The 57671-nt window shown below is 72.1% G+C and carries 48 protein-coding genes (2 of these 48 cut by a window edge); 28 read left to right on the plus strand and 20 right to left on the minus strand.

Translation table 11 applies throughout. The annotated features are described in order from the left end of the window. A protein-coding gene (locus Pma05_RS00195) for an alpha/beta hydrolase (protein ID WP_239311429.1) crosses the window boundary here: on the minus strand, window positions 1-919 show its 5' portion. It extends 50 nt beyond the left edge of the window; 919 of the gene's 969 nt are visible here — the first part of the coding sequence; it begins with the start codon at window positions 917-919; its stop codon lies off the left edge, out of view. A gap of 336 nt (window positions 920-1255) precedes the next feature. Here Pma05_RS00195 and Pma05_RS00200 point away from each other — a divergent pair, with 336 nt between their 5' ends. From Pma05_RS00200 to Pma05_RS00265, 14 genes are all read left to right on the plus strand, one after another. After that, window positions 1256-2803: a phage tail sheath family protein gene (locus tag Pma05_RS00200; RefSeq protein WP_203855153.1), complete on the plus strand. Its 1548-nt coding sequence runs from the start codon at window positions 1256-1258 to the stop codon at window positions 2801-2803. Window positions 2804-2865: 62 nt separating this feature from the next. Further along, the gene (locus Pma05_RS00205) at window positions 2866-3309 is read left to right on the plus strand and encodes a phage tail protein (RefSeq protein ID WP_203855154.1); all 444 of its coding nucleotides are present in this window, start codon (window positions 2866-2868) and stop codon (window positions 3307-3309) included. Between the two features lie 108 nt (window positions 3310-3417). Further along, a complete protein-coding gene (locus tag Pma05_RS00210; protein ID WP_203855155.1) occupies window positions 3418-3897 on the plus strand; it encodes a zinc-ribbon domain-containing protein in 480 nt (159 codons plus the stop codon). Beyond that, complete coding sequence (locus Pma05_RS00215) at window positions 3894-4052, plus strand: DUF6760 family protein (protein ID WP_203855156.1); 159 nt, start codon at window positions 3894-3896, stop codon at window positions 4050-4052. The genes Pma05_RS00210 and Pma05_RS00215 overlap by 4 nt, the downstream gene beginning before the upstream one ends. Before the next feature lie 2805 nt (window positions 4053-6857). Next, on the plus strand, window positions 6858-7238 hold the full coding sequence (locus tag Pma05_RS00220) for a hypothetical protein (protein ID WP_203855157.1): 381 nt from the start codon (window positions 6858-6860) through the stop codon (window positions 7236-7238). Beyond that, complete coding sequence (locus tag Pma05_RS00225) at window positions 7235-7663, plus strand: phage tail protein (RefSeq protein ID WP_203855158.1); 429 nt, start codon at window positions 7235-7237, stop codon at window positions 7661-7663. Before Pma05_RS00220 ends, Pma05_RS00225 begins: the two co-directional genes overlap by 4 nt. Continuing rightward, window positions 7663-7806 (plus strand): hypothetical protein, encoded by a 144-nt coding sequence (locus Pma05_RS00230; RefSeq protein WP_203855159.1) that lies wholly within the window; start codon window positions 7663-7665, stop codon window positions 7804-7806. Before Pma05_RS00225 ends, Pma05_RS00230 begins: the two co-directional genes overlap by 1 nt. Beyond that, entirely contained in the window at window positions 7803-8567 is a 765-nt protein-coding gene (locus Pma05_RS00235; RefSeq protein WP_203855160.1) for a CIS tube protein, read from the plus strand. The genes Pma05_RS00230 and Pma05_RS00235 overlap by 4 nt, the downstream gene beginning before the upstream one ends. A 4-nt stretch (window positions 8568-8571) precedes the next feature. After that, a complete protein-coding gene (locus Pma05_RS00240) occupies window positions 8572-10389 on the plus strand; it encodes a VgrG-related protein (protein ID WP_203855161.1) in 1818 nt (605 codons plus the stop codon). 170 nt (window positions 10390-10559) lie between these two features. Continuing rightward, window positions 10560-10904 carry a PAAR domain-containing protein gene (locus Pma05_RS00245; RefSeq protein ID WP_203855162.1) on the plus strand — a complete coding sequence of 115 codons (345 nt, stop codon included), beginning with the start codon at window positions 10560-10562 and terminating at the stop codon, window positions 10902-10904. A gap of 5 nt (window positions 10905-10909) precedes the next feature. Continuing rightward, on the plus strand, window positions 10910-11329 hold the full coding sequence (locus Pma05_RS00250; RefSeq protein WP_203855163.1) for a GPW/gp25 family protein: 420 nt from the start codon (window positions 10910-10912) through the stop codon (window positions 11327-11329). 3 nt (window positions 11330-11332) lie between these two features. Next, window positions 11333-13282: a putative baseplate assembly protein gene (locus Pma05_RS00255; protein WP_203855164.1), complete on the plus strand. Its 1950-nt coding sequence runs from the start codon at window positions 11333-11335 to the stop codon at window positions 13280-13282. A 28-nt stretch (window positions 13283-13310) separates the two neighbouring features. Continuing rightward, entirely contained in the window at window positions 13311-13889 is a 579-nt protein-coding gene (locus Pma05_RS00260; protein ID WP_203855165.1) for a phage tail protein, read from the plus strand. Beyond that, the gene (locus tag Pma05_RS00265; protein WP_203855166.1) at window positions 13876-15111 is read left to right on the plus strand and encodes a zinc ribbon domain-containing protein; all 1236 of its coding nucleotides are present in this window, start codon (window positions 13876-13878) and stop codon (window positions 15109-15111) included. Before Pma05_RS00260 ends, Pma05_RS00265 begins: the two co-directional genes overlap by 14 nt. Window positions 15112-15117: 6 nt before the next feature. Here Pma05_RS00265 and Pma05_RS00270 read toward each other — a convergent pair whose 3' ends face one another. The 7 genes from Pma05_RS00270 to kdgD form a co-directional block, all read right to left on the minus strand. Next, window positions 15118-15936: an AfsR/SARP family transcriptional regulator gene (locus Pma05_RS00270; protein WP_203855167.1), complete on the minus strand. Its 819-nt coding sequence runs from the start codon at window positions 15934-15936 to the stop codon at window positions 15118-15120. Window positions 15937-16087: 151 nt separating this feature from the next. Further along, window positions 16088-18961 (minus strand): helix-turn-helix transcriptional regulator, encoded by a 2874-nt coding sequence (locus tag Pma05_RS00275; protein WP_203855168.1) that lies wholly within the window; start codon window positions 18959-18961, stop codon window positions 16088-16090. 193 nt (window positions 18962-19154) lie between these two features. Then, window positions 19155-20489, minus strand: coding sequence for a glycoside hydrolase family 43 protein (locus Pma05_RS00280; RefSeq protein WP_239311431.1), 1335 nt, complete (start codon window positions 20487-20489; stop codon window positions 19155-19157). Window positions 20490-21113: 624 nt separating this feature from the next. Continuing rightward, window positions 21114-22082 (minus strand): 2-hydroxyacid dehydrogenase, encoded by a 969-nt coding sequence (locus Pma05_RS00285; protein WP_203855170.1) that lies wholly within the window; start codon window positions 22080-22082, stop codon window positions 21114-21116. 13 nt (window positions 22083-22095) lie between these two features. Beyond that, on the minus strand, window positions 22096-23424 hold the full coding sequence (locus Pma05_RS00290; RefSeq protein WP_203855171.1) for an enolase C-terminal domain-like protein: 1329 nt from the start codon (window positions 23422-23424) through the stop codon (window positions 22096-22098). Continuing rightward, window positions 23414-25003, minus strand: a complete 1590-nt coding sequence (locus Pma05_RS00295; RefSeq protein WP_203855172.1) for an aldehyde dehydrogenase (NADP(+)) — start codon at window positions 25001-25003, stop codon at window positions 23414-23416. Before Pma05_RS00295 ends, Pma05_RS00290 begins: the two co-directional genes overlap by 11 nt. Window positions 25004-25005: 2 nt before the next feature. Beyond that, complete coding sequence (gene kdgD, locus Pma05_RS00300) at window positions 25006-25938, minus strand: 5-dehydro-4-deoxyglucarate dehydratase (RefSeq protein WP_203855173.1); 933 nt, start codon at window positions 25936-25938, stop codon at window positions 25006-25008. A gap of 114 nt (window positions 25939-26052) precedes the next feature. On the opposite strand from kdgD, the gene Pma05_RS00305 reads away from it, so the two are divergent. From Pma05_RS00305 to Pma05_RS00335, 7 genes are all read left to right on the plus strand, one after another. Further along, window positions 26053-26970, plus strand: a complete 918-nt coding sequence (locus tag Pma05_RS00305; protein WP_203855174.1) for a LysR family transcriptional regulator — start codon at window positions 26053-26055, stop codon at window positions 26968-26970. An 87-nt stretch (window positions 26971-27057) separates the two neighbouring features. Beyond that, window positions 27058-28635 (plus strand): ABC transporter substrate-binding protein, encoded by a 1578-nt coding sequence (locus Pma05_RS00310; RefSeq protein ID WP_203855175.1) that lies wholly within the window; start codon window positions 27058-27060, stop codon window positions 28633-28635. A 19-nt stretch (window positions 28636-28654) separates the two neighbouring features. Continuing rightward, a complete protein-coding gene (locus tag Pma05_RS00315; protein WP_203855176.1) occupies window positions 28655-29590 on the plus strand; it encodes an ABC transporter permease in 936 nt (311 codons plus the stop codon). Continuing rightward, complete coding sequence (locus tag Pma05_RS00320) at window positions 29587-30552, plus strand: ABC transporter permease (RefSeq protein ID WP_203855177.1); 966 nt, start codon at window positions 29587-29589, stop codon at window positions 30550-30552. Before Pma05_RS00315 ends, Pma05_RS00320 begins: the two co-directional genes overlap by 4 nt. 99 nt (window positions 30553-30651) lie before the next feature. Further along, complete coding sequence (locus Pma05_RS00325; protein WP_203855178.1) at window positions 30652-31626, plus strand: ABC transporter ATP-binding protein; 975 nt, start codon at window positions 30652-30654, stop codon at window positions 31624-31626. After that, a complete protein-coding gene (locus Pma05_RS00330; RefSeq protein WP_203855179.1) occupies window positions 31623-32630 on the plus strand; it encodes an ABC transporter ATP-binding protein in 1008 nt (335 codons plus the stop codon). The genes Pma05_RS00325 and Pma05_RS00330 overlap by 4 nt, the downstream gene beginning before the upstream one ends. Next, on the plus strand, window positions 32627-33343 hold the full coding sequence (locus Pma05_RS00335; protein ID WP_239311433.1) for a sulfite exporter TauE/SafE family protein: 717 nt from the start codon (window positions 32627-32629) through the stop codon (window positions 33341-33343). Before Pma05_RS00330 ends, Pma05_RS00335 begins: the two co-directional genes overlap by 4 nt. Window positions 33344-33491: 148 nt before the next feature. On the opposite strand, the gene Pma05_RS00340 is transcribed toward Pma05_RS00335, so the two are convergent. Together Pma05_RS00340 and Pma05_RS00345 are read right to left on the minus strand one after the other, a co-directional pair. Further along, a complete protein-coding gene (locus tag Pma05_RS00340) occupies window positions 33492-34469 on the minus strand; it encodes a 2-hydroxyacid dehydrogenase (protein ID WP_203855181.1) in 978 nt (325 codons plus the stop codon). Next, window positions 34463-35734 carry a glucarate dehydratase family protein gene (locus Pma05_RS00345; RefSeq protein WP_203855182.1) on the minus strand — a complete coding sequence of 424 codons (1272 nt, stop codon included), beginning with the start codon at window positions 35732-35734 and terminating at the stop codon, window positions 34463-34465. Before Pma05_RS00345 ends, Pma05_RS00340 begins: the two co-directional genes overlap by 7 nt. A gap of 96 nt (window positions 35735-35830) precedes the next feature. On the opposite strand from Pma05_RS00345, the gene Pma05_RS00350 reads away from it, so the two are divergent. After that, entirely contained in the window at window positions 35831-36628 is a 798-nt protein-coding gene (locus Pma05_RS00350; RefSeq protein ID WP_203855183.1) for an IclR family transcriptional regulator, read from the plus strand. Window positions 36629-36738: 110 nt separating this feature from the next. On the opposite strand, the gene Pma05_RS00355 is transcribed toward Pma05_RS00350, so the two are convergent. From Pma05_RS00355 to Pma05_RS00400, 10 genes are all read right to left on the minus strand, one after another. Continuing rightward, window positions 36739-39564: a glycoside hydrolase family 3 C-terminal domain-containing protein gene (locus Pma05_RS00355; RefSeq protein ID WP_203855184.1), complete on the minus strand. Its 2826-nt coding sequence runs from the start codon at window positions 39562-39564 to the stop codon at window positions 36739-36741. Between the two features lie 8 nt (window positions 39565-39572). Beyond that, on the minus strand, window positions 39573-40307 hold the full coding sequence (locus Pma05_RS00360; RefSeq protein ID WP_239311445.1) for an FkbM family methyltransferase: 735 nt from the start codon (window positions 40305-40307) through the stop codon (window positions 39573-39575). Between the two features lie 5 nt (window positions 40308-40312). Further along, on the minus strand, window positions 40313-41236 hold the full coding sequence (locus Pma05_RS00365; protein WP_203855186.1) for a hypothetical protein: 924 nt from the start codon (window positions 41234-41236) through the stop codon (window positions 40313-40315). 62 nt (window positions 41237-41298) lie between these two features. Continuing rightward, a complete protein-coding gene (locus Pma05_RS00370; RefSeq protein WP_203855187.1) occupies window positions 41299-42153 on the minus strand; it encodes a glycosyltransferase family 2 protein in 855 nt (284 codons plus the stop codon). Then, on the minus strand, window positions 42150-43217 hold the full coding sequence (locus Pma05_RS00375; protein WP_203855188.1) for a leucine-rich repeat domain-containing protein: 1068 nt from the start codon (window positions 43215-43217) through the stop codon (window positions 42150-42152). Before Pma05_RS00375 ends, Pma05_RS00370 begins: the two co-directional genes overlap by 4 nt. Beyond that, complete coding sequence (locus Pma05_RS00380) at window positions 43214-44140, minus strand: phosphotransferase enzyme family protein (RefSeq protein ID WP_203855189.1); 927 nt, start codon at window positions 44138-44140, stop codon at window positions 43214-43216. Before Pma05_RS00380 ends, Pma05_RS00375 begins: the two co-directional genes overlap by 4 nt. A gap of 39 nt (window positions 44141-44179) precedes the next feature. After that, window positions 44180-47020, minus strand: a complete 2841-nt coding sequence (locus Pma05_RS00385; RefSeq protein ID WP_203855190.1) for a glycoside hydrolase family 3 protein — start codon at window positions 47018-47020, stop codon at window positions 44180-44182. A 22-nt stretch (window positions 47021-47042) separates the two neighbouring features. Beyond that, window positions 47043-48830 carry an ATP-binding cassette domain-containing protein gene (locus Pma05_RS00390; RefSeq protein WP_203855191.1) on the minus strand — a complete coding sequence of 596 codons (1788 nt, stop codon included), beginning with the start codon at window positions 48828-48830 and terminating at the stop codon, window positions 47043-47045. Continuing rightward, window positions 48827-50695 carry an ABC transporter ATP-binding protein gene (locus Pma05_RS00395; protein WP_203855192.1) on the minus strand — a complete coding sequence of 623 codons (1869 nt, stop codon included), beginning with the start codon at window positions 50693-50695 and terminating at the stop codon, window positions 48827-48829. The genes Pma05_RS00390 and Pma05_RS00395 overlap by 4 nt, the downstream gene beginning before the upstream one ends. Before the next feature lie 58 nt (window positions 50696-50753). Next, the gene (locus tag Pma05_RS00400; protein WP_203855193.1) at window positions 50754-51281 is read right to left on the minus strand and encodes a nucleoside 2-deoxyribosyltransferase; all 528 of its coding nucleotides are present in this window, start codon (window positions 51279-51281) and stop codon (window positions 50754-50756) included. A gap of 291 nt (window positions 51282-51572) precedes the next feature. Here Pma05_RS00400 and Pma05_RS00405 point away from each other — a divergent pair, with 291 nt between their 5' ends. From Pma05_RS00405 to Pma05_RS00430, 6 genes are all read left to right on the plus strand, one after another. Then, complete coding sequence (locus Pma05_RS00405) at window positions 51573-52853, plus strand: glycosyltransferase family 2 protein (RefSeq protein WP_203855194.1); 1281 nt, start codon at window positions 51573-51575, stop codon at window positions 52851-52853. Then, a complete protein-coding gene (locus Pma05_RS00410) occupies window positions 52843-53907 on the plus strand; it encodes a Gfo/Idh/MocA family protein (protein ID WP_203855195.1) in 1065 nt (354 codons plus the stop codon). Before Pma05_RS00405 ends, Pma05_RS00410 begins: the two co-directional genes overlap by 11 nt. Further along, complete coding sequence (gene blsE / locus Pma05_RS00415; RefSeq protein WP_203855196.1) at window positions 53907-54887, plus strand: cytosylglucuronate decarboxylase; 981 nt, start codon at window positions 53907-53909, stop codon at window positions 54885-54887. Before Pma05_RS00410 ends, blsE begins: the two co-directional genes overlap by 1 nt. A gap of 130 nt (window positions 54888-55017) precedes the next feature. Then, a complete protein-coding gene (locus tag Pma05_RS00420) occupies window positions 55018-56154 on the plus strand; it encodes a DegT/DnrJ/EryC1/StrS family aminotransferase (RefSeq protein WP_239311447.1) in 1137 nt (378 codons plus the stop codon). Then, window positions 56151-57269 carry a glycosyltransferase family protein gene (locus tag Pma05_RS00425; protein ID WP_203855198.1) on the plus strand — a complete coding sequence of 373 codons (1119 nt, stop codon included), beginning with the start codon at window positions 56151-56153 and terminating at the stop codon, window positions 57267-57269. Before Pma05_RS00420 ends, Pma05_RS00425 begins: the two co-directional genes overlap by 4 nt. Then, window positions 57266-57671, plus strand: partial view of an HAD-IB family phosphatase gene (locus Pma05_RS00430; RefSeq protein ID WP_203855199.1) — the 5' portion only. It continues 266 nt past the right edge of the window; 406 of the gene's 672 nt are visible here — the first part of the coding sequence; its start codon is at window positions 57266-57268; its stop codon lies off the right edge, out of view. The genes Pma05_RS00425 and Pma05_RS00430 overlap by 4 nt, the downstream gene beginning before the upstream one ends.

The raw sequence follows: 57671 nt of genomic DNA on the forward strand, positions 1-57671 counted from the left end.
CCGCCTCGGCCGCCTCGGTGCCGCGCAGCGCGTCGAGCATCACGAAGTCGTGGATGATCCCCTGGTATCGGGTCGCCGAGACCTGGACACCGGCCGACCGCAGCCGGTGGGCGTACGCCTCGCCCTCGTCCCGCAGCACGTCGGCCTCGGCCGTGATGACCAGCGCGGGCGGCAGCCCGGCGAGTTGTTCGGGTGCCGCCCGCAGCGGCGAGGCGGCCGCCTCGGCCCGTACCGCCTCGTCCGGCGCGTACTGGTCCCAGAACCAACGCATCGCGTCCCCGCGCAGATGGAAGCCCTCGGCGAACATCCGGTACGACGTGGTGTCGAACCGGGCGTCGGTGACCGGGTAGAAGAGCACCTGCCCGACCGCTCTCGGCGCACCGCGCCGCTTCGCCAGCAGCGCCACCGCCGTCGCCAGGTTGCCGCCCACCGAGTCGCCGGCCACGGCGATCCGCTCCCCGTCCAGGTCGGCCGCGCCGTCTCCGGCGAGCCAGCACAGCACCGTGTAGCACTCCTCGACCGCCACCGGATAGCACGCCTCGGGCGAGAGACTGTAGTACGGAAAGACCACCGCGGCCCCGGTGCCGACGGCCAACTCCCGGATCAGCCGGTCGTGGGTGCGGCAGTTCCCGAAGACCCAACCGGTGCCGTGCAGATAGAGGATCACCGGCAACCGGCCGATGGCACCCGCCGGCCGGACCACCCGGACCGCGATCTCACCGCCCGGCCCACCCGGCACCACCCGCTCGTCGAGGTCGGCGTCGGGCCTGGCGACGTTGCCGGACTGGAGTTGGTCGAGGACCCGCCGACCCCGCTCCGGCCCGAGCTGGTGGAGGAACGGCGGTTTCGCGGTCGCCTCCGCGAACTGTCGGGCGGCGGGTTCCAGCACGATCCCGGCGACGCCACTCCGCGCGCTCACCGCTGCGGCCCGCGGACCGGCGGCACCGTCGCCGCCGCCGCGAAAGAGCGGGTACGCCGACGGGATGCGGGACTCTGCCGCCTGGGGATGGGCATCCGACCACTCCGGGAATCCGGGCCGCGAGCGCGGCGGAGACGGTCCGAGGTGTCCCTCGGGTACGCGGAGCCTCCCCGGCACCCGCCCGGAAGACATCCGCCATTTGACGGCACTCGCGGGGAACTGCCTCTTCGGGTAGTGGCCGCTTCCCCGGTGCCCGCCCGTCGAGTCATGGTTCCCGGTCCCGGACCGGCCCAGACTTCTTTGCACGGATCACCGTCGTGCCCGAGGGAGTCTGTCATGCCGTCGTACCTGTCACCCGGGGTGTACGTGGAGGAGGTGCCGAGCGGCTCACGCCCGATCGAGGGGGTGGGTACCGCCGTCGCCGCCTTCGTGGGTTTCGCCGCCAGGGGGCCGTTCAACACCGCGACGCTGGTGACCAACTGGAGCCAGTTCGTCCAGACGTTCGGGGAGATGGTCGAGGACGCCTACCTGGCCCAGGCGGTGTACGGCTACTTCGCCAACGGTGGCGGTATCTGCTACGTGGTCCGGGTGGGCGACCCGGCGACGACGACCGGTGGGGGCGCGGCGGGCCGGACGGTCACCGGGCCGCCGGTGCCGCTCGGCACCTTCACCGTCACCGCCCTGCCCGGCTCCGGCGACGCCGGTGAGATCACCGTGGAGGTGGCCGACGTCGAGGGCGAGTCCGTGCCGGAGGACCGGTTCCGGCTGGTGGTTCGGCAGGACGGCGCGGAGCGGGAGACGTTCGACGTCTCCGCGAAGCGGAACACCAAGGCGTACGTGGTCAACCAGGTACGGGAGCGGTCGAAGCTGATCGCGGTCGAGGAGGCGGCGCCGGCGAACGCGCTGGCCCGGCCCGCGAAGCAGTCGGTGAGCGTACCGCCGGTGCCGGCCGAGGACGCCGGCCTGCCCGCCCGGGTCTCCGCCGACGACTACGTCGGTGACGCGGACGCCCGGACCGGCTTCGGCGGGCTGGAGGCGATCGACGAGGTCACCATGGTCGCGGTGCCCGATCTGATGAGCGCGTACCAGCGGGGGCGGCTCGGCCTCGACGACGTCAAGGCGGTCCAACTGGCGGTCATCTCGCACTGCGAGCAGATGGGGGACCGGATGGCGATCCTCGACCCACCGCCGGAACTGACCGCCCGGCAGGTGTTGACCTGGCGGCAGGGCGAGGCGGGGTACGACTCCCGGTTCGCCGCCCTCTACTACCCCTGGATCAAGGTGTTCGACCCGGCGAGCGGGCAGCACCGGTTCATGCCGCCGAGCGGGCACGTCGCCGGGCTGTGGTCGCGTACCGACGCGGAGCGCGGGGTGCACAAGGCCCCCGCGAACGACGTGCTCCGCGGCGTGATCGAGGTGCAGAACACGGTGACCAAGGGCGAACAGGACCTGCTCAACCCGATCGGGGTGAACTGCATCCGCACCTTCCCCGGCCGGGGGATCCGGGTGTGGGGCGCCCGGACCCTCTCCGCCGACCCCGCCTGGCGCTACATCAACGTACGTCGGCTCTTCAACTACATCGAGGAGTCGATCCTGCTCGGCACCCAGTGGGCGGTCTTCGAGCCGAACGACGAACGGCTCTGGGGCACGATCCGGCGCAACATCGCCGCGTTCCTCACCGAGGAGTGGCGCGGCGGGGCACTGTTCGGCAGCACCGCCGCCGAGGCCTTCTATGTCAAGTGCGACCGGGAGACCAACCCGCCGGAGTCGGTCGATCTCGGCCGGGTGGTCTGCGAGGTCGGGGTCTCCCCGGTACGGCCGGCCGAGTTCGTCGTCTTCCGGATGTCCCAGTACTCCGACAGCACCAGCCTCGTCTCCGAATGACCCGGCACGCACCCAGCACAGTGGACGTCGACGTGACGACAAGGAAAGGACGGTAACCAGCGATGGCGGAGACGGGCGACACCTTCGTGACCCACCGGTTCCAGGTGGAACTGGGCAAGGCCCGGGTCGAGTCGGTCCAGGAGGTCAGCGGGCTCACCGTGGAACTCGACGCGATCGAGGTCACCCAGGTCACCCCGACCGGGGAGTACATCATCCGCAAGATACCCGGGGCGAGGAAGGGCGGCGAGGTGACCATCACCCGCGGTCTGGACAAGAGCAGCGCGTTCACCGAGTGGATCAAGGACACCTACGAGAAGGGCGCGATCAACGCGGCCCGGCAGAACATCAGCGTCATCGTCGTGGACGCGGAAAACGCGGAGCAGCGCCGGTGGGATCTGACCAACGCCTGGGTGAGCCGGTGGGAAGGCCCCAACCTGAGGGCCGGTGACACGTCCCCGGCCACCGAGAAGATCACGATCGTCTTCGAGGAAATCACCAGTTCCTGATATCCACTCCGGTCCTCCGCCCCGGCGCGATTCCACAGACTCCGTGAAGGGAGGTAGCGGCGCCTTCTCCCGGTCCCGAAACGGCCGGGGTGCCACGCCGCGAGGTCGATGAGGCGACGTACCGTTTCGCACACCGCCCAGGACGAGCCGCCGGACGGCCCGGACTCCGACCCGGGGGCCGCCCCGGTCGGCCGGGCCACGCAGCCCGGGCCGCCGAGGCTCCAGACCGAGTTCTCCTTCGAACTCCCCCGGGGATACGTCGACGAGGCGGGCACCCTCCACCGGCACGGCAGCATGCGGCTGGCCACCGCCCGGGACGAACTCGCCCCGCTGGTCGACCTGAGGGTCAAGGACAATCCCGCCTACCTGTCGGTCGTGCTGCTAAGCATGGTCGTCACCCGGCTGGGCACGATCACCGAGGTACGGGCCGAGCACGTGGAGCGGCTGTTCGCCTCGGACCTGACCTTCCTCCAGGACTTCTACCGGCGGATCAACGCGGAGGGGCACACCCGCGCCGCGGTCACCTGCCCGCACTGCGCCGGAGGCTTCGAGGTGGATCTCGCCGGTGGTCGCCCGGGGGAATCGTGACGTACGCGGCCGACCGGCTCTACGAGGAGGTCGCGTACGTCGCCTACCACTTCCACTGGTCCCGCGACGAGATCCTCGACCTGCGTCACGACGAACGGCGGCGGTACGTCGCGGAGATCGCCGCCATCAACACCCGCGTCAACGAGGGCCGTTGACGTCCTCCCCGCCCCTAAAGCTGTACGCCGTACGCAGGTACGAATTCCATCCGAGGAGGCATCGTGACTGAACCGACCCGCCGCAGGACGACGGGCTTCGTTCCCGGACCGTCCCGGCTCCCCCGGACTGCTCCTGACGGAGTCCAGATTCCTCCCCGCCCTACAGTACGGGGCATCCTCCGGAGGGTTCGCTGATCGGCGATGGGCGTACGCGACCTGCTCCGGCGGTGGCGCGGACCAGCCGGATCCGCTCCACGACCGGACGACCCTACTCCGGACCCGGGCGCCCCCGTCCCGGGCCCGGGCACCACAGATCAGGGCTGGCGGAGCGTGCCGCCGATGGCGGGTCTGCTCCCCGGTGTCGAGATGCCGATCAGCGACCCGCTCGGGTTCCGGCGCCAGCTGGCCACCTGGCAGGATCCCGCCCTCCGGCGCCCGCTGAACCACTTGGTCAGCCCGGAGGCGCCCAGCGGGCTGGCGCACGACCTGCTCCGTCCGGTGCCCCCGGCATCGGCGACACCGGCTGGGCCTCCAGGGTCCGCCCTGCCGGTGCAACGCCGGGCCGCCGCCGAATCCCCGGCCGATATCGGCGTAGCCGCCTCGGCGATCCCTCCGGCCCTCGGTGAACTGCCCGGCTCTGACACTGGCCCGATGGCCGAGCGCGGAGGTCGGGCGGCCAGCGCCGGAGGTCCATCTCCGACCGGCCCGGCCACGACGCCGACCGTCGCCGTGCCGCCTCGACCGGTCCCGCCCTCCCCCGCCCGCCGGGCTGGTACGCCACTGACGCTCGCCCGGGTCACCGCGCCGCCGCGTCGACTTCCCGCCCGGCTGCCCGACCGCGCCGACCTCTCCCGGACACCGGCCGACCGCGCCGGCCTCTCCCGGACACCGGCCGACCGCGCCGACCTCTCCCGGACACCGGCCGACCGCGCCGACCTCTCCTGGACACCGGTCTCCGCTGTCCAGGCCGCCCCGGCACCAGCCACCCCGATCCCGGCCCCCGCCACCTCGGCTGTCCCTGTCGGCCGCGACCCGGCGCCGACCGGAGCGACCCGACCGGCGCCGGTGGCGCGGGCCCCCAGGGTTGGATCGACGCCCCCGCGGCTCGGTCTCGGCGAGCCCATCGTGTTGCCGGCCCCCGCTCCGGACGCTCCGGCGGCGGTACCGTCCAGGCCCCGGCCGTCCACGGACCAGCCGCTGCCCCGGTCCGGGGCGCCCGGCTCCGGTCCCGGGGCGCTCGCTGGCGGCGGCCCGCTGGCACCGGTGCAGCGGTCCGGCGCGGCCCGGCGTCGCGGGTCGTCGGCCGGCAGTGTTCCGGCGGCACCCGAACGCGGCGGCACCCGGCAGGGTTCCCCGCCCAGCGGCCCACCCGGGCACGCGAGCGGCGGTCCGCACCTCCCGGACGCCACGGTCGACCACACCGCCGCCGGCCGACCGGCCGCCTCCGGCCGTCCCGAAGCCGGTCCGGTGGCGCGGGCACCTCGTGCTGTGCCATCGTCAGGGGCGGGGCCGGGGTCGACTGTGGCCGGAGCAGGCCCCGCCAGCCCAGACAGCGCACCGTCCTGGGACGCCCCGCCGGGCCCGAGCAGACCGCCGGCTCACCAGCAGGTCCGGCCGCCGGTCGGCCTCGGGACCCCGCTCCCCCCGGATGCCCAGCCACGGATCGTGGCCCGGCCCCGACCGGTCGCCGCCCCCAGCCCGGCCACGAGCCTCCGACCCCGCTCGCCCGCCGATCCGTCGCCGCACTCCGGCGTCACCCCCGACCGGTCCACTCCGTCGACGGTCTCCGCCCCGGCCGCAGCATCCCCGCAGCCGGATGGCCCCGCCCCGACCCGGACGGACGGTGTACCCCCGGCGGCCCGGCCCCGGGCGGGCGGCGCGGCCACGGCGGTCCCGGCCCAGGCAGCCGGCCCACGCCAGGGATCCCGCCCGGTGCCACGTCCCGCCGCGCCGCCCGCCCCGATGCCGGCCGGGCAACCGCACCCTGCGGCGACGGTCGCCAGGTCGGAAACGCGGATGCCGGTCGTCCGACCGCACTCCCCTGCGTCGCCGTCGCTGGTCGCCGCCCCGACAGCGGGTGGTGGCGGCGGACGACGGCAGGGCCAGGCCCCGCTTCTCGGCGATCGGCCTCTGACGCCGGTGCTACAGCGGTCTGCCGGGGTCGCCGCGACGGCACGGCACCGCGCGGACTCCGGGTCGAGGGTGCCAACTGGTACCGGCAATCCGGCCAGGATGACGGTGCCGATCCGCTGGGTCCGGCCGCCCGGACACGGCTCGGAGACGTCAGCCAGCACCGCAACCTCGACCAGCACCACGACGTCGACCAGCACCACGACGACGCCCCGCACCGCAACGTCAGCCAGCACCACGACGTCAGCCAGCACCGCAACCTCGGCCAGCACCACGACGTCGGCTGGCCGGACTCCGGCACCTAACAAGGAGGCGCCCACGATGGCGGGATCACACGGAACTCTTCCCGGCTCTGGAATCCGGACCGCCCCGGCTGCGGACCCTCGCCCGCCCCGCCAGGTCCGGCCACTTCCCCGGCACGTCGCCGGACCGACCCGGCCGGCTTCCGCCGTCACCGTGCCGATGCCCCCGCCGCCGGCCCCAGGAACGGCGGTGCTGCCCCCACCCGTCCCGGCTCTCGGCCCTGCGGTCGGGACCGGCGCTCCCGGTGCCGCTCCCGCCAGGCCAGCCGGTGCCAGACCACAGATTCAGCGGACGCCGCGCGGCCCGGCCGCCGGCACCAGGGCGACCACGCCACCCGGAAGCGCCGGACCGGTCGTCCAGCGACAGCCGTCGGTGCCAGCCAGCGCCCCGACCGACACCCGCGCCCCGGCTGACACCCGAAACAGCAACAAGGCTGGCACCCGCACGACGACCGACACCCACATCACGACCGTCAGCCGCAGCGCGACCGTCAGCCGCAGGGCAACCGACGGCGGCACCAACCGGACCGCCGCCAGCGCCGGCTCGACCAATGGTCCACGGGATGCTGCCCCGGACCCGGAGCGCGGGTCCGGACGCGAGGACCGGGACAGCGCCGAGCGCTTCCACCACCTCGACCGCCGGGCACTGGACGAACTCGCACACCGCCTCGTCGAGCCGATCTCCCGGCTACTGCGGGCCGAACTCCGGCTGGGGCGCGAGCGCTCCGGTCGGTGGCTGGACGGTGGACGTTGAGCGGCATCGATCCCGGCACCAGCGTCCACTTCCGGCTCCGGATCGACGGGATCGACCTCGGGGACTGGAACTCGTGCGACGGGCTCGGCTGCGAGGTCGAGGTGGAGCAGCACGAGGAGGGCGGCAACAACGGCTTCGTCTGGCAACTGCCGTCCCGGGTGCGCTACACCAACGTCACCCTCACCCGGCCGCTGATCCCGGACACGGCCAAGGTGGCCCGGCTGCTCTCTGCCCTCCCGCAGGGCATCACCCGAGGCACCGCCCAGATCGCGGCGCTGCGGCCCGACCGGGCCATGCTGGTCCAGTGGGGTCTGGCCGACGTCGTACTCGTCCGCTGGACCGGCCCATCCTTCGACCCCAACCGCTCCGAGGCGGCGACGGAAAGCATCGAACTCGCCTACCACGGCTTCCTGGAGGTGGGCTAGTGCGGTACTGCGGATTCTCGGGCCATCGTGACCTGGTCGCGGCGGCCATCATCGCCACCCGCACCCCGGGCGGCGGACCCACCACCCCACCCACCCCCGCCGCCGCTGTGCCGGGCCGGACCGGTGGGGCGGCGGCGTCATGACGAGACCGACCGGCAAGGTCTCCGCGTTCATCCAGCGCTACAACCCGCCGCTCGGCGGCGGCAACCGTCCCGGCGGTCCGCTCGGCGGCCCGATCACCTTCATGTTCAATCCGAACCAGCTGACCCTGACCAAGTCGGCCTCCTGGATCCCGCACGTGGTGCGCGGCGCCGAGCAGGCCGGGATCGCGGAGTTCAGCGGCTCGGAGCCGCGCAGCCTTGCCCTGACGGTCTTCCTCGACGTGACCGACACGCACAGCCGCACCGTGCAGCAGCGGGTCGAAAGCCTGCTGACCTGCTGCGCGCCGACCATGGCCAGCATCGCGGCCAAGGCGCCCTCACCGCCGTGGGTGAAGTTCACCTGGGGTCAGTTCCAGACCGTCTCGTTCTACTCGTACGTCAGCCAGGTCACCGCGACGTACACCCTGTTCGACAGCTCCGGGACCCCGTTGCGGGCGACCTGCGCGGTGAACCTGACCGAGATCAGCGGCAGCAAGCCGGCCCAGAACCCCACCTCCGGCAGCCGCTCCGCGCGCCGGGTGCACCGGGTGGTGGACGGCGACTCGTTGCCGCTGCTGGCCCACCGGGAGTACGGCGACCCGACCGTGTGGCGGGTGATCGCCGAGGCGAACGACCTCGACGACCCGACCCGGCTGCCCCCGGGCACCGAACTGCTGTTGCCCGCCCCTGACGAGATCCCGGCCGTACTGTCCCGCGCCCCCGGCCCGCCAGCCGGGTCGGTCACCGCCGGTGAAGGTAGGTAGCTATATGCCCACGGGAACCCTCACCAACCTCCTCAAGGTCGGCCTGCCGGCGGACGAGCTTCCCGATCCCTGGCCGGACGAGTTGGTGTACGGCTGTGTCGAGGACGGCGTCAACATGCCGGCGGTAGCCACCCTGCGTTACCGCGACACCGGATCGGTGCTGCTGGAGAAGACCCAGATCACGATCGGCCGGAAGCTGACCGTGGCGGTACGGGCCGGAAACCGCACCGGCGAGACAGCCCTGTTCACCGGGGAGGTGGTCACCGTCGAGACGGAGTTCGACGGCACCGGCACCCACACCACCATCCGGGCCATGGACCTGTCACACCGGCTCCGGCGCGGCCGACGGGTCGCCAGCTACCGCAACCAGAAGGCCTCCGACATCGCCGGGGAACTCGCCCGGTTCGCCGGACTGCCGCTCGGCCAGATAGATCCCAGCACCGTGGTCTACGAGGTGGTGGCGCAGCCCAACGTCAGCGACTGGGAGTTCCTCAGGATGCTGGCGGCCGACAACGACGCCGAGGTGGCGATGGTCGACGGCCGGTTCGAGTTCCGCCGCCCCGTCCGCGCCGCCTCCGCCCCGCCTCCGCAGACGACCGCCGAGCGCAGTGACTTCGTGGCGGAGGTGGACGGGAACATACTCGCCCTGCACGCCACCGTCACCTCGGTTGGCCAGTTCACCGACGTGGAGGTACGCGGCTGGGACCGCCGCACCCGCCAGCCGGTGATCGGCCGGGCCCCGGTCAGCGACAGCGAAGAGGTGCGGCTCCCGGTGACCGCCGGGCAGTTGGCGGCCCGGTTCGGCACCGCCGAGATGCTGGTCACCGACGTGCCGTACGAGACACCGGCCGAGGTCGACACGGTGTCCCAGGCCCTGGCCGCCCAGGTGGCGACCGGCTTCGCCGAAGTCGAGGTGACCGTGCGCGGCAACCCGCTGCTGCGGACCGGTGTGCCGTTCAGCCTCGGCGGCGTCGGAAAACCGTTCGCCGGCAAGTACACCGTGACCGCCAGCCGGCACGTCTTCGGGCCGGCGCGGTTCTACGAGACCTGGCTGACGGTCAGCGGCGGTCAGGACCGCTCGCTCGGTGGACTGGCCGCAGGCAGCCCGGCGGCGCTCCGGTCGCGGATGCCAGGGCTGGCCATCGGGGTGGTCACCGACGCCAACGCCACGCTGGACCGCAACCATCCGGAACGTCGGGACCGAGGCTGGGTCAAGCTCCGGTTCCCGTGGCTGGACAACACGTACGAGACCGACTGGGTCCGGACGGTGCAACTGGGCGGGGTCGGTGGCGGCGGGGTCTGCTGCCCCGAGGTCGGTGACGAGGTGCTGGTCGGGTTCGAGCAGGGGCTGCTCGACCGGCCGTACGTGATCGGCGGGTTGTACAACGGCGTCGACGAGCCGTCACCGCACGACGGACCGCTGGTCGACCCGACGAGCGGGGCGGTGAACCGGCTCTCGTTCGCGTCCCGCCGGGGCCGGGCGGCCGGCGGTCGGAGCACCGGCAACTGGGTGGAACTGCTGGACGGGCCCACCGTCGCTGCCGCGACGCAGGGGGTCCGGCTGCGTACCCAGAACGGCGCCGACAGTTTGCTGCTGCACCTGGACCGGGCCGGCACCTCGGTGCTGGTCCGCAGCGACGGCAGCGTCGTGATCGAGGCCAAGACCGAACTCACCGTCCAGGGGACCGGGGGTGTCTCGGTCGAGTCGCGCGGGCCGGTCTCGGTCACCGGCCGGGGCGTGTCGGTGGACGCCGGGGCCGGTGAGCTGAAACTCACCGGGGCCAGCGTGTCGGTCTCCGGCCGGGTCGTCCGGATCAACTGAACAGTGAACCGTTTTCCACCTGAACCGCGCGGCGCGCACGCACCGGGTCCGACCTGGCGGTCCGACGGATCGCAAGGGGAGGTCGGAAAAGGTTCAGTCATGCCGATCAGCCGAGCGGTCGGACAGATCAGCCGAGCGGTCGGACAGGTCAACCGAGCAGGAGAGACGCGATGCCACCAGCAGCCCGGATCGGGGACAGGGTCGGCCACGGCGCGCCCACCGGCACCGTCGGCCCGCCCGGCATGACCGCGCCGGTACCGACCGCCGGGCCCACGCTCGGCGTGGCCAGTGTGCTGATCGGTGGCCGGCCGGCCGCGGTGGTCGGCACGATCTGCAACTGTCCGGTCCCGCCGCCGCACCAGGCGCTCGGTCCGGGCAACGTCGTGCTGCCGGGGCCGCCACCGGCGCGGGGACAGGTGCTGATCGGCGGCTTCCCCGCCGCCCGCAGGGGCGACCGGACCACCTGCTCGGCGACGATCCTGACCGGCGCCGGCAACGTCCTGATCGGGGGCTGAGCGAGGTGGCGGAGCAGTTCGTCGGCGCCGGGTGGGCGTTTCCGCTCCGGGTCGACGCCAGCGGCGGCATCGCCCTGGTCAACCGGGAGCGGGAGATCGTCGAGGCGATCCGGCTGATCCTCGGCACCGCACCCGGGGAGCGACCGATGCGCCCCGAATTCGGCTGCGGGATCCACGACTACGTCTTCGCACCGGCGGACGAGAACACCGCCGGGCAGGTCGCCTTCGAGGTGCGGGCGGCACTCGACCGCTGGGAGCCCCGAATCGAGGTCACCGACGTGGTCGTGGGCTTCGACGAGGTGACCGCCGGCACCCTCTACATCGACATCCGATACCAGGTCCGGGGGACGAACGATCCACGCAACCTGGTCTTCCCGTTCTATGTGATCCCGTCGCACGACGGGCCCGAGGTGGAGGCGACGTAACCGATGGTCCTGCCCGCGCCCAACCTCGACGACCGACGCTTCCAGCACCTCGTCGACGACGCCAAACGCTTCATCCAGCAGCGCTGCCCGGAGTGGACCGACCACAACGTCTCCGATCCGGGGGTCACGCTCGTCGAGGCGTTCGCGCAGATGACCGACGAGCTGCTGTACCGGTTGAACCGGGTGCCGGAAAAGAACTACCTGGCCTTTCTCGACCTGATCGGCGTACAGCTCTTCCCACCGACCGCGGCCCGCGCCGCCCTCACGTTCTGGCTCGCCGCCCCGCAGGCCGAGGTGGTACCGCTGAGGGCCGGGACCGAGGCCGGCACGGTCCGTACCGAGACGGAGGAGGCCATCGTCTTCGCCACCGCCACCGACCTGGCGATCGTGCCGTGTGAGCTGGCCCAGCTGTGGGTCCAGCCGGCCGACGGTCCGGCGGTCGACCGTACCGACCAGGTGCGGGACGGCCGGGACGTGCCATGTTTCGCCGCACCGCCCGCGGTCGGCGACGCCCTGCTGCTCGGCTTGTCCTCGGCGGTCCCGTCCTGCGCGGTGGTGCTGCGGTTGGAGAGCCGGGTGGAGGGAATCGGGGTCGACCCCCGGCAGCCGCCGCTGCGCTGGGAGGCGTGGGACGGCGCACAGTGGGCGGAGTGTGCGGTGGACAGCGACTCCACCGGCGGGCTCAACCGGCCGGGCGACGTGGTGCTGCACGTACCGGCCGGGCACACCACCTCCACGGTCGGTGGCCAGCGGGCCGGCTGGCTGCGGTGCCGGCTGGTGGCCGCGGAACCCGGCCAGCCGTTCTATTCGGCGTCGCCGACGATCCGGGCCGCGTCGGCGTTCACCATCGGTGGCACGGTCGAGGCGGTGCACGCCGAGACGGTGTTCGACGAGTTCCTCGGCGAATCCGAGGGGGTGTCGGGGCAACGCTTCCGGGTGGCCCGCCCGCCGGTGATCCCCGACGACGAGCCGTTCGTGGTCGAGGTCTCCGACGGCTCCGGCTGGCAGGAGTGGACCGAGGTGGACGCGTTCGGCGCCACCGGTCCGGCCGACCGGTGCGTGACCGTGGACCGGACCACCGGCGAGGTGGCGTTCGGTCCGGCGGTCCGCGAACCCGACGGTGCCCTGCGCCGCTACGGCGCGGTGCCCCCGAACGGCGCCCGGCTGCGGGTCCGCCGCTACCGTACCGGCGGCGGGCGGCGCGGAAACGTGGCCCGGGGCGCGATCTCGACGCTCCGCAGCTCGGTGCCGTACGTGAGCCGGGTGGAGAACCGGGAGGCCGCCGTCGGCGGCGTGGACGGCGAGTCGGTGCAGAGCGCCCGGCAGCGCGGTCCGGTGCAGCTACGGGCACAGGACCGGGCGGTCACCGCCCGGGACTACGAGCTGATCGCCGAGCAGGCGGTACCGGCCGCCGCCCGGATCCGCTGCCTGGCCGCCGGAGACGGCGCCGACCCCGGCGGCGTACGCGTCCTCGTCGTACCCGAAGCGGTCGCGGACGCGGGTGAACGACTCCGCTTCGAGCAACTCATCCCGCCCGACGACATGCTCGCGACCATCGCCGAGCACCTGGACGCCCGCCGCCCCATCGGGGTACGGCTGGCCGTGGAACCGCCCTTCTACCAGGGCGTCACCGTGGCGGCCCGGCTGACCGCCCGACCCGGCACGGCGACCGGCCAGCTCCAGACGGCCGCACTCGACGCACTGTACGGCTATCTCAACCCGCTGCGCGGCGGGCCGGACGGGACGGGCTGGCCGTTCGGCCGGCCGGTGCAGTCCGGCGAACTCTTCGGGGTGCTCCAGCGGCTGGCCGGCGTCACCCTGGTGGAGGAGGTGCTGCTCTTCCCCGCCGACCCGATCACCGGCCGGCGTGGTGCGCCGACGGCCCGGGTCGACCTCGACCGGCATGCGCTGGCCTTCTCCTACGAGCACCAGGTCCGGGTGGAGTATCGCTAGGTCCGGCAGGACCGGAGAGGGGTGTCCCATGCGTGGTGCGGTGCCGGGTCTCGGCACGCCGCATCCGTTCGTTCGGCGGCTGCCGGCGATCTATGCCACGGACGAGTTGGCGGGGCGGATGCTCGCGGCCTTCGACGAGGTGCTGGCGCCGGTGCACTCGACGCTGGACAACCTCGCCGCCTATCTGGACCCCCGGCTGGCCCCGGCCGACTTCGTCGACTGGCTCGCCGGCTGGGTGGCGGCCGAAACGGCGCCGGGATGGACGCTGGGGCAGCGCCGCGAGGCGGTCGCCGACGCGGTGCTGCGGCACCGGGTACGCGGCACGGCACGGGGCCTGGCGGAGCAGGTGCAGATGGTCTTCGGGGTGTGGCCGGAGATCACCGAGAACGGGGGTACGGCCTGGTCGTCGACTCCGGGCGGGCCGCTTCCCGGAACGGCGGTGCCCGCCCTGACGGTGACGGTGCGGGTGTCCGAGCCCGACCTGGTTCCGCTGGACCGGCTACAGGCGTTGGTGGAGGCGAACCGGCCGGCGCACGTACCGTGCACGGTCCGGGTCGTCGTCGAGGGCGACGAGACACCGGGGGGCGACGACGATGGAACGCTGTGAGCGGTGCGCCCCGGCCGAGCCCGGCGGCACCTTCTGCGCGGTCTGCGGATCCTTCCTCGGCTGGGAACAGTCCGAGGACGCTCCCCCTCCCGTCCGGCCGTCGGCCCCGCCCCGTCCCGGCCCGCCCGCGACCGCACCGGCGGCGGGCGGTCAGGTGACCGGGACGGAACCTCCGGCACCACCGGCCGCGACCGGCAACGGTGACCGGACGGAGACGACGACGGCCCGCCCGCCGGACGGCACGACCACCGCCGACCGGGTGCCCGAGGCGCCGACACCCCGCCCGACGAGCCCTGGCGCCACTGTCGACCCGGGCGCCACTGTCGACCCGGGCGCTACTGTCGACCCGGGCGGCGCTGTCGACCCGGGCGGCGCTGTGGACGTGGGGACCTCAGCGGGGTCGGTGGAGGCGGTCCAGCCGGCTCGCCCGCAGGCCCGCCGGCCCGTCGTGCGCCAACGCCCGCCGTCGACGAAGGATGGTTCCGGCGATGTCGCCTGCCCCGCCTGCGGAACCGGCAACCCACCGGACCGGAGATTCTGCCGGCGGTGCGGGGCGGCCCTCGGCGCCCAGACCGGACCGTCGGGGCGGGCCTCGTGGTGGCGCCGGCTCCGCCAGGCCCTGCTCCGTGGGGCACGCTGGCTGTTCCAGCCCCGCTCCGGCGGATGGGGTCTGGTGCGTCGAGGCGTCGTCCTGCTGCTCGCCGCCGCCCTGCTCGCCGGTCTCGGCTACGGCGTGGCCCGGCTCGGCCCCCAAGCCAGCGACGCCGTGCGGGACCGGCTCGCCGATCCGCAGCCGGTGAGCCCGGTGTCGGCAGCAGCGTCGAGTCAGGCGAGGAACCACCCGGCGGAAGCGGTGGTCGACGGGCTCAGCAACAACTTCTGGGCTCCGGCCGCTGAGGGCGCCGGGCACGGAGAGTACGTGGAGCTCACCTTCGCCGCCCCGTTCCGGCTGCTCGACCTGATCGTCCATCCCGGGGTGTCGGCGCAGCGCGACGCCTTCCTGCGGCAGGCCCGGCCGGCGGAGCTGGAACTGACCCTCTGGACCAGCCAGGGCGAGGCCGAGAGCACGACGCTGCGGCTCGCCGACCAGGCCGGTCCGCAAACCTTCCATCATGTCGTCGACGACGTGGTCAAGGCGCGGTTGACCGTCCGGGAAAGCTACGGCAGCGCGGCCGGCCGCCGTACGGCCATCGGCGAGGTGGAGTTCTTCCGCCGGCCCTGACGGCGCTCACGCCGCCCGGGCCGGCCCGGGAACCCCGAGGGTCCGCAGCACCTGGTCGTAGGCGCAGCGCGTCCGCGCCGCAGCCGCCGGGTCGCCGGAGCGCTGATGCGCCTCGGCCAGTACCCGCCAGGCGTCGTCCCGGAACCCGTCGATCTCCAGTCCGCGCCGGGCCGTTGCGGCCGCCGCCGCGAGATTCCCCGCCTCCAGTTCGAGCGCGGCGAGCGTCGCCGCCGCCTCCGCCGCCAGCGTGCGGTAGCGGTCGCGTTCGGCCACGACCCACTCGGCCGGCCCGTCCTCCGGCAGCAGGTCGCCCGCGTACTGGGCGAGACCTTCCCGCAGGGCTGCCACCGCGACGCCCCGCTGCCCCGTGCCGACGGTTCGGCGCCAGGCCGCGACCGCGTCCTCGAACGAACGCACGTCGCAGCGGGCGGTGCGCGGCAGTGCCAGCAGGTACGACTCGCTGTCACGCCGTACGAACCGGGATTCACCACGCCGCACGCCCGGTTCGAGAAATGCCCGAAGCGTGGAGACGCTGACGTGCAGGTTGCGGATGCCGGACCCGACCGGCAGTTCCGGCCAGAGCGCCATCAGGATGATCTCGCGGTGCACCGGCCGGCCGCCATGGGCGGCCAGGAAGCGCAGCAGGGCGCGGACCCGCGGCCGTACCGTCGTCCAGTCCAGCCGCCGCCCGGGGATCTCCAGGTGGAACCCGCCGAAGCAGCGGACCACGAGCGGCGAGCCGGCGTCCACTGACAGCGGAGCGGCCTGCGGCCCCGGTTTCTCGGCCGCCCGTCCCCGGATCGGCTGATGGCTCGCGTACCTCATCTCCGGAACTCCTCCCCTCCCGCATCGGTCGCCGTCCCACGACGATGCTGCCTCAGCCGGCCCATACGGACATCGGTCAGTTGACGCAACCCGAGCCGGGCCCGGCGGAGGTACGAACCTTCACCTCGCCCGGACCGGTGGTCTCCGAGGGTCAGGAGTCGGTGCCGGACGCCCCGCGGCGCAACGCCTCACGGGCGATCTCCACCCGGCTCCGTACGCCGAGCTTGCCGAGGATGTGCGAGATGTGGGTCTGCACGGTACGCCGAGACAGATAGAGTTCCCTGGCGATGTCCGGGGTGGACCGTCCCTCGGCCACCAGGGCGGTCACCCGCGCCTCGGTCGGGGTGAGCGCCTCCCAGCCGACCTGTGCGCGGGCCGGCCGGGGCCCTCGGACACCCCGGCGCACACCGAGCCGCCGGAGTCGCCGCTCGGCCCGGCGGATGTCCCAGACCGCGCCGAGGGCGTCGTACCGGTCGACCGCCTCGCCCAGCAGTGTCCTCGCCTCGGCCTGCTCGTCGCGTTCGGCGAGCACCGCGGCCAGGTCCTCCAGCGTTCCGGTCAGCTCCACCGGCGAGCCGACCGACCGGTAGTACGCGACCGCCTCGCGCAGCGGCGCCGGATCGCCGTCGAGCAGGCCCTGACACCGGCGCAGCGCCGCTGCGGCCCGACCCGGCTGGGACTCCGCCGCGGTCTCGGCCTGGCAGGCGCGCAGTGCCGCCAGGGCCGCCGGCCGGTCGTCGGTCGCCACCGCGAGTCGAACCAGCTCGGGCGCCCACTGGTGGAGCAGGGTCATCTCGCCGGGCCCGCGCTCCAGGACCGCTGACAGCAGCGACAGCGCCCGTGCCGGCTCCCCCTCCTGCTCGGCGGCGAGCGCGCGGGCGGCGAGCAGGAAATCGCGATTCTCTCGGTCGGCGACGGTCCGGACGGGAAGCGCGAGGCCGGCCCGGAGGTGTTCGGCCGCGGCCGCGTTGGCACCGCGACGTCCGGCGATCAACGCGGCGACACCATGCCACAGCAACGCCGGCCCTCGCTCACGAAGCCCGGAGTACGTGATGGTCGTGCTGTCCCGCTCGACGACGTCGAGCTCTGCCAGCGCGTCGTCCCAGCGGCCGAGCCAGTACAGCAGCACGGCCGCGGTGAGCGTCGAGACGCCCTGGCCAGGCCCGCCGACCCGTTGCCCCAGCTCGCGTGCCCGCCGCATGGTCGCCTCCGCCTCCGGCCACCGGTCGAGGTTCTGGAGGGTGAAGATCCGGCCGTCGAAGGCAAAGGTCCGTAGGTCGGTGTGCTCGGGTGCGTCGCTCAGCACCGTCAACGCCCGGTCGACATAGCCGAGGGCGGCGTCGTGGTCGCGCCGTACCGAGTGGGTCAGCCACAGGTCGGTCAGCGCGTACGCGACGGCGAAGGCGTCCCCGGCCTCCTCCCCGACCCGCAGCGCCTCCCGCGCGGTGCTGTCGGCGGTGCCCAGGTGGCCGCCGCTCGCCCGTTTGAACATCGACAGTGAGGCCAGCAGGCGGGCCTGCCACACCGCCGGTATGTCCGGACGGGCGAGAGCCGCGCTCAGGACGTCCAGGGCTTCTTCGTTGCGGCCCTGACTGAAGAGCGTGCGGGCCATAATCGAGGACATCTCCGCGCGGTGCCCGGGCTGGGTCACCATGGTGAGCGCCTGCCGGGCCCGGTCGGCGGCCTCGGGGTGACGCCCGGCGTTGAGCAGTACCCGGGCGAGTTCGACGGAGAGCGCGGCCTGGTCGGCTCGGTCGAGTTGGCTCGTCTCCAACTCCCGCTGTAGGAGTTCCGCCGCGATGTCCGGGGCTCGGGCGGCCAGCGCCGGTGCCGCCTCGACCACCCAGGTGTGTGTCCACTCGTCACCTGGATGGCCGGCCGCCAGCAGTTGCTGGGCCACCCGCAGCGGTTCGGCGCCGACGCCGGCCAGCGTCTTCGCCGCCTCGCAGTGCAGCGCCGCGCGCAGCGCGGCCGGCATGCTGTCGTAGAGGGCCTGGCGGATCAGTGGATGCCGGAAGGCAAGCTGGTCGCCGACGCCGATGACGATGCCGGCCGCCACCGCGTTCTGCAACCCTTCGGCCAGGTCCGACGCCGTCCGGCGTAGCACCGCGGCGAGGTCGGTGACGGCGAACTCGCCGCCGAGCAGTGAGGCGGTGCGCAACATCTGGGCGGTGGCCGCCGACACCACGCTGAGCCGATCGGTCAGGGCGCCCGCGAAGGAGGCCGGGACCCGTTCGAGCGCGTCGTCGGAGAGCTCGCCACCGGTCAGCGCGGCGCAGGCCGTCTGCTCCCGGGCCAGGGCGTCGAGCAGCTCGCGCAGATAGAGCGGGTTGCCCATGGCCCGCCCGAGCAGGCGGTCGAGCGCCGGACCCGGCGGCGCCCCGAGCACTCCGGTGATCATGGTGCGGACATCGTCCGGGCCGAGCGCGCCGAGCGGGAGCAGGGTGCCGCCTCGGCGGAGTGTGGCCGCCCGCAATGTCTGGACATCCTGCCGGATCGGTACCGGGCGGGTGGCGCTGACCAGCAGCAGCGGAAGCTCTTCAACCGCGAGAGCGAGCCGGTGCCACAGCATCAGCGATGCCTCGTCAGCCCATTGCAGATCGTCGAGGACCAGCACGGTGGGGCTGTCGGTACACAACTCGTCGACCAGCGACACGAGCATCTCGGTGGCCGTGTAGGCGACGTCGTCCGCGGCGAACAGCCCCGGCCGCCGGTCCCGCAGGAAGTCGGCGATCCGCGCCCGGCGGGGGTCCGGCGAGCGCGGTCGCACCTGGAGACAGTCCAGCATCACCCGCAGCGGAAAGCGATGGGACAACTGGTCCGCGGTTCCCCACAACACCTCACGGGTGCCGCTCCCACCGTTGGTGAGCCCGGCGGCGACCAGGGAGGACTTACCGATGCCCGCCTCACCCTCCACCCAGAGCACCGACCCCCGGCCCTGGCTGGCGGCCTCGGTGGCGGCGTGCAGCACGGCCAGTTCCTTCTCCCGCCCGGCCCAGACCGCTGGCAGCTCAACCGGGAACATGACGAAGACACATGAACGAAATGGAAGGCGGAACAACGCACACCGGTGCATATTAGCCGACCACTATGGGCACCAGCACGCAGATCCATTGAGGTTTAAAAATGTAACAAGCCCTTCTTGAACTCATCCTCACTGATACGCTGTCCGCATCGGCGCTGCGTACTGTCGACCGTTCGTGGTCGGCGCCAACTCACTACCGTTGCTGGAACTGCCACCAGTCGACGTTGAGCAGGTAGCCGCTGCCGCCGGCGAACCGCAGGTACAGGTCGTGGGTGCCGGTCGCGCCGCTTACCGGGCAGGTGACGGTCGTCCAGGTCTGCCAGCCTCCGGTACCCGGCACGGTGCAGGTGCCCACGAGGGTGCCGTTGGTACCGCCCAGGCGCAACTCGATGCGGCCGCCGCTGGTTCCCGAGGCCACTCGGGCACTGAAGGAGCCGGCACCGGCGCCGAAGGCCACACCCTTGACCTTGATCCAGTCCGCGTTCTCGATCCAGCCGACGTTCATGCCCCCGCCACTGGCCGGCTCGGTCTCCACACCGGTCTCCCAGGCGATCGTCTCGGCCTCCTGCCGAACGTAGGGGTTCAGCGTCCCGACCTGCGGAGCACCCGTCGCGGTCATGTTGATCGTCGGGATCGTCCCGTCGGAGTTGTAGGTGAACCTCTCCACCGCAACGGATCGGGTGAAGCCGCCGCCGCCCGGCAGAGCACCGTTGTGGTAGAAGAAGTACGAGCCGCCGTTGAAGTCGATGACGCCGGGGTGGTTGGTGAAACTCCCGCCCTGCCGGGGCATGACCGTCCCACGGTAGGTCCACGGCCCGGTCGGCCCAGGAGCCGTCGAGTAGCCGATGAACTCCGCGCAGCATTCCGCCGCGAACACGTTGTAGTACAGCCCGTTCCGCTTGTAGACCCAGGGCGCCTCCTCGTAGAGGGTCGGGCGACTCGCGTTCCCGCTCCGGGCACCGAATCCCGCCGTGGTCAGCGGGATCTGCGTCGGACCGCCCGAGAACGAGATCATGTCGGCGTTCAACCGCACATACCACAGATTGGGGTTGCCCCAGTACAGGTACGCCTGCCCGTTGTCGTCGATGAAGGCGGCCGGGTCGATCTCCCCGTTCTCCACCAGTGGACGACCGAGCGCGTCTCGGAACGGCCCGGTGGGGCTCTCCGACACACCGACCCCGATCGCCATTCGGCCGGTCGCCCGGTTCTTGACCGGCACATACCAGTAGAACCTGCCGTTGCGGTAGATGGTGTGGCCGGCCCACGCGTCGGCGCTGGCCCAACTAAAGGTGGCCAGACTCATCGGAGAGCCGTGGTCGGTCCAGTTCACCATGTCCGCCGACGACCAGACCCGCCACTCGCGCATGGTGAAGTAGGTCGAGCCGTCCTCGTCGTGACCGGTGTAGAGGTACACCCGGCCGTTGTGCACCAGCGGAGCCGGGTCGGCCGTGTAGATCGTCTGCACGATAGGGTTGTCCGCCCGGGCCACCCCGGGCACCAACACCGCGAGGCACAGCAGCGCGGACATCAAGGCCACGCCGCGTCTGACCGCCGCACGGCCGGAAGTTCCGGATTTCATGGTTACCTCCTCGGGAACCACGCTCGCCTCAAGCGCGGTCGATTCGTCGCAGGTGGTGGTCGCCGCTTGGGCCGACGCGGAGCTTGCTCACTCCGCGCCGGCCCTCCCAGGTCACGGCGGCAGCGGACATGTCGGCGTCGATGACGCTGCCGGCCATGCCTGGAGACCGTGCTCCGGCCCTGCCCGGGTGCAGACCGGCCAACAGACGGGGTTGCTGTTATCGCTAACACTTTCAGATCCCCTGGTCCCGTGCACCGAGGCCCGGGGGACAGGAGAGCGCTCACATCGATGAATGAAGATTGCCAGATTGTTTCGCATTCTTCAAGAGGTACCCGGGCGGCCTACCCGGAATCCGACGATCGCGCAGTTCGCGTCAGGTGCGGACTATTGACGAGCACGGTAGATAACAGTTTTTCGACCACGGTGTTCAAATGATGAAAGCGTAAAACACCACAACTTCTTGTTATGAGAACCGGTGACAGCCGGAGGCCGACATCGATGGGCCGGAGTTCGCGGCCCGCGGCAGCGCCGCTACCCATCCCTGAGCGCCCGGCGTCTACACCGCCGCCACGATCACGCCAGCCCCTCTCCGGCGACGGGCAGCGCCACCGGTGTCACCAGCGTGCCGTCCGCGCGGAACTGCGCCACGTTCGCCAGTACCACGTCGGCCATCGCCCGCCGGGTCTCGGCGGTGCCGCTGGCCAGGTGCGGGGTCAGCACCACCCGGTCCAACGCGCGTAGCTCGGCCGGGACGTGCGGCTCGTCCGCGAACGCGTCCAGCCCCGCGCCGCCGAGCCGACCCTCCAGCAGGGCGGCGACCAGCGCCGGCTCGTCCACCACCGAGCCGCGGGCGACGTTCACCAGGACGCCGTCCGAGCCCAGCGCGGCGATCACCTCGGCAGAGACCAGGTGATGCGTCTGCGGGCCGCCGGACACCGCCACCACCAGCACGTCCACGTCGGCAGCCAGCTCGACCGGTGTGCTCAGGTAGCGGTAGGGCACGTCCCGGGGCCGCCGGTTGTGGTAGGAGATCACACAGTCGAAGCCCGCCAGCCGCCGGGCGATCGCCATCCCGATCCGGCCCAGGCCGAGGATCCCCACCCGGGCCCCGCTCACCTTCCGCGTCAGCGGATAGTTGCCACGCGCCGCCCAGTCGCCCCGGCGCACGTACCGGTCGGCGGCGCTCAGCCCGCGCATCACGTCGATGATCAACCCGATCGCGGTGTCCGCCACGCAGTCGTCGAGCACGTCCGGGGTGTTCGACACCGCGATGCCCCGGCGGGCGGCCTCGGCCACGTCGGTGGTGTCGTATCCGGCGCCGAAGTTGACGATCGCGCGCAACGCGGGCAGTCGCCGCATCAGGTCGGCGTCCACGCCGAACCGGCCGGAGGTGACCGCGACCTCGACCCGGGCGCCGGGGCCGTCGAGAAAGGAGTCCGGCGGGTCCGGCAGCCGCCGCGCGGCGTGGAGTTCGCGCAGGTCGGCCTCTAGAAACGGCATCAGCGGGCCGACCTGTAGCACACCGGTGGACTCGGTCGTCATGCGTACCTCCGGATCATCGGACCAGGGCGGGTTGTTTCGGGTGGAAGGACCAGCCGGGCAGTAGGTACTGCATCGCCACCGCGTCGTCCCGGCCGCCGAGCCCCTGGGCACGGTACAGCTCGTGCGCCTCGGCCAGCCGGTCCTCGTCGAGGTCGACGCCGAGGCCGGGGACGGTGGGCACGTCCAGGTAGCCGTCCCGGATCCGCAGCGGCGCACGGGTGAGGCGCTGGCCGTCCTGCCAGATCCAGTGCGTGTCGATCGCGGTGATCTCGCCGGGCGCGGACGCCGCCACGTGGGTGAACATCGCCAGCGAGATGTCGAAGTGGTTGTTCGAGTGCGAGCCCCAGGTCAGCCCCCAGGCGGCGCAGAGCTGGGCGACCCGGACCGACGCCTGCATGCCCCAGAAGTGCGGGTCGGCCAGCGGGATGTCGACCGCCCCGGCCCGGATCGCGTGGCCCAACTCGCGCCAGTCGGTGGCAATCATGTTGGTGGCCGTCGGTAGGCCGGTGGCGCGGCGGAACTCGGCCATCGTCTCCCGACCGGAGAAGCCCCGCTCGGCGCCGCACGGATCCTCGGCGTACGCCACCACGCCGCGCATCGCCCGCCCGTACCGGATCGCGTCGGCGAGTGGCCAGCCGCCGTTGGGGTCCAGCGTGATCCGGGCGTCCGGGAACCGCGCCTTCAGCGCCGTGACCGTGGCGACCTCCTCCTCCCCCGGCAGCACCCCGCCCTTGAGCTTGAAGTCCGCGAAGCCGTACCGCTGTCGTGCGGCCTCGGCCAGCGCGACCACCGCCTCCGGGGTGAGCGCCGGCTCGTCGCGCAGCCGGGTCCACGCGTCCGGTCCGTCCCCGGCCCGATAGGGCAGGTCGGTGGCGGTGCGGTCGCCCACGAAGAACAGATAACCGAGGGTACGCACGCGGTCCCGCTGCCGCCCGTCGCCGAGCAGGTCGCAGACCGGCACCCCGAGGTACTTGCCGAGCAGGTCGAGCAGCGCGGCCTCCAGGGCGGTCGTCACGTGCACCGTGGTGCGCAGGTCGAACGTCTGCGGCCCGCGTCCACCCGCGTCCCGGGCCGCGAACCGGGTACGCACCGCGCCGAGCACGCTCAGGTACGCCCCGATCGGCCGGCCCAGCACCAGATCCCGCGACTCCTCCAGGGTGCCTACGATCGCCTCGCCGCCGGGCACCTCGCCGACGCCGATACTGCCGTCGGAGGCGGAGAGCACCACGACCGTCCGGGTGAAGTACGGCCCGTGCGCGCCACTCAGGTTCAGCAGCATGCTGTCCTGCCCGGCGACCGGCACCACCCGCATCCCGGTGACCCGTGGCGGCTCAGCGGCCATCGACCCTCCTCGGCAGGCCGAGCGGATTCGCGTCGGCGAGCCCGGCCGGCAGCAGCCCGGCGGGCAGGTTCTGGTACGCCACCGGCCGCAGGAACCGCTCGATCGCGACGGTGCCGACCGAGGTCGTACGCGCGTCCGAAGTCGCCGGGAACGGCCCGCCGTGCACCATCGCGTGCCCGACCTCGACGCCGGTCGGCCAGCCGTTCACGATGATCCGCCCGGCCTTGCGCTCTAGTAGCGGCAGCAACGCACGAGCCGTGTCCAGATCCGCATCGTCGGCGTGCAGCGTCAGGGTGAGCTGGCCCTCCAGGCCCGCCACCGTGTCCCGCAACTCGGCCGCCGAGTTCACCGTGACGATCAGCGAGCTGGCCCCGAACACCTCCTCCCGCAGGGCCGGGTTGTGCCCGAGCGCGGTGTTCGTGGTCCGGAAGAGGTGGGCCTGCCCCGGCGCGGCGATCCCGTCGCCCGGCTCGCCGATGGCGGTGGTCTGCACGCCGTCCGCGGTCCGCAGCCGGTCGACGCCCTCGGTGAACGCCTGCTGGATGCCGGCCGAGAGCATCGGCGCGGCCGGGACCGTACGCAGCGCCTCGGCGGCTGCCTCGACGAACTCCTGCACGCCCGGCCCGTTCACCGCGAAGACCAGGCCCGGGCTGGTGCACAACTGGCCCTGGCCGACGGTCATCGAGGCGACCAGCTCGCGGCCGATCTCGGCGCCCCGGCGGCGCAGCGCCGCGGGCAGCACGATCACCGGGTTGACGCTGGACATCTCGGCGTACACCGGGATCGGCTCGGGCCGGGCCTGGGCGGCGGCGACCAGCGCGAGACCGCCGCCGCGCGAGCCGGTGAAGCCGACCGCCCTGATCCGCGGGTCGGTGACCAGTGCGATGCCCACCTCGCGGCCGGCGCCGAAGAGGAGGGAGAAGACCCCTTCGGGCAGGCCGTGGTCGGCGACCGTGCGCTGGATCACCCGGCCGACCAGCTCGGAGGTGCCCGGGTGCGAGCTGTGCGCCTTCACGATCACCGGGGCGCCGGCCGCCAGCGCGGACGCGGTGTCACCGCCGGCCACCGAGAAGGCGAGCGGGAAGTTGCTGGCCGAGAAGACCGCGACCGGGCCGAGCGGGACGAGCCGGCGGCGGATGTCGGGGCGGGGCAGCGGTGTGCGCTGCGGCAGCGCCGGGTCGATGCGCGCGCCCAGCCAGCCGCCGTCGCGTACCACGTCCGCGAACAGCCGAAGCTGGTTGGTGGTGCGGGCCAGTTCGCCGGTGACCCGGGCGGCCGGGATGCCGGTCTCGGCGGTGACCCGGGCGATCAGCTCGGCGCCGAGCGCGTCGAGGCCGTCCGCGATGGCGGTCAGGAAACCGGCCCGGACCGTGGGTGTGGTCTCCCGGTACGTGTCGAAGGCGGCCTCGGCCAGCTCGGCGGCCCGCCGTACGTCCTCGGGACCGCCCAGGCCGTACGACGGTTCCAGGTTCCGCCCGGTACGCGGGTCGACGGCGGCGATCTCGCCGTGCGTGCCACGGTAGGCGCCGGCACCGACGAGCAGGTCGCCGGTGAGGCCGGTGGTGGCGGTCGGGGACATGCTCAGCCCACCCGTTCGATCGAGTTCGTGGCCGCGATCAGGTCGGTCAGCTCGGCCAGTTCCGCCGGAGTCAGGTCGGACAGCGGCGGGCGGACCGGACCGGCACTGCGCCCGACCGCGGTCATGCCGGCCTTGACGATCGACACGGCGTATCCGCTGCGCCGGTTGCGGATGTTCAGGTACGGGAGGACGAAGTCGCGGATCCGGGCGTACACGTCGTCACGGTCGCGCTTGACCACCGAGGTGTAGAAGTCGCTGGCCCATTGCGGCGCGAAGTTGAAGATCGCCGAGGAGTAGGTGGTGGCGCCGAGTTCGAGGTAGGGCAGCGCGTAGGTCTCTGCGGTCGGCAGGCCGCCGACGTAGACCAGCCGAGGGCCGAGCACCGCGTAGAGGTGGGCCAGCACGTCGACGTCACCGATGCCGTCCTTGAAGCCGATCAGGTTCGGCAGTTCCTCGGCCAGCTCGACGAAGGTCTGCGGGCTGAACCGGGCGTTCGCCCGGTGGTAGACGATCACGCCCAGCGAGGTGGCGCGGCAGACCGCGCGAACGTGTTCCTTGAGCCCTCCCTGGTCCAGTTCCGTCAGGTACGGCGGCAGCAGGAAGATGCCGTCCGCGCCCGCCCGCTCGCCGTCGCGGGCCATCTCCACCGCGAGCGAGGTGCCGTACCCGGCCGGGGCGATCACCGGTACGCCTGGCTTGGCCTCGGCCACGGCGGCGCGTACGACCTGCGCGACCTCGGCCGGGGTGTGACAGAAGAACTCGCCGGTGCCACCGGCCGCGAACACCCCGCGGGCGTCGTACGTCGCCAGCCACCGCAGGTGCGAACGGAACGCGGGCTCGTCGAAGGTCAGCTCCGGGGTCATGTGCGTGACCGGGAAGCAGAGCAGCCCGGAACCCAGCGTGTCGCGCAGCCGAGCGGGCGAGAACGTCGTCATGAGGGCTCCAGATTCGAGGCAATTGGTACGACGACGGTAGGTGGCCACCGTGATACCTGTCCAAGACACATGAAGCATGGTTTGATGCTCAGACTGCATAACGCGGGAGGAACGATGTTCAGTCTGGATCAGCTCCGGGGATTCGTCGCGGTGGCCGAGGAGCGCAACTTCGGCCGGGCCGCCGACCGGCTGCGGATGACCCAACCGCCACTCAGTCGCCAGGTGCAGAAGCTGGAGCGGGCGGTCGGGGTGGATCTGCTGATCCGCACGTCGCGCTCGGTCGAGCTGACCCCGGCCGGCCGGGTCTTCCTGGACGAGGCCCGACGCCTGCTCAGCCTGGCCGCGGCGGCACCGCTGCTGGCCCAGCGGGCGGCGCACGGCTCGCGCGGCGTCCTGCGGGTCGGCTTCACCGCGACCGCCGCGCTCAGTGTGCTCGGCGAGTGGGTGAAGTTCCTGGACGACCAGCTTCCCGAGGTGCACCGGGTGCTCCGCGAGATGGTCACCGGCAGGCAGATCGAGGCGCTGCTGGCCGAGGAGATCGACATCGGCCTGATCCGGGGTGCGCCGGACGGGGCGGCGCTGGCGCAGATGCTGGTGCACACCGAGTCGTTGCTGCTCGCGGTGCCCCGCGGGCACCCGCTGACCCGGCTGGGCCGGGCCCCGGGGCTGGCCGATATCGGCGGGTCGAGCGTGGTGACCTACTCGCCGGTGGAGGCCCGCTACTTCCACGACCTGGTCGTCTCCACCTTCCGGTCGGCCGGCGTGCAGCCGGCGTACGCCCAGCACGTGACCCAGGTGAACAGCGTGCTCGCCCTGGTGGACGCGGGTCTCGGGGTCGCGCTGGTGCCCGCCTCCGCGTCCGTGATCACCCTTCGCAACCTGCGGTTCCTGCCGGTCGCGGAGATCCCGGACGACTGTGTCGAGGTGTACGCGGCCTGGCGTCCGGACAACGACAGCCCGATCCTCGCGGTGTTGCTCGAGCATGTCCGGTCCACCGCGCGGATGTTTCAACAGAGTTACCCGGGACCTTGACGACGGTGTGTGGCCGAAATTACGGTGTCGTTCACGAACGCAGATACCGTCTACATATACAGACACAGTCTGAGAGGCCAGCGGATCATGACCCTTTCCCCCCACGGTCTACGGGCCCGGAACGCCCGCGCCGCCGCGTTGGTCGCCGCCGCCGCAGCGATGTCGCTGGCCGCCACCGGATGCTCGGTCGCCAACTCCGACGCCGGCGACCCGGCCGGCGGCGGCAACACGTTGCGTGTCGTCCTGCCGCAGGAGCCGCCGACCCTGGAGCCCTGCGAGGCGTCGCTGACGGCCACCGGCGTCGTGGTCCGGTCCAACATCACCGAGCCGCTGCTGGAGCGGAACCCGACCACCGGCACGCTGGAGCCCAGGCTCGCCACCGAATGGACCCAGACCCAGCCGACGCTCTGGACCTTCAAACTGCGCAGCGGTGTGAAGTTCTCCGACGGCAGCGACTTCACCAGCGAGGACGCGGTCGCCGCGATCGAGCGCAGCGCGAACAACACGAAGCTGGCCTGCAACGTCCAGGGCTACGTGTTCGGCGAGAGTGGCAAGCTCACGCTCGCCGCACCGGACGCCTCCACGGTCACCGTGCAGACCGGGCAGCCGGACCCGTTGCTGCCGCTGCGCGTCTCGTTCGTGGAGATGACCAAGTCCGACACCAGCACCACCGAGAAGGTCCGCGAGCCGGTGGGCACCGGCCCGTACAAGATCGAGACCTGGGCCGCCGGACAGAAGCTGACCCTCACCAGTTGGGACGGCTACTGGGGCGACAAGCCGGCGTACGCGAAGGCCGAGTACCAGTGGCGTGAGGAGGGCACCGTCCGGGCCGCGATGGTGGTCAACGGCGAAGCCGACCTGGCCACCAACCTGGGCGCGGACGACGGCGCCGGCGACACCGGGGTGCAGTACCCGAACAACGAGACCACCGCACTGCGCTTCACCACCGACCAGGCGCCGCTCAACGACATCCGGGTGCGCCAGGCCATCGACATGTCGATCGACCGCGACGGCATCGTCAAGTCGCTGTTCGGCGGTATCGGGCGCCCGGCCAGCCAACTGATCGGCCCCGGCGTGGTCGGCTACAACGAGTCGCTCACCCCGACCGCGTACGACCTGGCCGGCGCCAAGGCGCTGGTCGACCAGGCCCGCGCGGACGGGGTCAAGGTCGACACCCCGTTCCGGATCATCGGGCGGACCGCGCAGTTCCCGAAGATCGCCGAGAGCATCGAGCTGATCCAGAGCGCCCTGACCCAGATCGGTCTGACTGCCAAGATCGAGATGATGGACACGTCCGCCCAGATGAAGTACCAGCTCCGGCCGTTCCCCGACGACGCCGGGCCGGTGGCACTGATGATCATGCACGGCAACCAGGCCGGCGACGCCGCGTTCACGGTGGGGCAGTACTTCGCCACCGACGGCGCGCAGAGCAGCAGCGGCACCCCGCAACTGGACCAGCAGATCAAGGCGGCCGGCACCCAGACCGGAGACGCCCGGAAGCAGGCGTACGCCGGCGTCTTCGCCAGTGAGAACAAGGACGTCCGCGGCTTCGCCTTCCTCGCCAACATGGGGGCGGTGCTCGGCCTGGCCGAGAACGTCTCCTACGCCCCCGACGCGGCCACCGGCGACGAGTTGCGGCTGGCCGACGTGAAGCCGAAGAGCTGACCGCAGATCGGACCCGGAAATGCTGACCTTCCTGCGACGACGGGTGCTGACCAGCCTGCTGCCCCTGCTGGCCGTCGTACTGGGCGTGTTCGTGCTCGCCCGACTCACCGGCAACCCGACCGCGCTGTATCTGCCGGAGAATGCGACAGCCCAGGCGCGGGAGCAGTTCAGCGCGGCCAACGGGTTCGACAAGCCGATCTGGTCGCAGTTGCTCGACTACCTCTCCGGGGTGGTACGGCTGGACTTCGGGACGTCGCTGCGTACCGGCGAATCCGCCGCGGTGATGGCGTTGCGGGCCTTCCCCGCCACTCTCCAACTGGCCGCCGTCACCATGCTCCTCGCGTGTCTGGTGGGGACGGCGGTGGGGTGCTGGGCGGCGCTGCGGCCCAACGGCCTGGCCGATCGGGTCTCCAGCCTGCTGTCCATGACCGCGGCCAGCGTGCCGGACTTCTGGCTGGCCATCCTCGGCATCTGGGTGTTCGCCATCATGCTCGGCGTGCTGCCCACCTCGGGCGTGGACGCCGGCGGGCTGAGCTGGGTACTGCCGATCGCGGTACTCATGCTCCGCCCGGCCGGCGTGCTCACCCAGGTGGTCCGCGGCGCGATGATCTCGGCGCTCGGCTCCCCGTACGTGAAGGTGGCCCGCAGCAAGGGCGCCGGGGAGCGCCGGGTGGTCGCCCGGCACGCGCTGAAGAACGCCGCCCCGCCGGCCCTGACCGTCGCGGGCGACCTCGCGGTTGGGCTGATCAACGGCGCGGTCGTGGTGGAGAGCATCTTCGGCTGGCCGGGCATCGGAAAGCTGCTGATCGACGCCATCCTCCAGCGCGACTTCGCGGTACTCCAGGCGGCCGTGGCGATCACCGCGATCAGCATCTTCGTGCTCAACATCGCCATCGACATCGGGTACGCGCTGCTGGACGCCCGCGTCCGACAGAAGGTAGGTGCGGCGGCATGACCCTGTTGGAGAACCCACCGGAGGCGCCCGCCCCGGAGGCCCCGGACAGGCCGGCCAGGGCGAACTGGTTCCGGATGCTGCTGGCCGACCCGGCCGCCTTCGTCTCCGCGCTGATCCTGCTGCTGGTCGCGTTCGTCGCGGTGTTCGGCAGACAGTTGGCCGGCGACAGCGCGATCAAGGGTGACCTGTCGCTGTCCCGGCTGGCGCCGTTCAGCCTGGACCACGGCTGGCAGTACGTGCTCGGCGGCGACCTGCTCGGCCGCAGCCTGCTCGGCCGGCTCATGGTGGCCACCCAGACCACGATGAGCGTGGTCGTGCCGGTGGTGCTGATCTCGCTGGTGATCGGCGCCTCGGTCGGCATGTGGGCGGGCTATCACCGCGGCCGGCGGGAGACCGTCGCGATGCGGATCGCCGACGTCATCCTCAGCTTCCCCTCGCTGCTGATGGCGGTCGTGGTGCTCTACATCTTCTCGCCCAGCATCGCCAGCATCATCGCGATCCTCGCGATCACCCGCATCCCCGTCTATCTGCGTACCGCCCGGGCCGAGTCCGCCGAGCTACAGACCCGGCTCTTCGTGGACGCGGCCCGCACGTTCGGCACCCCGAGCGGCGCGATCATCCGCCGGCACATCTTCCCGATCGTGCTGCCCACCCTGCTCACCGTGGCCACGGTGGACTTCTGCTACGTGATGCTGGCCGAGTCCTCGCTCAGCTTCCTCGGCATCGGGGTCCAGCCGCCGGACGTGAGCTGGGGTCTGATGGTCGCCCAGGGCCGCGACCAGTTGCGTACCCAGTGGTGGCTGTCGGTGCTGCCCGGCCTGGCCATCGTGATCACCACAGTGTCGGCGAACCTGCTCGCGTCCTGGGTTCGGATTGCCACCGACCCGGGACAGCGGTGGCGGCTGACCGTGCCCCGCCGGCGGCGCCGGGCCGCCGGACCGACCGTGCTGGAGACGACGTGACCGAGCACAGCGAGGAGCGGCCATGACTGAGCGCAGTGAGGGCATCGGTCGGCCCAGTCGGCAAGGTCATGGGGGCGACGAGCGGAGCGAGGAGCGGTTATGACCGCGATCGGTATGGAGGTCAGCGGGCTGACCGTCGAACTCACCACCCCGCGCGGCACGACCCGCGCGGTGGACGGCGTGAGCTTCACCGCCCACCGCGGCCGTACGCTGGCGCTGCTCGGCGAGTCCGGCTGCGGCAAGAGCATGACCGCGCAGGCGATCGTCGGGCTACTCGAGCCGATCGCCTCGGTGACGGCCGGCTCGGTCCAGGTGGACGGCGAGGACCTGCTCAAGGTGAGCCGCAAACGTCGCCGGCAGCTCGCCGGCCCCACCCTGTCGATCGTCTTCCAGGACGCACTCACCGCCCTGAACCCGGTGCTCAAGGTCGGCACCCAGCTCGCCGAGCCGTACCGGATCCACCAGCGGATGCCGGCCAAGCGGGCCCGGGCGAAGGCGATCGAGCTGATGCGACACGTCGGCATCCCCGAGCCGGAGTCACGGGTGGACTCCTACCCGCACCAGTTCTCCGGCGGCATGCGGCAACGGCTGCTGATCGCGATGGCGGTGGCGCTCTCGCCCAAGGTACTCATCGCCGACGAGCCGACCACCGCGCTGGACGTCACCGTGCAGGCGCAGATCCTGGCGCTCCTCGCCCAACTGCGCAAGGAGCACGACATGGCGGTCGTGCTGATCACCCACGACCTGGCCGTGGTCGCCGAGGAGGCGGACACGGTCGCGGTCATGTACTCCGGCCGGATCGTCGAGACCGGGCCGGTGGACGAGGTGTTCGAGGATCCACGGCACCCGTACACCCGAGGGCTGCTCGACTCGGTGCCGGTGGAGACCGAGCGCGGCGCCGACCTGAGTTCGATCCCGGGCGCACCGCCGGACCTGTTCGCCATCCCGCCGGGCTGCCCGTACCAGGCGCGCTGCCCACTGGTGCAGGACGTGTGTCGGGCCGAGCGCCCGGCGCTGGAGACCCGGGCCGGCCGCGCGGTCGCCTGCCACCTCGCCGAGGGGACCGCCCAGTGACCGACTCGCCGCTGCTCGACGTCCAGGGAATCAGCAAGACCTTCCAGGTGCCCAAGGGGCCGAACGGCAACGACCGACTGCGGGCCCTGGACCGCATCGACCTCACCCTCCGGCAGGGCGAGACGCTCGGCCTGGTCGGCGAGTCCGGCTGCGGAAAGTCCACCCTGGCCCGCACGCTGATGCTGTTGGAACGACCCGACCAGGGTACGGTCCGGTTCGGCGGGGTGGACCCGTTCGCCCTGCGCAAGAGCGAGCTGTTGCGCTGGCGGCGCCGGGTGCAGATGGTCTTCCAGGACCCGTACGCGTCGCTGAACCCACGACTGACCGCCGCCCAGATCATCGCCGAGCCGTGGCACACCCACCGCGACCTGTTCCGCACCTCGCGCGAGCGTGCCGCCCGGGTCCGCGAGCTGCTGCACCTGGTCGGACTGCGGCCCAGCGACGCCGACCGCTACCCCCAGGAGTTCTCCGGCGGGCAGCGGCAGCGCATCGGCATCGCCCGTGCCCTGGCGCTCGGCCCGGACGTGGTGATCTGCGACGAGCCGGTGTCCGCCCTGGACCTCTCCGTGCAGGCTCAGGTCCTCAACCTGCTCAACGAGCTGCAACAGGCGCTGTCCGTGTCGTACCTGTTCATCTCGCACGACCTCTCGGTGGTGCGCCACGTCGCGGACCGGGTCGCGGTGATGTACCTCGGCCGGATCGTGGAGACCGGCACCACCGACGAGGTCTTCGAGAACCCGCGGCACCCGTACACGAAGGCACTGCTCTCGGCCGCGCCCACGCTGCGCCGGGCGGACCGGGAGCGTAAGCAGAAGATCCTGCTCAAGGGCGAGCTGCCCTCACCGTTGGACCCGCCCAGCGGTTGTCGCTTCCGGACCCGCTGCTGGCAGGCCACCGAGCTGTGCGCGAACACCCCGCCGCCACCGACCGCCGATCCGACGACGCCGGGGCACACCGCCGAGTGCCACCACCCACTCGACACGCGGGTCTCCGCCGCGCGGTGAGCGGCTGGGCGTTCACCCTCGTCTCGCTGGCTGTCGTCCTGGCCAGTTGCCTACAGGGCTCGATCGGCTTCGGCATGGGCATGGTGGCCGCGCCGGTGGTCGCGATCGTCGACCCGGGTCTGCTGCCCGGCATGCTGATCATGTTGGCCGTGGTGCTCACCCTGGCGGTCGCGCTGCGCGAGCGCGAGGCGGTGAACCTGCGCGGCGCGGGCTGGGCACTGTTCGGCCGGGTGCCCGGCACGGTGGCCGGCGTGTGGCTGGTCGCGGTGCTGCCGCAACGCTGGCTGGCGCTGTTGCTCGGTGTGGTGGTGCTGGCCGGCGTGGTGCTGGCGATCGGCGGCTGGGCGCCGGACCCGACCCGGCGGACGACGGCGGCCGCCGGCGCGGTCTCCGGCCTGCTGGGCACGGCGACGTCGATCGGCGGTCCGCCGATGGCCCTGGTCTGGCAGTCGTCGAGCGGCGCCCGGCTGCGCGGCACGATGGCCGCGTTCTTCCTGGTCGGGTCGGCGATGTCGCTGGCCGGGCTGGCGCTGACCGGCTCGGTGCACGCCGACACGGTCCGGACGACGTTGTGGTTCCTGCCCGCGACGGCGGCCGGCTACCTGCTGTCCCGCTACATCAACCGGTTCATGAGCAGGCGCCGCCTCCGGGTCACCGCGATCGTGGTCTCCATGACCGGTGCCCTGGTTCTGCTGGTCGACCAGTTCCGCTGACCCAGGGCCACGGTGTCGGACAACGCGGCGCGGCGGTGCGCCGGTCGTGACGATCGTCGTCGGTGAACCTTTTCAACTCCCCTTGCGGTCCGGCGGACCGCCAGGTCGGACGCGGTACGCGAGCCGCGCGGTCCAGGTCGAAAAGGGTTCAGCGCACCACGTTGCGCAGCGGACCGCCGGTGGCAATGGCGTCGACCGCCGCGGCGATGTCCCGGGCCCGACCGCGGAACGTGTCATCGGTGTGGCCCGCCTGATGCGGGGTCAGCAGCACGTTGGGCAACGCGGAGAAGTCGTGACTCGCCGGGGGCTTGCCCTCCCGCGGGTGGCCCCACCACACGTCCAGCGCCGCTCCGGCGATCGTGCCGTCGGCCAGCGCGGCGTACGTCGCGGCCTCGTCCAGTACCGGCCCTCGGGCGACGTTGATCAGCAGGGCGTGCCGGGGCATCAACCGGTACTGCTCCTCGCCGAGCAGGCCGCGCGTCGCGTCGGTCAGCGGCACCGTCACCACGACGACGTCCGACGTGGACAGGAAATGGTCCAACTCGTCGATGCCGCCCACCCAGGCCAGTTCCACCCCGGCCGGCCCGGCCGCCGACGGACGCGCCCGTACCGCCTGCACCTGGGCGCCGAACGCCCCGGCCAGCCGGGCCACCTCCGTCCCGATCTCGCCGAGCCCGATGAGCCCGACCATCCGGCCGTGCAGCGTCGGCCCGAGCGGGACCGCCGGGTCGGTGAGTACCGACCGCCACACGCCGCGGCGGAACTCTGCCTCCGACCGTGGCACCCGCCGGGCGAGTAGCACGGCGCTCGCCAGCACGTACTCGGCGATGGAGCGGCCGTGGTGGAAGGTGTTCACCACCCGGACGCCGGATGGCAGGTCGGCGAGCGGGATCCTGTCGTAGCCGGCGCCGGTGACGTGCACCAGGCGCAGCCGCCCGGCGGCGCGGGCCATCTCGGTCGTCATGCTCGCGGCGACCAGCACGTCGACCGTACGCAGGATCTCGATCTGCCGCTCCTGGTCCCAGTCCGACGCGAAGGTCCAGTGGTGGGCGCCGCCGGCGGTCAGCACGTCGGCGTAACGGTCCATGATCCGGTCGGTCTGGAGCACCCGCAGCCGCGTCACCATCGCGGCGACACCGCGCGGTACGACGGATCGACGGTCCGCATGTAGCCGGTGTCGTCCCGGTTGCGCAGCCCGCAGGAGAGGTACTGCTCGTGCAGGCGGCCCAGGGCGTCGCGATCCAGCTCGACGCCGAGCCCGGGACCGTCCGGCACCCCGACCACGCCGTCCGCGAAGCCGATGGCGCCGGGCTTGATCACGTCCTCGTCCGCGCGCTTCCACGGCCAGTGCGTGTCGCAGGCGTAGTCCAGGTTCGGCGTGGCCGCGGCCAGGTGGGTCATCGCGGCCAGGCTGATCCCCAGGTGCGAGTTGGAGTGCATGGAGAGCCCGAGGCCGAAGGTCCGGCACAGACCGCCGAGAAGTTGCGAGCGGCGCAGCCCGCCCCAGAAGTGGTGGTCGGAGAGCACCACGCCGACCGCGTCCGCGCGGACGGCCGGCGGCACGTCGTCGAAGGCGACCACACACATGTTCGTGGCCAGCGGCATCGGCACCTGCCGGGCCACCTCGGCCATCCCCGCGATGCCGGGGGTCGGGTCCTCCAGGTATTCGAGTACCCCCGCGAGCGCCTTGCCGACCATCACCGAGGTCTCCACCGTCCAGGCGGCGTTCGGGTCCAGCCGCAGCGGCAGGTCCGGAAACTCCGCCCGCAGCGCGAGGATCGCGGCGATCTCCTCCTCGGGCGGGAACACACCGCCCTTGAGCTTCAGCGCGCCGAAGCCGTACCTGTCGATCATGGTGCGGGCCTGCCGCACGATGCCCTCCGGATCGAGCGCGGCGCCCCACTCGTCCGCCGGAGCGCCGGGATGGCTCGCCCACTTGTAGAAGAGATAGCCGCTGTACGCCACCCGGTCGCGGACCCGTCCGCCGAGCAGGTCGGACAACGGCTGACCGACCGCCTTGCCCTGGATGTCGAGCAGGGCGACCTCGAACGGGGACAGCGTCCGGTCGGCGGTGCTGGAGCCGGTCACCATGCCGCTCATGCCGTGCCCGCCGGTGGTGGTGTCCGCGGCCAGCACCCGGGTCACCCGGGCCGCGGCGTCGTTGAGGGCGAAGACCTCGGCGCCGATCAGTGCATCGGCGGCGGCGCGCAGCCGGGCCAGGTGAGCCTCGTCGCCGTACGTCTCGCCGAGTCCGGTCAGTCCGCCCACCGTCTCCACCTCGACGATCGCGCGCAGGGCGAATGGTTCGTGCACGCCGACGGTGTTCAGCAGCGGCAGGTCGTGGAAGGCCACCGGGGTGATCGTGATACGCGCGACACGGTCCTGAACCATGTTCGGTATTCTGGCACATGTCTACATCCTTGAACAACGCTCAAAATCGTCCGCATATGTAGACAGCTCTGCCCTCCTCCGACTACCCTGAGCGGCATGACGGATGATCTCGAGGAGACCGTGGGAGTCCGCGAGGTCAAGTCCGCAGCGCGCACGGTCGAGTTGCTGGAATACCTGGCGGCCCGGCGCAACCGCCCGGCCAGGCTGCGGGAACTCTCCGACGCGCTCGGCGTGCCGCGCAGCAGCCTGCACGCCCTGCTCCGGACCCTGGTCAAGTACGGCTGGGTGCGCGCCGACTCGTCCGGCTCGCTCTACGGCATCGGCATCCGGGCACTGCTGGCCGGCACCAGTTACCTGGACACCGATCCATATCTGGCACAGATCGTGCCGTTCCTGGAGGAGCTGCGGGAGAAGGTCGACGAGACGTTCCACTTCGGACGGATCGACGGGCCGGACGTGGTCTACCTGGCCACCCGCGAGTCGAGTCAGTATCTGCGCCCGTACAGCCGGGTCGGGCGGCGGCTGCCCGCGTACAGCACGGCGCTGGGCAAGTCGCTGCTGGCCGAGCGCGGCCCGGCGCAGCTCGACGGGCACCTGCCCGAGACGATGGAAGCGCTGACCCGCTACACCATCACCTCACGCGCCGCGCTGGAGGCAGAACTGGACCGCACGCGCAAGCGCGGCTACGCGATCGACGAGCAGGAGAACAGCATCGGGCTGCGCTGCTACGCGGTCGCCCTGCACTACGCCGACCCACCCGTCGACGCGATAAGCGTCTCCATCCCGCTCGCACGGCTCTCCACGGAACGCGAGCTCGAGGTCGTCGACATCATGCGCCAGATGCGCGACCGCATCACCCGCATCGTCAACCCGCTCGGCGGACTCTCCGGCTAGGCTCTATCCCGGCGGCGGATCCGACGCGGGGAGGCTGGGCCGGGCGTGTTCCGGTGAGATGACGCAGGTGGACCACCGGACGCTGGACAAGTTGGCCGCACGGGTCGTCATCAGCCCAGCTCCTGATCATCCGATCTGCTGCGGAGGTGGAGCGTCGATAGCCGCATGGGGCCGGTGGCCACGAGGTAGAGGTCGCCACGGGCGGCGATCGGCCGCAGCGGCACGTCGATCCTGACGTCCGCGGCGCCGGCGACGACGGGGGCGACGCCGATGAGATCGCCCTCCGGGGCGTCCCAGCGGGCCTCGATCGCCGACCAGCCCGCCCCGGCACGGCTCGCTTCCAGCACCATCCGGGTGAGGTCCTCAGCCAGGGCGACGTCCCTGAAGAGCAGCCAACCCCCTGCCTCGGGAGCGGTCATCGTCGTCAGGCCCGTGTCGTCGTCCTCAAGGGTGAAACCGTGGTAGTCGTCGAAATCGGATGCGCGGGTGGGTGTGCGGTCGAGGCGGCGCGGGCCGAGCGGCTCGCCGCGGACCGTCAGTGACTCGGTCGCGACGATGTCGGTCGCGGAGCGGCCGAGCATGATGTCGTAGACGCCCGGCTCCACGGTGAACGCGTGTCGGGCGACGTCCCACATCGCCATCTCGCTCAGCGGAATCCGGAACCGCTCGACCCGGGCGTGCCCGACGGGCACGGCGACGCGGCGGAAGGCCAGCAGTTGGCGCAGCGGGCGGGGATGACGGGAGTCTCGGATCCGCCCGTAGACCTGGATCACCTCGTCACTGTCCACCGGGCCGAGGTTGCGGAGTTCGACCGTGACCTCGACGGCGTCCTGGGTGCAGAGGGTCGGCCGGCGCAGGTGCAGGTAATACGAGAACCTGCTGTACGTCAGCCCGTGCCCGAACGGGAACAACGGATCCAGGTCCGAGTAGAGGTATGTCCGGCGGCCCTTGATGATGTCGTAGTCGGCGATGTCGCCGAGATCCTCCGCGCGGCGCGGCCAGGTCTGCGGCAGGCGGCCCGCCGGCGCCTGCGCGCCGAGGAGCGCCTCGGCCAGCGCTGCCGGGAGCGTGGGTCCCGAGTGGCCGGTCCAGAGCATCGCGGGTACGTTGCCGGCGATCCACTCCACCGCGAGGGGGTAGCTGCTGACGAGCACCGCGACGGTGGCGGGGTTCGCCGCAGCGACCCGCTCGACGACCGCGTGCTGGGCCGGCGCGAGCTCGATGTCGGGCCGGTCCTCCGACTCGCGGCCGTTGATGAGGGGATGGTTGCCGACGATGACGATCGCCGCGTCCGCTTCCCTCGCGGCGGTGGCGGCCTCCGCCGCGCCGTCGGTGACGAGTTCCCGGGCGAATACCGCGGCCGTTTCGGGTGTCTCCGCGGCTACCCGCAGGATGCTGTCGCCCACGAGCGGGGCGACGTACCGGCGGAGCGACTCGTCGAACAGCACCCATCCGCCGGCGTGCGGGACCAGCCGGAGGCGTTCACGTACCTCCCAGCCGTTGATCGTGGCCTGGTCGTTGGCGAGCGCCCGGTCGGACCTGCATCGCACGAACCGGCCGTTGACCTCGGCGCGGAGGCACTGGACGCCCGCTCCCCAGTCGAAGACGGCGAAGGTCTGGGCGGGTCCGATCGGCTGCGCCGGTGTAACGGTCAGCGCGCCGCCCTCCGGCGTGCCCACGGACGTGACGTATCCGCCGCCGTCCAGGGCGCGGAGCGCGATCGCGTCGACGCCCTCGACCAGGTGTACGCGGTCCTCGCCCAGCGCGGCCACGATTCCGGCGACCGGCGGCGTGCTCTCGTCGAAGTCGGGTGAGTACCAGTCGCGGCACAGCATGGCGGCAAGCTGGCCGACCACAGCGACCCTGCGGAGCGTCGCCGGCACCAGGGGCAGCAGCCCGTCTTCGTTCCTGAGCAGGACGATCGCCTCCGACGCCGCCTTGGCGGCCAGCCGGCGGTGCGTGCTGCTTCCCACGACGGCGGGCGTGGCGACGTCCTCCTGGCTGTCGAACTGTCCCCACAGCATGCGGATCCGGAGGAGCCGGCCGACCGGCCCATCCAGGTCCTCCTCGGTCAGCAGGCCCTCGTCGACCGCGCGGCGCAGCGCGCCGCTGATGATGTCGCTGTCGCTGTCCTGGTCGACGAACAGGTCCAGACCGGCGCGGACGGTGGCGACGTAGGCGTGCAACCTGTCCTCGTGGGGCGCGTCGTCGTCGATCACGAGCATCGTCGGCGCCCACGCGTCCGAGAACACCGTGCACTCCGGGTGCCAGGCCCGTACGCTGCGTCGCACGTGCGGGCTCAGATGGTTCGGCAGGCCGTTGGTGCGGCCGTAGGCGAGCATGATGCCGGTGGCGACGCCGGACCTGATCGGCTCCTCGAACGGTTTCAGGTCGTACTCGTGGAGCACCCGGGCCCGCACGTTCGCGGCGGACATGGTGGCACGTGCGGTCTCGTGGTTGTAGGCGAGGAAATGCTGGAGTACGGGCGTGGTCGTCCACCGCGACGGCGGGCCGTCGTCGTACCCGGTGAGTCCCCGGCACATGGCGAGGGCCAGATCGCAGGTGAGTCTGGGGCACTCCGAGTAGCCCTCCTCGTTGCGTCCCCACCGGGGATCGCGCAGGAGGTTGACCACCGGGCCCCAGATCGAGAGTCCGGTCTCGGGTCGCTGGGCGTAGCCGGCGCGCACCTCCGCCGCGATCGCCGAGCCGACCTGCTGGATGAGGTCGGTGTCCCAGGTGGCGCCGAGGCTGATCGCCTGTGGGAAGACCGTCGCGCCGGGCAACTGTTGGGCGCCGCGCCGCATGGGAAGGCCCCAGACGAGCGGCGGGATGCCCAGTCGCCGTACCCCGGGCGAGTACTGGTGCATCAACGCCGTCTTCTCGTCGAGCGTCAACCGGGCGAGCAGCTCGGCGACGCGGTCCGGGATCGTTGTCATCGACCGACTCAACCCCGGCGCGCGTAGACGACGTAGGTGAGGATCTCCGTCGGGATCAACGGGGCGCGCATGACCGTGGGCTTCAGGCCGTAACAGATGAGCAGGTCGCAGACGTCTTCGAGGCGCCCGCCGAGGTCCTGGACCTCGATCACGACCTGGGCGATGAGCGGCCAGTGCGCTGGGTCGATGCCGAGCAGCACATCGAGCTCCGCACCCTCGACGTCCACTTTGAGCAGGTCGACGACCCGGTCGTCCGGCAGGAACGAGGAGAGCCGCCGTACGTCGACCCGTACCTCGTAACCGCTGTGCAGGCGATCGATGTAGTCGACCGGTTCGTAGTCGTACAGGACCTTCTTCTGCAGGGCCTTCTGTTCCGGAAAGCGGGTGGAGTTTCCGGGCAGCAGCGGGTAGTAGGTGAACGGCACGTCGTCCTCGTCCGCCCGTCCGAGAGCGCACGGGTGCACGGCGATCTTCGTCCAGCCGTACTCCTCCATGTTCTGGGTGAGCGCCTGGGCCGGATCGGGCATCGGCTCGAAGGCCAGGATTTCGGCCGACTCCCTGCGCTGCTTGACGAAGAGCATGAAGAGGCCGATGTTGGCGCCGACGTCGACGACGAACGGCGCCTCGGGCAGCTGGATGGCGTCGTAACAGCCGTGGTCGAAGATCTCGTTGTACTGCCACATGATTTCCTTGACGCTCGGTCCGAGGAAGGTCAGGTCTTCCTTGAGCTGCGCCGTCTTCATCTCCGTCACGGTGTGGCCACCTCTCTGTCCGCCGCCTCGCCGGTGCCGGCCGGGTTTCCGAGCCCGTTCATTTCGCGATAGTGCCGCCAGAGGTCGTGATAGGGGATCTGCCCGCCCTCGGTCCGGGCCCGCAGCCACTCCCCCGCCCAGTGCACGAGCAACACGCGGTTGACCTGCGAGGGGATCAGCCGGCCCGACTCGACCCGGCCGATGTCGTGCCCGGCCCACTGCTCCTGCGGGATGTCGGGGTCGTCCGTCTCCGCGGCGATGGACCACAGGCTGGAGTAGGGCCGCCCGGAGGTCACGATCAGGTAGTTGAGCAGCGGTTGCTCCCGGCACAGCAACTCCATGTGCGGTGCCAGCCGGAGCGGGGCCGCCAGGTCGCGCTCCACCTCCGCCGGATCGATGAGGCCGCGCCGGGACGCCACGAAGCCGGTGCTGGCCGCGTACTCGATCTGCTCGGGGCGCAGCTCGCCGGTGTCGTAGACGGAGTCCCGCCACACCCAGTGCCGGATGCGGGGGATGTTCGAGTGCGAGGTCAGGAAGTCGAACCGGTCGAGGTACCGGAACACGAAGTCGACGGAGTCCAGGACGATCGTGTCGGAGTCGATGTAGAGGAACTCGTCGAACGGCCCCTGCCACAGCGCGAGCTTGCGGTACTGGCCCATGGTGACGCCGTCGTGGAAGGCGCGGCTGATCGCGTCGCACCGGCGCAGCACGGCGTCGTCGGCCCAGATGGTGAAGTCGCACCGGTCGGCCAGCCGGGCGATGCGGTCGTGGTCGTCGGCGAACGGGACGAAGCACAGTGGAATCGCCGGGTTGTGGGTGCGGAAGCTGTTCAGGAATCCGATGACCGGCTCCGCCACCGCGTCGTTGGCCAGAAAGTACACGCCCCGGTTTCCAGGCCCACCCTCAGTCTTCCTCGTCATCCGCTCTCCTCTTCACTTCGACGTTCGCGGATTCACTTTCGGGGTCCGAGCCGGATCAATGTTCAATGCCGGATCGCCCACTGCCAGCCCGCCGCTTCCGCCGCGATGTCGGGCCACTGCGGGTGGTCCGAGTAGTCGTCGCCGCAGGGCAGGAGCCGCAGGTACGGGTCGGCGACGTGGATCCGGTCGCCGTGCGGCGCCACCCGGTCGAGAAACCTGCGGGCCTCCAGCGCGGCCCACCGCTCGCCATGCTCCGGGTCCTCGGCGAACCGGCGTACCCTCGCCCGCAGGCGTTCGAGGATCCCCGCCGTCCACTTGAAGTGGTGCACCTGGACGAATCCCGCGGTGCGGGGCAGCGGGCGTCCCCCAGCGGCGCCGTGCTGGGCGGTGAGCAGGTCGACGTGGCCGCGTACGAGGCACGCCTTCAGCGGCAGCGCGCAGGCGAGCCGGGTGCTGACCGAGCCGGCGAGCGGAAACTGCTCCCACAGCGGGCGTCCGTCGAGGGGCGGGAAGCCGCCGTCCGCCGCGACCCGGTCCAGGAAGCAGCCGTTGACGTGGTCGAAGCCGCCCCGCTCGCACAGCTCCGCCAGTTCCGGCAGCGGACGGTCGTAGACGTGCAGCTCGTCGGCGTCGGCCAGCACGTACCAGGCGTCCGGGTCGAGGTATCGGAGGTAGCGGAAGATGCGCCGGCTGCCCTCCAGGGTCCATTGTCCGAAGTGGACGTGCCAGAACGACACACCGCTGTCGGCCGCCACCCGCCGCGCGTGTTCGTACCTGGGATCGTCCGGTGAGCCGACGTTGAGGACGAGCCGGAAGGACTCGATGCCGAGTCCCCGGTAGTGCCGGACCAGTTGGGGCAGCAGCAGCACGTCGTCCGCGCCGACGATGCTGGCGAAGCGCAGCCGCACGTTCGTCATCGCGCCGCTCTCTCCGCCGGGTCGACCCGGATGTCCAGCTCCTCCAGCCGGCTCATCGACCGCAGGTACGAGGGTGGCCCGTCCAGCGGGTTCTCGGCCAGAAACAGCCACCGCAGCTCGGTCAGCCCGCAGATCCACTCCGGCGCCTCGGAGATCCGGTTCTCCGCCAGCCCGAGCCAGGTGAGCCCGGTCAGTTCCCGGAGCGCCGGTGGTACCTCGGTCAGGCTGTTGCCGCTCAGGTCCAGCCGGACCAGTGCGGGCGCCTCCCGGAGCCCGGGACCGACGTGGCGGAGGTGGTTGCCCCTCAGGTCCAGATCGCTCAGCGCCGCCGGCAGGCCGGGCAGCTCGGTCAGCCGGTTACCGGACAGGTCCAGGCGGCGCAGCCGGCTCAGGGACCGCAGCGTCGCCGGCAACCGCGTGATCCGGTTGTCGGCGGCGTCGAGCCAGCGCAGCTCGGTCAGCTCGGTGACGGCGTCCGCCAGACCGGACAGCCCGTTCGCGGCCACGTCCAGACCGGTGAGCCCGGGCAACCGGTACACCTGCGGCGGGAGGGTGGTGAACGCGTTGCCGCGCAGCCGGAGCAGGTCGAGTGCGGCGAGATCGGCGAGCCGGACCGGCAGGTCGGCGAGGCGGTTGCCGGCCAGGTCGAGATGGCGCAGGCCGGGCAGCTCGGCCACCACCGGCGGGACGGCCGTCAGCCCGTTGCCGGCCAGGTCCAGCCACGCCAGCCGGGTCAGCTCCGCCAGCCACCGGGGAAGGCGCGACAGGCGGTTGCCGGCCAGGTCGAGCCGGCGCAGGCCGGCGGGCGCGGACGCGGCGCCGGGCAACTCGGCCAGCCGGTTGCCGGACAGGTCGAGCCAGACCAGTCCGTCGAGGTCGAAAAGCCAGCTCGGCACCGTCGCTATCGCGTTGCCGCTGAGGTCGACCCAGTCGGCCGCGCCGAGCTCCGCGATCCCGGCCGGCACCTCGGGCAGCCCGAGATTGGACAGGTCGACGACCCGGGCGGCCTGTTCTCCGGCGACGGCCAGCCGGCGTCGCACCTCGCCGTCGGTGGGGATCGTCACCAGTCCCGTCCCGCGTTCAACCGGTACGCCAGCCAGCTGTGGCACTCGTCGACGTGCGCGACCCACGGCACGTCCGGCTGGTGGCCGAGGAATCCGGCCGCCTCGACCAGGTTGACCAGGTCGAACGCCATGGGCAGCAGCGCGCGTTCGGCCGGCGCCAGTGGCCGGACCTTGTCGTAGCCGGTGATCACGGCCTCGACGAGCCGGGCCGGCAGGCACCGGTCGTCCTGCTCCATCGCGGCGTAGTGCCACACCCGGGCCAGATCGATGATCAGCGGCCCGTGGTTGAGTTCGTCGAAGTCGAGCACCGCCACCACCTGGTCGTCCGCCACCAGCAGGTTGTGCCGGTGCAGGTCGTGGTGCAGCGGTCCGGCCGGCAGGTCGTCGAGCGCCCGCAGGTCGTCGCGGTGCGTGTCGAGAAACGCCGCGGTGCGGCGCCGCCACTCGTCGGCCCCCTCGATCGCCAGCGACGAGCCCGCCACCCCGCGCAGCTGCCCGACCCGGTCGACACGCGGGATCCGCGGATCTTCCCAGCCTGCGGTGAGCAGGTGAAACCTGGCCAGCAGGCCGCCGCACTGCTCGGCGAGGTCTTCGGTGAGCCGGGACGGCACCATGCCGGGACAGAACGGGAACACCGCGATCGGGTGCTCCGCACGCAGCAGCAGCTCGCCGTTGTCCGCCGGAAACGGCGCCGGGGTGGGATAGCCCGCGCGGGCCAGGAAGGCCACCACGTGCAGCTCCGCGGCGACCTTGTCGGCGGCGGACAGCAGGTACTGCCGGACCACCACCTCGCCGGCTTCGGTGGCGACGCGGACGTTGCGGTTGTCCTCACCGCCGGTCAGCAGCCGCGGCTCACCCTGCGGCCGGCGGCCGAAACGGGCCAGCACCACCGTGACGTCCGGGCCGTCAGGCATTGTCGACATCTCCAGCACCTCGATTTCCAGCACCTCGTTGACAGGTCGTCATCGGTCCCGCGCCTCCGGCGACAAGGGCTCAGGGGGCGGGCACAGGGCGAACGATGCCAGCCGGGCCCCGGCCGGGAGGACCAGATAGAGGTCGTGTCGCCCGCCCGGTCCGGCGAGCGGCGCCTCGACCGTGCGCCATTCGTACCGGCCGTCGCAGGTGGGCACGTCCAGCACGCCGAGCAGATGACCGCCGGCCGGATCGCCCAGCCGCACCTGAAGTTGCCCGCCCGGCGCGCCACCGCCCATCCGGGCCACGATCCGGTCCGGGCCACGGCCGAGGTCGGCATCGCGGTACAGCAGCCAGGCGCCGTCGGACCGGGCCTCGACGGCCTCGCCGGTGAGCCGGGCCTCGTCGACGATGCGGACGTTCTGGTAGTCGTCGAAGTCGACGGCGCGTACCGAGGTGCCGGTCACGTCCCGTGGCACCGGCGGCGGCGCGGTGACGGTGAGCACCGCCCGGCGCGCGATCGCGGCCGAGCTGCCACCCACCATGACCTCGTACGGTCCAGGCGCAACCCGGTGCCGCCCGCTGCCGACGTCCCAGTACCCGAGGTCGTCGACGGCGAGCGTCAGCTCGACCGCCCGGCACGCAGCCGCCGGCAGGTGGACGCGCCGGAAAGCGTGCAGTTGGTGCCGCGGCAGCGGAAGCGGCGGCTTCAGGGCCCGCAGGTAGAGCTGGACCACCTCGTCGGCATCGACGTCGCCCACGTTGGTCACGTCGACGGAGACGGTGACCCGGTCGCCGGGCGCCGCCGCCGTGGCGTCGAGGCGCAGTGCCCCGTAGTCGAAGGAGCTGTACGAGAGCCCGTGGCCGAACGGGTACAGCGGCTGCCGGTCGGAGTAGAGGTAGGTCAGCCGGCTCTTGATGATGTCGTAGTCGGTGATGTCACCCAGGTCGCCGACGCTGCGCGGCCAGCTCTGCGGCAGCCGCCCGGCCGGGCTGCACGCGCCGAAGATCACGTCGGCCAGCCCGTTGCCGAACTCCTGTCCCCCGTGTGCCGACCACAGCAGTGCGCGGGCCCGCCCGGCGAGCTCCGGCACCGCGAGCGGGTGACCGCTGATCAGCGCCACCACCGTGTCCGGGTTGGCGTCGATGACCGTGCGGGCCAGCTCCGCCAGCGCCGGTGGCAGGCCGACGTCCTGCCGGTCCAGCATCTCCCGCCCGTTGATGTGCGGGTAGGTGCCGACGCAGAGCACCACGGTGTCCGCCCCTGCGGCGGTGGCCGCTGCCGCGTCGGTGCCCCGGCGCACCAACTCCACCTCGATCGGTGACGCCCGGTCCGGGTCCGCGCCGGGCAGCAGCCGGCCGTCGTCCTGGACCGCCGCGTAGCCCTCGGTGTAGTCGTGCCACAGCAGCCGGGCGTCCTGCCGACGGTGCAGGCGGAACGTCTCGCGGACGTCCCAGCCGTGCGGCTCGATCCGGTTGCAGCGCAGCGGTGCGCCCTTGGACCACAGGAAGAGCCCGTTCGACACCGAGCGCAGGCAGATCCCGCCCTCGCCCCAGTCGAACACGTCGAAGCAGGCGGCGTCGGTGAGCTCGGAACCGCCGGCACGCAACTCGCCGTCCGTGGACTCGTCGCCCACCGTCAGGTAGCGGCCGTCGGCGCGCAACCGCAACGCGATCCGGTCGACGCCGGCCTCGAACGTGACGCGGGATCCGCCGGCCTGCTCCCGGATGCCGTCGAGGGGGGTCACCCGGTAGGGCAACTGCCCGCCGTACCAGTCGCGGCAGAGCCGGTCGGCCAGCGGCCCGACGACCGCGATCTCACCGGCGGCGCCGGGCCGCAGGGGCAGCAGCCCGTCGTTGCGCAGCAGGACAACCGATTCGCGTACCGCCTGCCGGGCGAGGGCGGCGTGCCGGTCGGCCCGGCCAGGATCCGGGTCCGGGGCGGGCGGCGGCTCGTCGAACTCGCCGAGGCGGGCCCGCATCCGCAGCAGGCGCCGGGCGGCTGCGGTCACGTCCTCCTCGCACAGCAGGCCCAGCGTGACCGCCTGGTGCAGGGCGTCGAGGGTGATGGTGGGGTCGCCGAAGTGGTCGGTGAAGCTGTCCAGGCCCGCCCGGATCGCCGCCGGGTAGGCGTGCGCCCGGTCGTCGTAGTAGCGGGTCTTCTCGACGAGGTCGGAGGGGGCGAAGCCATCCGCGACCACGACCAGGTCGGGATCGGCCTCCCGCAGGATCCGCAGATGCTCGCTCAGGTGGTTGGGGCGGCCGTTGACGAGGCTGAACGACGGCATGACGGCCGCGACCACACCCTCCCTGACCACGTCGAGGAACGGGCGCAGGTCGTACTCGTGCAACACCCGGGGCCGCACGTCCACCGACTCGGTGAACTTGTCGACCTCGTGGTTGTAGGCCAGGAAGTGCTTCAGCGTCGGTGCCGTACGCCAGCGCGGGCCGGCGCCCGCGCGGTCGTGCTCGCCACGCAGGCCACGGCAGAAGCCGACGGCCAGCCGGACGGTCAGCAGCGGATCCTCGCTGTAACCCTCCTCGTTGCGGCCCCAGCGCGGATCGCGAAGCAGGTTGACCACGGGCGCCCAGAGGTTGCGGCCGGTCATCGGGTCGGGCGGGTCCGCACGCAGCAGCAGGTCGACCTCGGTGCCGATGACCGCGCCGACCTCCTCGAGCAGCTCGGGGTGCCAGGTGGCGCCGAGCCCGACCGCCTGCGGAAACACCGTGCCGGGTACCGAGGCCACCACGCCGTGCACCGCCTCCCCGCCGGTGTTGAACGCGCCCACCCCGAGCCGGTCGACCCGGGGCATGTACCCGTAGAGCATCGCGACCTTCTCGTCGAAGGTCAGCCGGCGGAGAATCGACTCCGCCCGCGCTTCGGGCTTCACCCTCCACACCTCCCGGATCGCATCAGGCGTACGCCTTGGCCTGTAGGTCGTAGAGCGCGGCGTACCGGCCGGCGCGGGCCAGCAACGAGGCGTGCGTACCCGACTCGACCAGCCGCCCTGCCTCCAGCACGAGGATCAGGTCGGCACCGGCCACCGTGGAGAACCGGTGCGACACGACGACGGTGATGGCTCCGGTGCCGCCGCGAATGGCGCGGGCGCGCGTCATGTACGCCTCGAAGATCGCCCGCTCGCTCGGCGCGTCCAGGGAGGCGGTCGGCTCGTCGAGCACGAAGAGCAGCGGCTGGGCCCGCATGCACGCCCGGGCCAGCGCCACCTTCTGCCACTGCCCCTCGGACAGCTCGACGCCGCCGAACTGCGTGGACAGCATCGTGTCCGTCCCCTGCGGTAGGCGGTCGACGAACTCTTCGGCGCCGGCCGTCCGGATCGCCGCCCGGATCCGTTCGGCGGAATCCATTCCGGCGGGGTCGCCGAGCCCCACTCCTTCGGCGACGGTGGTCCGGTACCGGCCGAAGTCCTGGAACGCCGCGCTCATCGCGGCCCGCCAGGCGGCGGTGTCGAGGTCGGCGAGGTCCGTGCCGTCCACCCGGACGGCGCCGCTGTCCGGTCGGTAGAGCTTCGCCAGCAGCTTGACGAGCGTGGACTTGCCGGAGCCGTACTCGCCGACCACGGCGACGATCGCGCCGGCCGGCAGGCGCGCGCTGAGCCGGTCCACCGCGAGACGGTCGGTGCCCGGGTAGGTGAAGCTGACGTCGTCGAGGACGATGCCGTCGGTCAGCCTGGCCGGCGGGGCGAGGCCGGGGCCGCCACGGGCCGCCGTCCCGGCGTGGTATTCGCGCAGCCACCGGTACGGGGCGAGGACCAGGGCTGCGCCACCCGCGTCGATCGAGCGTTCGACCGCCTGCTCCACCGCGAACCGCAGCTGCGCGCCGACGGTGATCGCGAGGACGAGGTCGCCGCCGGCCGCCGGTGAGCCCGCCGTCTGGCGTACCAGCAGGACCAGGCCGCCGATGAAACCGAGCGCGAAGATGCTCCAGCCGAGCGCCGACCAGAGCGACGCGACGAGCCTCGCCCGCACGACGGTGGTCGCGGCGCTCTCCCACGCCTGCCGCTGGCGCCGGAGCAGCCGGTCGGCGGCGCCGGCCACCCGCAGTTCCTTGCCCGCCCCCGGGTCGATGGCCAGCGCCAGCAGGTGACGCTCGAGCCGCCGGTCCTCGGCCGCCGCCGCCTCGGCGTCGCGCATGCGCCGGCCCCCGTGCCACTCCAGCAGCAGCGGGACCACGGCGACGACCAGCAGGCCGAGCAGCAGCGGGGAGACGGTGGCCAGGACGGCGAGGGCCGCGCCGAGACGAACGACGAACACGAACGCCTCGATCGCCGCCCAGCCCGAGTCGACCACCCGCCACACCTCGGCGCGCACCACACCGATCCGGTCCAGGTAGTCGCTGCGTTCCAGGTGCTCGATGGTGTCGACGCCCATCGTCGCCCGCATCACCTCCGGCTGCACCTCGGTCAGGGTGACCCGGCCCACCACGTGGGTGCGCAGTTCGAAACCGATCTGACCGACGACCAGATCGATCGTGTACGCGGCAGCCGCACCGGCCGCGCCCACGACGATGGCGCTGAAGTCCGCCCGGATCGAGCCGTCGACCACGGCGCGCAGGCCGAGGCCGACGACTGCGAAGGAGACGCTGTTGAGGGCGATGCAGCACAGCGAGAGCAGGGTCAGTCCCGGGCTGTGGCGCCAGCACCGGAGGAACGACTCCCGGCGCACGGCCAGATCGGCGATCACCGGCTCTCCCCGTCGAGCGTTGAACCCTCCAGGCGGTCGTCGTACCCCTGGACGAACCGGTCTGCCTGGATCTTGAACAGCCGGGCGTAGCGGCCACCCGCGGCCGTCAGCTCCTCGTGGGTACCGGACTCGGCGATCACACCGTCTGCCAGCAGCACGATGCGGTCGGCGCCGCGCACCGTGGAGAGCCGGTGGGAGATCAGGACCGTGGTAGCGCCGTTTCTGGTCCCGGACAACCGGTCGAACACCTCCGACTCGGTGCGGACGTCCAGGTGCGCGGTGGGCTCGTCCAGGACGAGCACGCGAGCCCCGGTGTGCACCGCGTAGCAGGCCCGGGCCAGGATCACGTGCTGCCACTGACCACCGGACAGGTCCACCCCGCCGGAACGGGTGCGCGACAGCGGGGTGTCGGCGCCACGGGGCAGCCGCTCCAGGACCGGCGCCAGCCCCGACCTGGTGACGGCCTTCTCCAGCGCCACCGCGTCCACCGGGCCGGGAGCACCGAACGTGACGTTGTCGACCGCCGCGAGCTGGTACCTGACGAAGTCCTGGAACACCACGGTCAGCCGGCGTCGCCACGCGGCCGGGCCGCCGGCCACCGGGTCGTGGATGTCCACGCCGTCGGCGGTGACCCGGCCGGCGACCGGCCGGTACAGGCCGGCGAGTAGCTTGACCAGCGTCGACTTGCCGGCACCGTTGAGACCGACCACGGCCAGCCACTCGCCGGGCCGGATCTCCAGGTCGAGGCCGTCGAGCACCGGCCGGTCGGCGCCGGGATACCGGAAGACCACCTTCTCGAAGCGGAGCACCGGCGGGGCGGTGGCGCCGGTGCTCGCCGCGACCGGCGGGCCGAGCACGGCGGGTGCCGGCCGCGAGACAGCCCCCAGGCGTTCGGCGAGTTCCTCGTACGCCTCGACGACCGGCGCCGCCCCGGCGACATTGACCACGTCGTCCAGGCTGATCAGTGTCGCGTACACGCTCCACGCCGCGGTGAGGATCGCCACCTCGGTGGCGACCGTCGCGGCACCGTTGACGACGCCCCTGGCCACAATCACGTAGACCGCGGCCAGGGGCACGAACATCAGCACGGTGGGCAGCCACTGCCCCAGCCCGGCACGCCGGTCGTCCGCCCACACCGGCCCGAGATGCGTGCGCACGTGCCGCTGCTGGCGGCCGACCAGCCAGTCGGCGAAGCCGAAGACCCGCACCTCCTTGCCCTCCGCCGGTGCGGTCGACACCTCCGTCCAGTAGCCGGCGGATCGGTGGTCCGGCAGTCCGGCCGACCAGATCCGGAAGTGCCGCCGCCACCGCCTGATCGCCAGCAGTCGTACGGCGACCGCGGGGACGCCGAGCACCAGTACCAGCCACCAGGCGAACGACGCGAGCACCGCCGCCGTCGCGGCCAGCCCGAGGTACTGCACGACGGTCCGCAGTTGACCGAGCACGCCGTCGGAGATGCTCTTCTCCAGCCACACCGACGGCTCCCGGGTGACCTGTCTCAGCAGGTCCTGGGTCCGGGGCTGCTCCAGCGTGTCGATCGTGCCGGCGCCCATGGCCAGCCGCGCGACGCGGAGCCGGTGCGCCCCGTCGATGCGGATCTTCGTCAGGGTGGCCAGCGGTCGCAGCAGCGCCTTCAGCGCCACGTTCACCAGCAGGGCCGCGCCGAGCAGCGCGAGCGGTGTCGCCAGGTGGGACAGCGCCCCGGGGTCCTCCCCCTCCCGGCGCATGGCGGAGACCACCGCCGCGGTGGCGACAGCCGTCGCCGCGGGCAGCAACGCCTGGACGAGCAGGGTGGTGGCGAGCGCCGCGACCACCGGCAACCCCGCGTCGGCGAGACGGCGCAACAGAAGAAGGCGAACACGCACGCGCAACTCCCCCGGTCCTCCAGTCGGCGGAACACTGCGTCGACCCGTACGGAACGCGTCAGGTCGGGCTGCCCACCTCCACCGCCCGGGACGACCCGGCGATCTGCCGGACCGCCGCCACGACGGCGGACGGATCGCGCGCCACCGTCGCGTAGTCCAGTCGCCGGACCGACGTGATGGCGGAAAGGCCCTGGACAAGATGGCTGTATTCGGCGCGGTCGTCCACCACGAGAATGACGGGCCGACCCAGGGCCGCGGCCCATCCTAACTCGACACACGTGCCGTCCGTCCGATATGGAGAGCCGTCGGCACCTGCGGGAAGCACCGCCACGAAGACGGTGCATTTCAAGATCCAATTGTAGTCGCGCGTGGCAATTTCGTGCGACTTACCCTCTACATTTTCCTCACCGAAACCCTCCGTGAGGTGCGCCGACAGCACTTGCAGGCCGTCCGCCTCGATCTTGGTAATGATCGAGCGGACGTCCGTCTCAAGTGTCCGGTCAAAGTTTCCGGCGGCGTCGATAGCGTACTGGATCGGGCCGCCCACCATGACCGCGATGTGGTCGACAGGCGAGGACGTAGACATCGATCAGTCTCCTCGGTATCGTTCGAGTGGCTTAGTTGAGAATACCGACAAACATAGTCCAGTCAAAGCAACCGCACGCAGAAACGGGGAGCGACGTTGCATTGGACCTTCGACCAGCATCAATGTGCTTTCAACAACGAAGGTTTACGGTTCGCCCCGCGGACCGGTGATGGGTCCACGGAGGACCCATGGCGTGACGCCGACGGCCGGCCACCAGAGCGGGACCCGCGACGCGAGCGGGATGCCGTCGCCGACTACCTCGCACGACAGCCGGACAGTTACCGGGCGACCGTGGAATCGCTGGCCAGATCGCTCGGCCCGCTGGACGTCGCCTGCCGCGCTGTCGTGCTCGTGCCCTGCCGTTCCGAGGCCGCTCAGCTGGACACCCTGCTCGGCTGGTACGCCGACCAGCGTGACCTGTCCGGCGCACCCCTGCGACCGGAACAGTTGGAGGTCCAGCTGCTGGTCAACCGCTTCGCGGACGAACCCGACGACGGCGCGGCCGCGATCGCCGACCGCTACCGGGGCGGGCGGCTCAGGGTCACGGTGGCCGAATATTTCCATCCTCCGGACGAGCACGCGCCACTCACCATGGCCAGGAAGCTCTCGGCAGACGTGGCGCTCTGGCGGGCGCTGCAACGCCCCAGCTACCCGGCACCGCTCTACCTGCTCTCCGAGGATGCCGACGTCGCCTGGATCGATCCGCGCTACGTCGCCCTGGCCGTCTCCACACTGGACACACGCCCGGGGCTCGACGCGGCGCGCGGGCAACAGGACCGCTGCCCCTGGGTCATGGCACGCCATCCGCTGCTGGTACTCATGCGTCGGTCGTGGAACTTCGCCGAAGCCGTCCTGGCGCGCCGGTCACTGCGGCCCGACCGCAACCCGCAGCACGACTTCACCTGGAACAGGCTGACCACCAGCGGCTGGAACTGTGCGTTCACCGCCGAGGTATACGCGCTGGTCGGTGGCTACAACCGGGACCGACCGTTCGAAGAGGACATGGACATCGGCGAGAAGATTTCCTGTCTGCGCGCCTTCGAGCGGGACGGCACACTCGTCCCGCAGGTCAACACCGTCGGCTGGCTTCCCACCCGGGCCGAGGGTTCCCCGCGACGTTGGCTGTACTGGGCGGCCACCGGTGTCGAGCCCTACGAGGACACCAATCAGCACGAGAACTTCTTCCGGCGCGACCACGAACGGGTCGTCAAGGACTGTAGCCTCACCGAGCTGGAGCAGCTCGCGCGCCCGTACACGGTGCTGGACCCCGACCGCGTCACCGCGGCGCTCCAGCGCGACCTGGACTTCCTTCCCGGCCGGTGCGGTGGTCGTGACGACGGTCGCGCCGTCTACCAGCGGGTCCTGACCCTGCTCGGATTCGCACCCGGCGAGGCGGTGGTCAGCGACGGCACGCTGCGGATCAGATCGCTCGACGCGGTCGGCGCGCGGCTGGAACGCTTCGGCCGGTTCGCGAAGCTGATGGCCGGCCCCTACCCGGCGACCCTGCCGGCCGGCCGGGCCGCCTTCACCTGGCGTCTCGGCGCCGTCCCGGTGCGGGCCGATGTCTCCTGATCCCGCGGCGAGCCACCTGCCGCCGGCACGCGTGCGAGTCGCCCTGGTGGGCTGCGGGGCGGTGGTGCAGCACGGACACGTGCCGGCGTACGCCGCGTCGCCCGCCCTCGACGTCGTGGCCGTCTGCGACCCCGCGGCGGAGCGGCGGTCCACGGTCGGACGGCTGCTCGGCGTGCCGCCACACCGGTGGCTCGACCGCGCGTCCGACCTGACCGTTCTGGCGGACAGACCGCAGGTGGTGGTGGTCGCGACGCCCACCGCGACCCACGACGCGGTCATCGACGACCTACTCGGCAACGGCTTCCACGTGGTGTCCGAGAAACCCATCAGCCCGACGGTCGACGGCTGCCTCGCGCTCGTCCGGCGGGCGACCGGCCACGGGCGGCGACTGGGTGTGCTGCACAACTACCAGTTCGCCACGATGTGGCAGGCGACCGCGGCCGAGCTGGCGGCCGGCGCGGTGGGCGACCCGCTCGCGTTCGACGTCCGGCTGACCGATCCGGGCCCGCTGCCGGGGCTCATGCCGCAACAGCCGATGTGGCGCACCTCCCGGTCACTGGCGGGCGGCGGCTGCCTGCTCGACGCGGGCTACCACTTCGTCTATCTGGCCGAGGAGCTGATGGCGAGCCCGGTCACCGAGGTGACCGCCGACGCGATCGAGACCGTCACCCCCGGCTGGAGCGTCGAGGACCGGGCACGCGTCCGGCTGCGGCACGCCGGCGGCGCCGTCACCAGCCTGTGCGTCGACTGGACCGTACGCACGCGGCAGCGCCCGTACCTGCGTGTCACCGGGTCGCGGGGCCACATCGAGGTCGACGAGGACGCCGCCATGGTCACCGTCCATCGGCACGGGGACGCGGAGCGGGTCATCGACTGCACGGACGATCCGCACGGTTTCCGGACGGCACTGCCCGGCGCGGTTCTGGGCACCGTCGGCGACGCCGACCACCGGGGTTCAGCCGAGCGGGGCAGGCGCGTCGTCTCGATCGTCGAGGCGTGCTACGCGTCCGCGGCCGAAGGGAAAACCGTCCATCTCGACAGACCGGAGCTGTGATGACGACCCGGGACCGGTACCTGTTCATCAGGATTCTCGAGGCGTGCAACGCCGACTGCTTCATGTGCGGGTTCGCACTCTCCCGCGACGAGTACCGCTTCAGCGTCGAGGAGTTCAGCGCGCTGCTGCCGGCGGCGTACGCGGCCGGCGTACGCTACGTGCGGTTCAGCGGCGGCGAGCCGCTGATGCACCGCGACGTCGTCGAGCTGGTCGGCGTCGGCACCCGGCACGGCATGAAGATGTCCCTGATCACGAACGGGCTCATGCTGCCGAAGATGATCGACCCTCTGGCGGAGGCCGGGCTGGCCCACGTGATCGTCAGCATCGACGGCGGCTCCGCCGAGACCCACGACACGTACCGGCGCCTGCCCCGGTCGTTCCATAATGGACTCGACGGGCTCCGCGAGGCACGCCGACGCACCCTGCTGACCCGCGTCAACACGGTCGTCGGGCCGCACAACTACACCGAGATGCCGCAGTTGCAGGCCGCCCTGACCGACGCGGGCGTCCAGCAGTGGGAGCTGTCCGCGCTCAAACTGGAAAGGCCGATCGTCTACCCGGACCCCGGGCACGTGGAGGCGGTGTGCGAACCCCTCTACACCGCCGACCCGCACCACAGCCTCGTCCCCCTCGGCAAGCGCTTCTACGGGGACACGCCCCTCGAACGCGAGCTGTTCTTCACCCACTCGGTGACCCCGCGCGCCGGGCGGCCCCTGTGTCATGTCGTCGACGACGTGATCTATCTCGACGGCAAACGTGGGCTCGGCTACGGCTGCTCCTGCATCGCCCACGCCGACGACGTGCCCGGCGTGCCGTTGCGGCAGGGCACGACCTGGCTGCTGGACACGCCGCGGTTTCGCACCCACGTCGATGTCTTCCGGGAGCAGGCGCCGCTTCGCTGCACCGGGTGCTCCACCACCGCCGCCGGCTACAGCGACGACGTCGCGCGGCTGGGCACCGTACCGGCCTGGCACCACTGAACGCTGCTCCGGATGGCGGAACGCCACCACAACGGTAAGGGGAGCCGTGACGATCTCTCAGACTTCGACCACCAGCTCGTCGGCTCTGGCCATCCACGGCGGGGTGCCGGTTCGGCCCCGGCCCGTGTCCATGACCACCCACCTCGGTCCGGCGGCCCGGCTGCGGATCGCCGGGGTGCTCGAACGGCACGAGCCACTCTCGGAGTACTACGGCGGTCCGTGGGCCCGGCGGTTCGAGGACGAGTTCGCCCGCTATCACGGTGCCGACAGGCATGCGGTCGCCGTCAACTCCGGCACGAGCGCGCTGCACGTGTCGCTGGCGGCGGCCGGAATCGGGCCCGGTGACGAGGTCATCGTCCCCGCGCTGGCCTTCGTCGCCGCGGCGACGGCGGTGGTGCAGCTCGGCGCGGTGCCCGTCATCTGCGACGCCGAGCCGCACAGCCTGACCATGGACGTACGGGCCGCGGAGGCGCTCGTCACCGACCGCACCCGGGCGATCCTCCCGGTCCACCTCTGGGGCCACCCGGCCGACCTCGCGTCGCTGCGGGCGCTCTGCGACGCGCGCGGCCTGGTGCTCGTCGAGGACGCCTGCCAGGCGCCAGGCGCACCCGTCGGCGCCGCCCGCACCGGGACCTTCGGCGACTTCGCCGCCTACAGCTTCGCCAACCGCAAGCACATCCACTGTGGAGACGGCGGCATGGTCCTGTGCCGCACCGCCGAAGCGGCCCGGACCGTACGGTCGATGGCGAACTTCGGCAAGGGTCCGGGCTGGGACGACTACCACACGCTCGGCTACAACTACCGGATGGTCGAGGTGTCGGCGCTGATCGGCCTCGAGGGTCTCGCCGACCTGGACGACGAGATAGCCCGCCGGCAGCACGCGGCATCGCTGTACCGGCAGGGGCTGCGGGACACGGACCTGGCACCGGTGCCCGCGCCGGCCTGGGGCGACAGCGTCTACTTCAAGATGCCGGTCCTACTGCCGGAGCGGCACGTGGCGCGCCGCCAGTTCGTCATCGACGCGATCCACGCCGAGAACGTCAGCAGCCGCATCCCGCACCGCCCGCTCTTCGCCGTGCCCTGGCTCGCCGAGTACCTGCGCGCCCGGGGCCGGTACCGTGGCCCCGAGGACTGCCGGGTGGCGGCCTCGGCACACGCCCGGCTGTTCGAGGTGGAGACCGGACCGCACCTGCCGGCCGAGGAGGCCGCCCGCTCGGTCGAAGCGGTGCGGAAGGTGTGGCGGCAACTCGACGGGCAGGCCCCGTGACCGGCCAGCAACCGGTGCTGCTGGCATCCGCCTGCGACTTCGGCTGGGGCAGCGTCGGCAAGCTGCGGCTGGTCCTGGACGAGCTGCCCGGAGTGCCGGTGGCGCTCTACCCCGCCGACGGTCGGCCGAACCCGGCCGCCGAGCTGCTCGCCGACCGGTACCGCTTCGTGTCCGCTCCGCCGGACCGGGCCAGCGTCGCCCTGGTGGTCAACGATCCGGTCGCGGCCGACGAGATCACCAGGATGGGCGTTCCGGTGGTGTATCTCGACAGCCTTCCCTACCTGTGGGCCACCCCGGAGGAGGTGCCCCGGCAGGTGGCGGTCTACTGCGCGCAGCACGGCCCGTACGGCGCACTGCCGGCCGGCAGTCCCCTGGCGGGCCGGTCCGACATCGAGTGGATCGAACCGATCGTGCCGAGGGCCCGCGGTCGCCGAGGCGGGGACGGGATCGTGGTGAGCGTCGGCGGCCTGCACAGCCACCTCGTCGGATCCGCGGCCGACGCGTACCTGCGGCTGGTGCTGCTGCCCATCGCGGAGCTGCTCGCCGACGGTGGCCGCCCGGTCGCGGCGGTGTGCGGAAACCTCCCCGACTGGGCGTGCCGCGACCTCGCCGCCCGGCTGCCCGGTCCGGTCCGGATCGGGGCGCAGACGCCGGCCGACTTCGAGGCGACACTGCGCGGTGCCGACCTGCTGATCACATCTTCCGGAAGCACGACGATCCTCCAGGCCGCCGCGCTGGAACTGCCGATGATCCTGCTGCCGCCGCAGAATCTCAGCCAGATCCTGAACGCGGAGATCTACGCGGCGGCGGCTCGCGAGGTCCTGTGGTGGCCGGCGTCGGTGCTCGACCCGGCAGAGGTCGCCCGGTTGCGGCCGGCGGGTGAGGACACCGTGCTCCGGTACATCTACGGCGCGATCAGCGACGCCGCCGACCGCCCCGAGGTCCGCGCGGCGGTCCGGGCCGCCCTGGCCACCGGCGTGGCGGGCCGCCCAGCCGTGGACGCCGTACCGGAGCGGGTCCTAGAGCCCGCCAGGATGGGCGGCGCGCGGCAGGTCGGCCGGCGGATCCGTCAGGCGATGTTCGCGCCCCTGCCCAGACCGGAACGACCGGCATGACAGACCTCGGCGGCGTCGCCGTCTTCCTGGACTTCGACGGGACGATCACCGTCCGGGACACCTCCGAACACCTGCTCGAACGCCTGGCCGCCGGCGACTGGCGGTTGCCCGGCGACCGCTACCGCCGTGGCGAGCTGACCGGCCGGCAGTGCCTGGAAGAGGAGTGGGCCATGCTGCCGCACGACGCGGACCTGCTGCTGGCGACCGCGCGGGAGGTACCGCTCGACCCCGGCTTCGCCTCGCTCACGGCCGAACTGCGGGCGGCCGGGGCGACCGTAACCGTCGTCTCGGACGGGTACGGGATACGCGTCCACGAGGAGTGCGCGCCCCTCGGCCTCACCGCACTCACCGCGCGCGTCCGCGACGGCGAGCTGAGCTTCCCGCACAGCGCCGCGGACTGCC

Source organism: Plantactinospora mayteni, from assembly GCF_016862935.1.
In the GTDB taxonomy this organism is placed as follows: domain Bacteria; phylum Actinomycetota; class Actinomycetes; order Mycobacteriales; family Micromonosporaceae; genus Plantactinospora; species Plantactinospora mayteni.

Coding starts and splice junctions, on each gene's coding strand:
- Pma05_RS00245 (WP_203855162.1), top strand. CDS start 10,560: ATGCCACCAGCAGCCCGGATCGGGGACAGGGTCGGCCACGGCGCGCCC.
- Pma05_RS00265 (WP_203855166.1), top strand. CDS start 13,876: ATGGAACGCTGTGAGCGGTGCGCCCCGGCCGAGCCCGGCGGCACCTTC.
- Pma05_RS00325 (WP_203855178.1), top strand. CDS start 30,652: ATGACCGCGATCGGTATGGAGGTCAGCGGGCTGACCGTCGAACTCACC.
- Pma05_RS00200 (WP_203855153.1), top strand. CDS start 1,256: ATGCCGTCGTACCTGTCACCCGGGGTGTACGTGGAGGAGGTGCCGAGC.
- Pma05_RS00290 (WP_203855171.1), bottom strand. CDS start 23,424: ATGGCCGCTGAGCCGCCACGGGTCACCGGGATGCGGGTGGTGCCGGTC.
- Pma05_RS00285 (WP_203855170.1), bottom strand. CDS start 22,082: ATGACGACCGAGTCCACCGGTGTGCTACAGGTCGGCCCGCTGATGCCG.
- Pma05_RS00240 (WP_203855161.1), top strand. CDS start 8,572: ATGCCCACGGGAACCCTCACCAACCTCCTCAAGGTCGGCCTGCCGGCG.
- Pma05_RS00400 (WP_203855193.1), bottom strand. CDS start 51,281: ATGTCTACGTCCTCGCCTGTCGACCACATCGCGGTCATGGTGGGCGGC.
- kdgD (WP_203855173.1), bottom strand. CDS start 25,938: ATGACGACGTTCTCGCCCGCTCGGCTGCGCGACACGCTGGGTTCCGGG.
- Pma05_RS00365 (WP_203855186.1), bottom strand. CDS start 41,236: ATGACGAGGAAGACTGAGGGTGGGCCTGGAAACCGGGGCGTGTACTTT.
- Pma05_RS00275 (WP_203855168.1), bottom strand. CDS start 18,961: ATGTTCCCGGTTGAGCTGCCAGCGGTCTGGGCCGGGCGGGAGAAGGAA.
- Pma05_RS00235 (WP_203855160.1), top strand. CDS start 7,803: ATGACGAGACCGACCGGCAAGGTCTCCGCGTTCATCCAGCGCTACAAC.
- Pma05_RS00370 (WP_203855187.1), bottom strand. CDS start 42,153: ATGACGAACGTGCGGCTGCGCTTCGCCAGCATCGTCGGCGCGGACGAC.
- blsE (WP_203855196.1), top strand. CDS start 53,907: ATGACGACCCGGGACCGGTACCTGTTCATCAGGATTCTCGAGGCGTGC.
- Pma05_RS00380 (WP_203855189.1), bottom strand. CDS start 44,140: ATGTCGACAATGCCTGACGGCCCGGACGTCACGGTGGTGCTGGCCCGT.
- Pma05_RS00360 (WP_239311445.1), bottom strand. CDS start 40,307: ATGAAGACGGCGCAGCTCAAGGAAGACCTGACCTTCCTCGGACCGAGC.
- Pma05_RS00205 (WP_203855154.1), top strand. CDS start 2,866: ATGGCGGAGACGGGCGACACCTTCGTGACCCACCGGTTCCAGGTGGAA.
- Pma05_RS00260 (WP_203855165.1), top strand. CDS start 13,311: ATGCGTGGTGCGGTGCCGGGTCTCGGCACGCCGCATCCGTTCGTTCGG.
- Pma05_RS00350 (WP_203855183.1), top strand. CDS start 35,831: ATGACGGATGATCTCGAGGAGACCGTGGGAGTCCGCGAGGTCAAGTCC.
- Pma05_RS00420 (WP_239311447.1), top strand. CDS start 55,018: ATGACCACCCACCTCGGTCCGGCGGCCCGGCTGCGGATCGCCGGGGTG.
- Pma05_RS00255 (WP_203855164.1), top strand. CDS start 11,333: ATGGTCCTGCCCGCGCCCAACCTCGACGACCGACGCTTCCAGCACCTC.
- Pma05_RS00345 (WP_203855182.1), bottom strand. CDS start 35,734: ATGGTTCAGGACCGTGTCGCGCGTATCACGATCACCCCGGTGGCCTTC.
- Pma05_RS00270 (WP_203855167.1), bottom strand. CDS start 15,936: ATGAGGTACGCGAGCCATCAGCCGATCCGGGGACGGGCGGCCGAGAAA.
- Pma05_RS00410 (WP_203855195.1), top strand. CDS start 52,843: ATGTCTCCTGATCCCGCGGCGAGCCACCTGCCGCCGGCACGCGTGCGA.
- Pma05_RS00340 (WP_203855181.1), bottom strand. CDS start 34,469: ATGGTGACGCGGCTGCGGGTGCTCCAGACCGACCGGATCATGGACCGT.
- Pma05_RS00320 (WP_203855177.1), top strand. CDS start 29,587: ATGACCCTGTTGGAGAACCCACCGGAGGCGCCCGCCCCGGAGGCCCCG.
- Pma05_RS00310 (WP_203855175.1), top strand. CDS start 27,058: ATGACCCTTTCCCCCCACGGTCTACGGGCCCGGAACGCCCGCGCCGCC.
- Pma05_RS00315 (WP_203855176.1), top strand. CDS start 28,655: ATGCTGACCTTCCTGCGACGACGGGTGCTGACCAGCCTGCTGCCCCTG.
- Pma05_RS00305 (WP_203855174.1), top strand. CDS start 26,053: ATGTTCAGTCTGGATCAGCTCCGGGGATTCGTCGCGGTGGCCGAGGAG.
- Pma05_RS00355 (WP_203855184.1), bottom strand. CDS start 39,564: ATGACAACGATCCCGGACCGCGTCGCCGAGCTGCTCGCCCGGTTGACG.
- Pma05_RS00210 (WP_203855155.1), top strand. CDS start 3,418: ATGAGGCGACGTACCGTTTCGCACACCGCCCAGGACGAGCCGCCGGAC.
- Pma05_RS00295 (WP_203855172.1), bottom strand. CDS start 25,003: ATGTCCCCGACCGCCACCACCGGCCTCACCGGCGACCTGCTCGTCGGT.
- Pma05_RS00280 (WP_239311431.1), bottom strand. CDS start 20,489: ATGTCCGCGCTGCTGTGCCTCGCGGTGTTGGTGCCCGGGGTGGCCCGG.